The organism is Pseudomonas sp. B2M1-30, assembly GCF_025447575.1.
Classification (GTDB): domain Bacteria; phylum Pseudomonadota; class Gammaproteobacteria; order Pseudomonadales; family Pseudomonadaceae; genus Aquipseudomonas; species Aquipseudomonas botevensis.
Map to the genome: position 1 here is coordinate 630,750 of NZ_JAOEJT010000002.1, position 53,637 is coordinate 684,386.

A 53,637-nucleotide genomic window follows, 5' to 3' on the forward strand; every position below is an offset into this window, starting at 1 on the left:
CCACCACGATGCCCATCTTGGTGATGGTCGGCTGCTCGAGGAACTCCCGGCCCATGGTCGGCAGCAACTCGTTATGGGTCAGCCGGGCCAGGCCGGCGTAAGGCACCAGCAGATAGCCGAGGATCGTCAGCACCCCGGCGGCGGCGAACACCCAGAACAGCACAATCGCCAGTTTCGGGCTGTGCAGCTCACGGTCGGCCTCTTCCGGAACCAGGTAGTAGGCGGCGCCCATGAAGCCGAACAGCAGCCAGACAATCAACAGGTTGGTGTGCACCATCCGCGCCACGTTGAACGGGATGACCGGGAACAGGAAGTCGCCGATCACGTATTGCAGGCCCATGATCAAACCGAACAGCACCTGGCCGAGAAACAGCATCAGGGCAAACACGAAGTACGGTTTGGCGACGGCTTGCGAGGCGAATTTCAGATGTGGATTAGCCATGCTCATCTCTCAGCCCTCCTTGTTTGGCGGCCAGCCATTGGTGTTGATTTTCGAGCTCCACTTGAGGAATTCGGCGATGTCGTCGACCTCCTGCTCGCTCAAGTTGAACTGCGGCATCGCGCGCCGCCCCGGGACGCCCAGCGGCTGCATCTTCATCCAGGCATGCAGGAACGGCTTGAAGCCCTCCTCGCCGCCGCGCCGCTGCACCACGTTGCCCAGCTCAGGCGCAAAGTAAGCGCCCTCGCCCAGCAGCGTGTGGCAGCCGATGCAATTGTTCTGCTCCCAGACGCTCTTGCCGCGAATCACTGCATCGGTGAGTTGCGCTTCGTTGCTGCGTTGGGGAAAGGTCTGTTCGGTGTGATAGGTCAAAGCCAGGAATATCAGGAAGAAAAAGATGCTTCCCCCGAAGTAGATGTTCCTGGCCATGCCTTTGGTGAAGGTCTCTGACATCGTCGCTTCCTCTTGGCTTGGCCCGTCCATGATAGGAAGCGCGGGGGCGAAATCCGCTTGATGGCAATCAAGAAAGTCAGATGGTTTTACTCAGGTTTTCCTAGCGCGAAAGCACCAGCGTAAACCCCACCAGCAGCGCCAGCACCAACGCCCAGCTCAGCATCAATCGACGCCACAGACGTGGCGCCCGGTGCAGCTCCATGAAGCCGTCGGCGATCAGCCAGACCTTGCCGACCGCCACCAGCAAAATCGCTATCGACAGCGACGCACCGGCATGCGCCAGCAACACCGTGCAGACGCTCAGCGTCACCAGTGCGGCCCAGCAAAGAATCAGCAATCTGGAAGCCGGCATGAAGCCTCCCGTCAATCGAGCACGTAGACCAGCGGAAACAGGACCACCCAGACCAGATCGACCATGTGCCAATACAGCACGCCGGACTCCAGACCACTGCGCTTGTCCGCGTCGAACCCGCCACGACGACAGCGCTCGGCCAGCCATCCAAGGATGACCATGCCCAGCAGGACGTGGAGAAAATGAAACCCGGTGAGGATCCAGTAGAGGGTGAAAAACGTGTTGTGCTCAAGGCCCAGCCCGGCCGCCAGCAAGTGGCTGTACTCGCTGAGTTTCAACACCACGTAGACACTGGCCGCGAGCAACGCCCCCAGCAACAGCGCCGCGCCGCGACGGGGCCGTGAGTGCCTGACCTGCTCCAGGGCCAGCGCGGCGAACAGGCCGGCGGTGAGCAAACCGAGGGTCATCGCCAGGCCGGTGGAGGTGTCCAGCAACAAGCGACTGTCGCTGAACATCTGCGGTTTGATCGCCTGGGTCACGGCGAACGCCAGAATCAACAGGGCGAACACCGACAGCTCGGCAAGCATGAAAAACCACATCGCCAGATCGCCCGGCAAGTGGCCGGGCGCAGCCGCTGCGGACTCAACCGAAGTGGACATCGACCACGTCCATCAGCGCCGCAACGGTCTGCGGATCGTCGCTCAATGGTTCGGCCAGGCAGGCCATGCAGGCCTCACGCGGGGTCATGCCGGAGCGGATCATCCGCGCGGTGAAAATCAGCAACCGGGTCGAAGCGACCTCTTCCAGATCGTGTTGATCGAGCCGCCGCAACGCCTGCCCGAGCGCAACCACTTGCATCGCCAGCGCCGTGTCCACCTGCGCCTCTCGGGCGACGATGCGCGTCTCTTCGTCTTGCGGCGGATAGTCGAAACGCATCGCCACGAAGCGCTGGCGGGTGCTGGGTTTCATGCCCTTGAGCAGGTTCTGGTAACCGGGGTTGTACGACACCACCAGCATGAAACCCGGCGGTGCCTTGAGCACTTCGCCGGTGCGTTCGAGGAACAGCTCGCGGCGATCATCGGCCAGCGGATGCAGCACCACCACGGTGTCCTGGCGCGCTTCGACCACTTCGTCGAGGTAGCAGATCCCGCCCTCGCGCACCGCACGGGTCAGCGGACCGTCCTGCCACCAGGTGCCCTGCGCACCGATCAGATGCCGGCCGATCAGGTCGGCCGCGCTCAAATCGTCGTGGCAGGCCACGGTGTACAGCGGCAGTTTCAGACGATGAGCCATGTGCTGGACAAAACGGGTCTTGCCACACCCGGTCGGCCCCTTGATCAGCACCGGCATGCCATGGCGCCAGGCCTGCTCGAACAGCGCCTGCTCGTTGGCCTGGGGTTGGTAGAAGGGTTCGTTCACAAGCTCCATGGGACACCTGATTCGGCAGCGGGATTGAAAATCACGCTACTGACCCCTGCGACAAACTGGCAAGTGGCACGGCCGGCAAACTTGATCGCCGTCAAGCCGCCATCGACCTTCCCGGGCATAGCCTTGCAACGCACTAAGAACCTGCGTCCCGTGCTGCCGCGTGGCACGTCGCAAAGGTCTTGCCTGAGGAGAAATGGAATGCTGATCAGCAACAGAAAAACGTTTGCCCTGACTGTCGCCACACTCTGTTCGACGCTGGTGATGAGCCACGCCACCGGGGCCGAGGAACCTGCCCCGGCGACGGCCGGCCCGGCGCTGATGAAAACCGTCGGCGCCCCCGACATGAGCCAGGCCGAGTTCGACTCGTCCAAGGAAATCTACTTCCAGCGTTGCGCCGGTTGCCACGGTGTTCTGCGCAAGGGCGCGACCGGCAAGCCGCTGACGCCGGACATCACCCAGTCGCGCGGCCAGGCCTATCTGGAAGCCCTGATTACCTACGGCTCACCGGCAGGCATGCCGAACTGGGGAACGTCCAATGCGCTGACCAAAGAACAGATCACGGCCATGGCCAAGTTCATTCAGCACACGCCGCCGACACCGCCGGAATGGGGCATGGCCGAAACCCTGAAGACCTGGAAAGTGCTGGTCAAACCCGAAGACCGGCCGAAAAAGCAGCTAAGCAAACTCAACCTGCCCAAGCTGTTCTCGGTGACCCTGCGGGACGACGGCAAGATTGCCCTGATCGACGGCGACAGCAAGAAAATCGTCAAGCTGATCGAAACCGGTTACGCGGTGCACATCTCGCGGATTTCCGCCTCGGGTCGCTACCTGCTGGTGATCGGCCGTGATGCGCGGATCGACATGATCGACCTCTGGCCGGTGGAGCCAACCAAAGTCGCCGAGGTCAAGGTCGGCATCGAGGCGCGCTCGGTGGAAACCTCCAAGTTCAAGGGCTACGAGGACAAATACACCATCGCCGGCTCCTACTGGCCGCCGCAGTTCACCCTCATGGACGGCGAAACCCTGGAACCGAAGCAGATCGTCTCGACCCGTGGCATGACCGTCGACAAGCAGGAATACCACCCCGAACCGCGCGTCGCGGCAATCATCGCCTCCCACGAATGGCCGGAGTTCATCGTCAACGTCAAGGAAACCGGCAAGGTCATGCTGGTCAATTATCAGGACATCAAGAACCTCAGCATCACCTACATCGACGCCGCGCCGTTCCTGCATGACGGCGGCTGGGACAGCACCCACCGCTACTTCATGACGGCCGCCAACAACTCCAACAAGGTCGCCGTGATCGACTCCAGGGACCGCAAGCTGACCGCACTGGTGGACGTCGGCAAAACCCCGCACCCGGGGCGCGGCGCCAACTTCGAGCACCCGACCTACGGCCCGGTGTGGGCCACCAGTCACCTCGGCGATGACGGCATCTCGCTGATCGGCACCGACCCGCTCAAACACCCGCAATACGCCTGGAAACAGGTCGCCTCGATCAAGGGCCAGGGCGGTGGCTCGCTGTTCATCAAGACCCACCCCGACTCCCGTCACCTGTACGTCGATACCACCCTCAACCCGGATGCAAAACTCAGTCAGTCGGTGGCGGTGTTCGACATCGACAAGCTCGACGCCGGCTACACCGTGCTGCCGATTGCCGAATACGCGGGGATCAAAAAAGGCGCGATGCGCGTGGTGCAACCGGAATACAACAAGGCCGGCGACGAGGTCTGGTTCTCGGTGTGGAGCGGTCAGGAAGACGAGTCGGCACTGGTGGTGATCGACGACAAAACCCTGAAGCTCAAGACCGTGATCAAGGACCCGCGCCTGATTACCCCGACCGGCAAATTCAACGTCTACAACACCCAACACGACATCTATTGAGCTTCATCAATACAAGGACGCGTCATGAAAAATACTCTGTTTTCACTGTTCGCCCTGGGCGCTGCACTGAGCGTGCTGCCGGCCATGGCCCAGGACGGGCTGGAGCTGTTCAAGAGCAAACCCTGCGCCGCCTGCCATGCCATCGACGCCAAACTGGTCGGTCCGGCACTCAAGGAAGTGGCGGCGAAAAATGCCGGTGTCGCCGGCGCGGCGGACACCCTGGCCGGGCATATCAAGAACGGTACGCAAGGCAATTGGGGACCGATCCCGATGCCGGCCAACCCGGTGACGGATGACGAAGCGAAGACGCTTGCGACCTGGGTCCTGAGCCTCAAATAGCCAACTGGAGGGCGCCATGACGATCCATCGACACGCTGTCGTTCTGGCGGCCCTCCTCCTTTTTTGCGCAACCTCGGTGGCCGCGCCGGACGCCACGCGTCAGGCGCAACTCGAACACCTGCTGGCCCAGGACTGCGGCGCCTGCCACGGCCTGCACATGACCGGCGGGCTCGGTCCCGAACTGACCCGCGCGGCGCTGGCCGGCAAGTCCCGGGACAGCCTGATCGCCACCGTCACCTTCGGCCGTCCCGGCACCGCAATGCCGCCCTGGGCACCCCTGCTCGCCCCGGATGACATCCGCTGGCTGGTCGACCTTCTTCTCAAGGGATACCCCGCCTCATGATCCGATCCATTCTGCTGACTGCGGCGACCGGCCTGTTGCTGTCCGCCTGCGCCCAGCCGCCCTTGCGCGGCACCGGTGACCTCGGCGTGGTGATCGAACGCGCCAGCGGCAGCGTGCAAATCATCGAAAGCGACACCCATACCGCACTGGCCCGCCTCGAAGGCCTGGGGGATCTGTCCCATGCCTCAGTGGTGTATTCCCGCGACCAGCGTTACGCCTACGTGTTCGGCCGCGACGGTGGGCTGAGCAAGATCGACCTGCTGAGCCAACGCATCGACCGGCGGGTGATCCAGGGCGGCAACAGCATCGGCGGCGCCATCAGCCAGGACGGCAAACTGATCGCCGTGTCCAACTACGTGCCCGGCGGGGTCAAGGTGTTCGATGCCCGGACCCTGCGACAAGTGGCGGATATTCCGGCCACGCCGCTGGCCGATGGCAGCAAGCGCTCGCGGGTCGTCGGCCTGGTGGACGCGCCCGGCCAGCGCTTCGTGTTCAGCCTGTTCGATACCGGCGAGATCTGGAGCGCCGACTTCAGCCAGGCCGCGTCGCCGAAAATCACTCGTTTCAACAATATCGGCCAGCAGCCCTACGACGCACTGATTACCCCCGACGGTCGCTATTACATGGCCGGGTTGTTCGGTGAAGACGGCATGGCACAACTTGACCTCTGGCATCCCGAGCGCGGGGTGAAACGCGTGCTGGGCGATTACGGACGCGGTCAGGAAAAATTGCCGGTCTACAAGATGCCGCACCTGGAAGGTTGGGCGGTGGCCGACAACCAGGCCTTCGTGCCAGCGGTCGGTCGCCATCAGGTGCTGGTGATGGATGCGCGCACCTGGCGGCAGACCGCTGCAATCGCGGTGGCCGGGCAACCGGTGTTCGTCACCTCACGGCCGGACGGTCGGCAGGTATGGGTCAATTTCGCCTACCCGGACAATGATCGGGTGCAGGTGATCGACACAGAAACCCATGCCGTGGTCGCCGATCTGCGACCGGGACCGGCGGTGCTGCACATGGAGTTCACCGCCCGTGGCGATCAGTTGTGGCTGTCGCTGCGCGATGGCGATCAGGTGCAGGTCTGGGACCCGTACAGCCTGAAGCCGGTCAGCACCCTTCCCGCTGCCGCGCCGAGCGGTATTTTCTTCAGCAGTCGCGCGCAGAAAACGGGTTATTGAAATGGACCTCGACCTGCTCAGCCGGCAACTGATCGACCGCTTCCAGCACGGCATGCCGCTGTGCGCCGAACCTTATCTGGAGATGGCCCGGGTCCTGGATTGCAGCGAGGCGCAGGTGCTGGCCTGCCTGCAACGCCTGGAACTGGCCGGCGCCCTGTCGCGGGTCGGCCCGGTGTTCGAACACAGCCGCGCCGGGGCCAGCACCCTCGCCGCCCTCGCCGTGCCCGCCGAGCGTCTGCATCAGGTGGCCGAACGCGTCAGCCAATACCCCGAGGTCAATCACAACTACGGGCGCGAGCATCACTACAACCTGTGGTTTGTACTGACCGGGCCTGATCGCCGACACATCGAGCGCGTCCTTGAGGAACTGGAGCGCGACACCGGTCTTGCGCCGCTGGACCTGCCGATGTTGACCGCCTACCGCATCGACCTCGGTTTCGCCTTGGGAGAAAACCCATGACAGCCGCGCAGGCGCTGGCCCTGCGTCGCCTTCTGGAGCAAGGATTGCCGCGCGTTTCGCGGCCCTATCAGGCGCTCGCCGAGCAGATCGGTTCGGACGAAACCCAAGTGCTCGGGCAAATGCGCCAGTGGCATGCACAGGGCCTGTTCCGCCGGATCGGCCTGGTGCTCAACCACCGCGCCTTGGGCTTCACCGCCAACGCCATGCTGGTGCTGGATGTGCCGGACGCGCTGATCGATGAAGTCGGTCAGCGTCTGGGCCGCGCGCCCGGCATCAGCCTTTGTTATCAACGCCCGCGGCGCTTGCCGCAGTGGCGTTACAACCTGTTCTGCATGGTGCATGGCCGGCAACGTGAGCGGGTCGAAGCGCAGATTCGGCAAATGCTGGAAACCCATCTGCTCAGTGACCTGCCGCACCAACTGCTGTTCAGCAACCACGCCTTCAAACAATGCGGCGGGCGTTTCGCCCCGCTGCCGAGCGGAGTACCCGCCCATGGATGACCTCGACCGTCGCCTGATCAATCGCCTGCAACTGGGTCTGCCGCTGGTGCGCCATCCGTGGCAGGTGCTGGCCGATGACCTGCAAAGCAGCGCCCGCGAACTGCTTGACCGCGTGCACAACCTGCTGGAAGACGGCGTACTGACCCGTTTCGGCCCGATGTTCGATATCGAGCGGCTGGGCGGCGCCTTCACCCTCGCCGCGCTGAGCGTGCCCGAAGTGCGTTTCGACGAGGTCGCCGGGCAACTGCATGCCTTGCCGGAGGTGGCGCACAACTATCGCCGCGAACATCCGTGGAACATGTGGTTCGTCCTCGGCTGTGCCTCTGAACAGGACCTGCGCGACACGCTGCAGCGCATCGAGACCCTGACCGGTCTGCCGGTGCTCAATCTGCCCAAGGAGGAGACTTACCATGTCGGTCTGTATTTCCCGGTCTGAATCATCGCTCGCCCAACGTCTGGTGGAACTGACCCAGGCCGGTTTGCCGCTGGTGGAAGATCCCTGGGCCTGGCTCGCCGGGCAACTGGAGCTGAGCGTCGAATCCACCCTGGATCTGCTCAAGCGCTTGCAGGCCGAAGGCGCGATCCGCCGGATCGCCGCCGTCCCCAACCACTATCGCCTGGGCTATTGCCACAACGGCATGACCGTATGGGACGTGCGCGACGCCGACATGCCGCGCCTCGGCGCCCTGCTCGGCGCGCAGCCCTTCGTCAGTCATTGCTATCGGCGCCCGCGTCGGCCGGGGTGGCGCTACAACCTGTTTGCCATGGTTCACGGCCGCAGCCGCGAGGAAATCGACAGCTATCGCGAACACCTGCGTTACCTGCTGGGCGATGCCTGTGCCGCCGACGACATGCTGGTGAGCAGCCGCATCCTGAAAAAAACCGGGCTGCGCCTGTCACCCGCCGCACGCTGAACACACTGCACAAGGAGAGTGGCATGTTGAGGATCAGCCAATACCTGAAAGCCCTGGCCGGCCAGGCTCCGGCACCGAGAACCAGCCCGCCGGGCAGCCTGCGCCCGCCAGTGGTGATCTGGAATCTGTTGCGGCGCTGCAACCTGACCTGCAAACACTGCTACGCGACCTCGGCCGACAGCGTGTTTCGCGATGAACTGGACACCTCGGCGGCACTGGCCGTGATCGATGATTTGCACGACGCCGGTGTGAAAGTGCTGATTCTTTCCGGCGGTGAACCGTTGTTGCGTGATGACCTGTTTGTGCTGAGCGCCTACGCCCGATCCAAGGGTTTCTTCGTCGCCTTGTCCACCAATGGCACGCTGATCGGCTCGCACAACATCGCGCAGATTCACGCTGCGAACTTCGATTATGTGGGGATCAGCATCGATGGCCTGGAAGCCACCCATGACGCGTTCCGCCAGCTCAAGGGCAGTTTCGCCAGCTCCATGCAGGCGATCCGCTTGTGTCGCGAGCACGGTATCCGCGTCGGCCTGCGCACCACGCTGACTCAGGAGAATCATGCGCAACTCCCGCAGTTGCTGGGACTGATGCACGAATACAACGTGCAGAAGTTTTACCTGTCGCACCTCAATTACAGCGGTCGTGGCAAGCGCAGCCGCAAACTCGACGCCCGGCAGCAGATGAGCCGCGATGCGATGAGGCTGATTTTCGAGCGTGCCTGGGACGATGTGGTGCAGGGCCGCGACAGCGATTTCGTCAGCGGCAACAACGATGCCGATGCGGTTCTGCTGCTGCAATGGGTCACCGAACATCTGCCCGAACACACTGCGCAACTGGAACACATGCTGCGCGCCTGGGGTGGCAATGCCTCGGGCAGCGGCATCGCCAACATCGACAACACCGGTGAAGTCCACCCGGATACTTATTGGTGGCAGCACTCGGTGGGCAACGTGCGGCGCACGCCGTTTCGCACCCTGTGGCTGGAGCAGCCCGACGCGCTGCTCCAGCAATTGCGCGCCCATCCCCGCGCGGTCGGCGGCCGTTGCGGTGAATGCCGCTGGTTGAAAATCTGCAACGGCAATACGCGCACCCGCGCCTGGGCCGAGGGCAACCTCTGGGGCCAAGACCCCGGTTGCCACCTCAGCGATGACGAAATCGGCCTGCCGCCGCTCGCCACCATTGCTTGCGTCACGCACTGAACTGCCCGTCCGGCCACCCCCGTGAAAAAGGCGGGAGCCGGTCAACCTGATGAAGCCCCAAGGACGTCCCATGCCTCCATCGATTGTTCTTCCGTCCACTCTCGAATCCCCGTTCCGCCCCGGCGAAGTCGCCCTGGTCGGCGCCGGCCCTGGTGATCCGCGCCTGTTGACCCTGCGCGCCTGGAGTCTGTTGATGCAGGCCGATGCCGTGGTCTACGACCGTCTTGTCAGCCCTGAACTGCTGACACTGATCCCGCTGACCTGCGCCCGGCACTATGTCGGCAAGGCCAGTGGTTGCCACAGCCTGCCGCAGGAGCAGATCAACGAACTGCTCGCCGACCTCGCCGATCAGGGCCAGCGCGTGGTGCGGCTCAAGGGTGGCGACCCGTTCATTTTCGGCCGTGGCGCCGAGGAGCTGGAGTATCTGCTGCGGCGCAACATCGATTGCCAAGTGGTGCCGGGCATCACCGCTGCCTCCGGATGCAGCGCCTACGCCGGCATCCCGCTGACCCACCGCGACCTGGTCAACTCCTGTCGATTCGTCACCGGCCATCTGCAACACGACGGCGAGTTGAAACTGCCCTGGCACGATCTCGCCGACAGCAGCCAGACCCTGGTGTTCTACATGGGTTTGTCGAACCTGGGGATCATCGCCCAGCGCCTGATCGAAGCCGGACTGTCGGCCGACACGCCGGCAGCGCTGGTCAGCAACGGTACGCGGGTCGATCAGCATGTTGTGCGTGGTTTCCTGCATCAGTTGCCGACCCTGGCGCTGGAATGCCCGCCGGGCATTCCGACGCTGACGGTGATCGGCAAAGTCGTGGGTCTGTTCGCCGCGCAGCCGATGGAATTCCCGGCGCGCTTCTACCCGATTCAGGCGCTGCAACGCCACGGCAAGGTGGCGGTATGAAACGGCTGATGCTTGTCCCGCTGTTGTGGGTGGCCGCGCATGCCGGCGCGGCGACCTCTCTTGAAGAGGCGGCGAACAACTACCGGCAGCATTGCCAGAGCTGCCACGGCGCCAACCGTTTCGGCGCGACCGGGCCGGCGTTGCTGCCGGAAAGCCTGAGCCGGATCAAGCCGGATGAAATCCGCAATGTGATCCGCGACGGTCGCCCCGCGAGCCAGATGGCCGGGTTTGCCACGCTATTGAGCCCGGCGCAAATCGACGGGTTAGCGGACTACCTCCAGCAACCGCCCGCCACCCCGCCGACCTGGAGTGATGACGAGATTCGCGGCAGCCATGCGCTGCTCGCCGATATCGGCAAACTGCCCGCCACGCCCCAGCATGGCGCCGATCCGCTGAATCTGTTCGTGGTGGTGGAAGCCGGGGATCACCACATCGACATTCTCGACGGTGATCGCTTTGAGGTGCTGGCGCGGTTCAAGTCGCACTTTGCGGTGCATGGCGGGCCGAAATTTTCGCCTGATGGACGCTTCGTCTATGTGGCATCGCGCGACGGCTGGATCAGCCTCTACGACCTGCACAACCTGAAACTGATCGCCGAAGTTCGCGCCGGTCTCAACACCCGCAATCTGGCGGTGAGCAAGGATGGGCGCTGGGTGCTGGTGGGCAATTATCTGCCGGGCAGTCTGGTGGTGCTGGATGCGCGGGATCTTTCGCTGGTCAAGACCATTCCCGCTGTTGGCCTGGACGGCAGCGCATCGCGGGTCAGCGCGGTCTACACCGCACCGCCACGGGACAGTTTCATCGTCGCCCTCAAGGACGTGAAGGAAGTCTGGGAGTTGTCGAGCGCCGGGGAACCGGACTTCGAACCCCGACGAATCCAGGCCGGGGACAGGCTCGACGACTTCTCGTTTTCACCGGATTACCGGCAGCTTCTGGCCACCTCGCGCAAAGCCAAGGGAGGTCAGGTGATCGATCTGGACAGCGGCAAGGTCGTCACCGACATACCACTGCCGGGCATGCCGCACCTGGGTTCCGGGACATACTGGAAACGCAACGGCCAGTGGGTGTTCGCCACCCCGAACATCAGCAAGGGGCTGATTTCGGTGATCGACTTCAAGACCTGGAAACTGATCAAGGAGATCCCGACGCTGGGGCCGGGATTCTTCATGCGCAGCCACGTCAACTCACGCTATGCCTGGAGCGACGTGTTCTTCGGCCCCGACAATGATGCGATCCACCTGATCGACAAACAGACCCTGGAAATCGCCCACACTCTGCGCCCGATGCCGGGTAAAACCGCCGCCCACGTCGAATTCACCCGCGACGGACGCCATCTGCTGCTGAGCATCTGGGCCACCGACGGCGCGCTGATCGTCTACGACAGCAACACCCTCCAGGAGATCAAACGCATCCCGATGAACAAACCGTCGGGCAAATACAACGTCGGCAACAAGATCGAATTCGCCGAGGGGACGTCGCACTAGCTCCGCCTCCTGTGGGGCTTGGCCATGCCGGCCCCTTCGTGGGCAAGCCGCCGGGGCGTCGGGAAAGTGGCCGGGCGCCAGGCGTTTGCCGAGGTTATCGGCGACTCAAACCGTGCGGGAAAACCGTCCGTTTTGCTCGGTCCCCAGATAGGCATCGAACGCCATCGCGACGCTGCGCATCAGCAAATGCCCCTGGGGCAACAGACGCAATTGGTCGCGGTGAATTTCCAGCAGGCCGTCACCCACAGGCTCATTCAATGCCGCCAGCGCCCCGGCAAAGTATTCGCTGAAACAGATGCCATGGCTCGCCTCGAACTTGCCGAAGTCGATCCGCCCATGACACATCAGGTCGCTGATGACCTCGCGGCGCAACCGGTCATCCGCGCTCAAGCGGTAACCCCGATGCACCGGCAACAAGCCCTGATCGATACGCGCGTAATACTGCGAAAGTTCCTTGACGCTCTGGCTGTAGCTGTCGCCGACCTTGCCGATCGCCGACACGCCCAAACCGATCAGATCGCAATCGGCATGGGTCGAGTAACCCTGAAAGTTGCGCTGCAAGGTGCCATTGGCCCGGGCGAGCGCCAGTTCATCGTCCGGCAAGGCAAAGTGATCCATGCCGATGTACACGTAACCGGCCTCGGTCAGGCGGCGAATGGTCAGTTCGAGCAATTCCAGTTTGCGCTCCGGCGGCGGCATGTCTTCGGGGCGAATCAGGCGTTGCGCGCGCACCAACTCGGGCAAATGCGCATAGCTGTAGGCCGCGATGCGGTGCGGGCGCAGGGCAATGATCTTGCCGAGGGTGACGTCGAAGCTGTCCACTGTCTGCAGCGGCAGACCGTAAATCAGGTCGACACTGATTGACTTGAACTGCGCCTCCCTGGCTGCCGCAACCAGTGCGTAGATCTGCTCTTCACTCTGCTGACGGTTGACTGCCGCCTGCACCTGCGGATCAAAGTCCTGCACACCGAAACTCAGCCGGTTGAAGCCCAGATGGCGCAACGACTGGATCTGTCCGGCACTGATGGTGCGCGGATCGACCTCGATGGAGAATTCGTGGTTATCGCTGTCGTCCATGTCGAACGACTGGTGCAGACAAGTCATCAGGTCAGCCAGTTGTTCGTCGGTCAGATACGTCGGGGTGCCGCCGCCAAGGTGCAATTGCGTGAGCCGGCGCGAGCTGTCGAACAAGCACGCCTGCATGGCGATTTCACGCTTGAGGTAGGTCAGGTATTCCACGGCACGATGGGTCTTCTGGGTGATGATTTTGTTGCAGGCGCAGTAGTAACAAAGGCTTTTGCAGAACGGGATGTGGATGTACACCGACAACGGCTTCGGCGCCGCGACCTGGTTGCTGTCACGGGCAGCGCGCTGATAGTCATCGACGGCAAACGCCTGATGAAACTGCGGGGCGGTCGGGTAAGAGGTGTAGCGCGGCCCCGGGCGGTCGTATTTTTCGACCAGGGTTCGATCGAAAGCGCAAGCAGGCTTCATGATCAATTCACTCAAAAATGTTAATGCCGCGCACTGCCCGATTCCTTTTCAAACAGACTGCAAATGGCGTCCACTTCCTGCCGGCCGGCGGGAAGAATGCTGATAAAGCGCTCCGACAGCTCGATCAATCCGTCGCGGTTCAACTGCTCCAGCACCGGCCAGACCGATGAGAAATAGCGGTGAAACATCAGCCCATAACGGCGCTCGATGGCGCGGATATCCAGCTCCTGATCGCACGCCAGGCGCTCCATGACCATGTGCCTGATCTGCTCGCCCTCCTCGAAACGCCAGCCACGGCAGGTCGGCAACTGATCGCAATCCAGTTGCTGCTGATAGTGCTCGATCACTTCCGCGTTTTGCGTATACAGGTCGTCGATCTGACTGATCGCACCGACGCCCAGGCCGATGTGATCGCAGTAGCCGTGACGGGTGAAGCCTTCGCAGGTGCGACGTAACCGGCCCCGCTCCTGGGCGATCGCCAGGTCATCATCGGGCCGGACGAACTGGCCCAGGCCGATGTAGTGATAGCCCGCCGCATTCAAATCCTCGAAGCAGATCCGACGCATCGCGGCTTTGTCGTCCTGACTGCACAACGCCCTGCCCGAGCCGCCGATCATCGACCGGTAACGGCGTGGTGGCCGTGCGTAATCGAATACCGTCAGCCTGTCCGGCTCCAGCTCAATGATGGTCTGCAGCTTCAGCGCGAAGCTCTCCGGCGTCTGCCAGGCGTGGCCGAAACCCAGATCGACGTTGACCGAGCGAAAGCCGAACGTACGCGCGGCATCGATCAGCGAATTGATCGGTGCCGGGTTCTGGTAGCAGGCCACCGACATCCCGCAGTCGCTGTCGATGTCCGGAACGCCGATGCTGACGTGGTTGAACCCCTGCTCGCGCAATGCACCCATGGTCGACCAGTCGGTGTGATGCAGATCGACCTCGATGCCGAAGTCGCCGCCGTCATGTTCCAGAAAACGGAACCGGCTGCGCAGATGGCCCATCAATCGCTGCAGGTGGCCGATGGAAGGTGTCCCACCGCCAAGCTGAAACTGCTCGACCCGCTGCTCGGGATGCAAATGACAGCCGACCAGATCGATTTCATGCTCCAGTCGCTGAAGGTAGTGCTCGACGTTGCAGAAGGCCGGGGTGAGGTTCGAAGGCAGGCGCACGCTCAGCGACAACGGCCGACGTTTCTGCCGACTGACGCGCAGGCCACGCAGCAAATCCAGGGAGCCGATCCCGGCGTGAAATTTTCGCGTGTCGACATGACAGTTGGGGTCGAGGATGCCCTGATCGCACCGCGCGATCGGCTCGCCGGGACTGTGAAAGAAATTGAGCATGGCGTTCTCCGAGACTGGCTGCGGGTGATCAGTGTCCGGAATTGGCGAGGGGCGCTCCTTGATTTGCATCAAGCGCAAACCGAGTGTCTGCGCGGGCCGGACCATCGGTCACCACGTCAGGTAAAACATTCCCTTGGCCAGCAACACAATGGCGACCATGTGACAAAACACACTGGCGTGGATGAAGTTTTGATAGCGAGCGCTCATGCGTCCGCTTTTGAACAGCAACATGGCCGCCAGAAAATGCACGAGTACAATCACGGCCAAGGCGATTTTCAGCGTCAGCAGCGTGCCGAATGACGACGCCAGCGGCCGGGCCAGCACCGGCACATAACGCAGCCAGACCATGCCCGCCCCCGCGCCGAACAGCACCAGCAACACCCACGGCATCAGCGTCCTGGCCCGACGACCAACACCCTGCTCCACCAGCAGCATCACCCTGGCGGGCAGTTGCTTGCGAATGTGCTCCAGAAACAGGACTTCGAAAAACACCGTGCCGATGAAGATCAGCGCGGCAAACAGATGCAAGGTCAGACACAGCAGATAGAGCATGGGCTTGGCGCTCTCGGTTTGCTCCCAGACTACCGGCCCGGCCCCATCATGCAGTTGATATCAATCAAGAAACGCTCAACACGGCGAGGCGAGTGTCACTGTCGAAAAACAGTCACTTTTGCCGGACTGTGCGACAGATCCCGTTTCAGGGCTCCCGCTTCGCGGTCTTGCGGTGTTAGTTTGTAAGTGCATGTGTCTCAGTACTGAAACACTTCTTATCAACTGCCTTGCAAAGGAATGCCATTACCCATGGACTTTTCCCTCAAACAGCTCGCCGTCACTACCCTGATGCTGGCTGGCCTTTCGACCTTCGCGATCAATGCTGAAGCCAATATCACCGCGCAGCAGAACGCGGCGATCATCAAGACGTTCAGTGACACTCCGGTTACCGATTTCCGCCAATTTCTGGGAAGCCTGGCCAAGAGCGATCTGGCGAAAACCGCCGACATCGGCCCGGCCATCAGCGCGTTCCTTGATAACAAAACCCTGACCTCCGAGCAGCAGAACGAGATCAATCGCCTGCTTGGCGTTTATGCGCGGGTGAAATACGGCGCAGCGGCGAAAGAAACCCTGCGTGAACTGGTGGAAATCCCGACCTATCGCAAGGACGGCGTTGCCCAGCACGACAACCCGGAATTCATCAGGATCGCCGAAAAGATCAAGAGCCTGGCGCAATCCTTCAATCTGAACTTCCGCAACATCGACAACCGCGTCTACGAGATTTCCCTCGACGGCAGCGGCAAGGAAGTCGTGGGGATCCACGCCCACGCCGACGTGGTGCCGGTGACGCCGGAAAACTGGGTGCTCGAGGACGGCACTCGCCTCGATCCGTTCAAGATCACGCTGATCGGCGACCGCATGTACGGCCGAGGCACTGAAGATGACAAGAACGGCATCGTGGTCACCCTGTACGCGATGAAAGTGATCAAGGAAGAAAAACTGCCGCTGGCGCGTCATTTCAAACTGCTGGTGGACACCACCGAAGAAACCACCGGCGACGCCATCCCGTATTACTTCGAACGCAACCCGACCCCGGAATACAACCTGGCGCTCGACGGCGGATACCCGGTGGTGATTGCCGAAAAAGGCTACGGCACGATCATGGCCAACTTCCCCAAGCGCAAGGCTGAAGGCAAAGGCGCACAAATCATCTCGTTGACCGGCGGTCTCGCCGCCAACCAGATCCCGTCGGCATCGATCGCCACCCTGATCACCGACAAACCCGCCGAACTGGCGGCCAGCCTGCAAAAGGCCGGCACCGAGTTTGCCAACAACAACGGCGGCGATTTCCAGGTCAGCGCCAAGGTTGACGGCAAAGACGTGAAACTGACGGTGACCGGGGTTTCCGCGCACTCCTCCGAACCCGAATCCGGGGTCAATCCGGTCGCACGGATGCTGGTCTTCATCAATAGCATTGATGGAAAGGTGGCGCTCAAGCACAACCAGATCACCGACGCCGCGCGTTATGCCGCCGACAACTGGGGCCTGGATTACCTCGGCAACACGCTCGGCGTAGGTTTTTCCGACGCCTTCATGGGGCCTCTGACCACCTCCCCGACTTACGTGGGCGAAGACGACAAAACCTTCAAACTTGCCGTGAACCTGCGCGTACCGAAAGGCAAGTCGCCGGAAGTGCTCAAGGCCGAAATCGCTGAAAAGCTCGCGGCCTGGAGCAAGAAAAACCACGTCGCCGCGGTGTTCAACTACTCGATCGCCGAACCGATGTATCGCAATCCCGAGGGCGAGTGGGTCAAGGCGCTGCTGGCAGTCGCCACCGAGAACCTGGGCATGAAACACGAATTCGGCACCTCGGCCGGCGCCACCTCGGTGCATGAACTACCGAACGGCGTGCAATTCGGCCTGGCGATGCCTGACGTGAAATACACCGGCCACACCGACGGCGAATTCAAGACAGTGGAACAATTCATGCTGGACTTGCAGGTCGTCACCGAGATGATGGGCCGGATCGGGCAGTTGCCGAAGCTGTAAGCACCCTGTCAGATCTGTGGTGGTGGAGCTTGCTCCATCGCCACTTTCTCCAGCGTTCTCTTCTCAGTGTTACGCTCCCTCATCTGTCATCTTTCGCTATCAACAGCGAAGAACGCCAATGATGGCAAAGTGCTTAATGACATTTTTTGTAATACAGATTAAATTACCTCCGCGCTGACCGGAGCAGGGTCGGCGCGTCTTGCATTCAGTTAAGGATAACGATGGCAATGGTCTATTGTCGTGCTTGCGCCAGGGAGCTTCACGAAACGGCGCTCACTTGCCCCCAATGCGGGGCGCCCCAACAGGCCTCAGCGCCCTCCTCGCAAGTCGACTCACCCTGGCTGGCCATCGTTTCGTTGAGCATCGGCATCATCTCGGCACTCACGCTGTTTGATGATTCCGAATGGGACAGGGAAACAATCGCCGGTGTCGGTATTTTCGCGCTTGCAGGTCTGGCCTGCGGCATTGTCAGCCTCAACCAAAAACACCCGGGCAAGAATCTCGCCATCGCCGGCATCGTTTTGTCAGGCATTGTCGCGTTCCTGATGTCCGTCTCCATCGAATAAACAATTTTAGGGAAAAAATATGAACATGGTTTTCTGCCGCGGTTGCGCCAAGGAGATTCACAGCACAGCGGTGGCTTGCCCACAGTGCGGCGCGCCTCAAGCGACCCAGCAATCCTTCGCATCCGGCCCTGCCATTGCGACGGGCAACGCCTATGTGGAAGCCTTGAAGAACTACGCCGTATTCAAAGGCCGCGCCACTCGCCGTGAATACTGGATGTTCGTGCTGATCAACCTGGGTGTCGCCATCGTTTTCGGCGTTCTCGATGCACTGCTGAACGCCCAAGGCATCCTTGCCAATCTCTACAGCCTGGCGGTGTTCCTGCCGAGCATTGCCGTCGGTGCGCGTCGGATGCACGACACCGATCGCAGCGGCTGGTGGTTGTTGCTGCCAATCGTCAACCTGGTGTTCCTGGTGCAGGACAGCCAGCCGGGCGACAACCGTTTCGGGCCTAACCGTAAAGGCATCAACTGATACACCCGGCAGACTGCTGATCGAGACGGCCGCCATGGCCGTCTCTTTGTTTGTGTGCCCCCCGCATGGCCACATTTGCCAGCATTGCATGGCGTTTTTAATCGCCAGATAATCCCGCCCGCTCAACGTCAGCCCCACTGTTGCGCTCTACGCAAGACACCATTGCCTCCGGGCTGATTGATAGCCACCTAACGAAAGGTGCATGCTAGAGGGCTCGCTCGAGCCTTATATCATTCCGAATGATAGTTACCTTCGTATCATTCGATTCGTTTGCCTTTACCCTCCCGAGCATCATCCGCCCATCTTCAATACATTGGCGGATGCATTCATGGAACAGTCATTCAAACATTTGCGCTTCCCGTTGGGCCTTCTGGCCGTAATGGTGATGAGCGCCTGCGGCAAGGCTCCGGAGACTGCAGCCGCGATGCCTGCTGCACAGGTCAGCGTGGCCAAGGTGCTGGAACAACCCGTCAACGAGTGGGACGAATTCACCGGCCGCCTCGAAGCGCCGGAAACCGTCGAAATCCGTCCACGGGTTTCCGGCCAGATCGATGAGGTGGCCTTCACCGAAGGTGCTCTGGTCAAGAAAGGCGACCTGCTGTTCCAGATTGACCCGCGTCCGTTCCAGGCTGAAGTGCGCCGCCTCGAAGCACTGGTCGCCCAGGCCCGTGCCAGCGCTACCCGCAGTGAAAACGAAGCCGTGCGCGGCGAACGTCTGCGTACCAGCAACGCCATCTCCGCCGAACTGGCCGACTCGCGTACCAGCGCCGCACAGGAAGCCCGTGCCGCCGTCGGTGCACTGCAAGCGCAACTGGACCTGGCCAAACTGAACCTGAGCTTCACCCGTGTCACCGCACCGATAAGCGGCCGTGTCAGCCGTGCCGAGATCACCGCTGGCAACCTGGTGACCGCCGATACCACCGCGCTGACCAGCGTCGTTTCGACCGACAAGGTCTACGCCTACTTCGACGCCGACGAACGTGTGTTCCTCAAATACACCCAGCTCGCCCGTCAGGGCCAACGTGGCGCTACCACGCCGGTGTACATGGGCCTGTCCAATGAGGACGGCAACCCGCACCTGGGCCAGATGAACTTCGTCGACAACCAGGTCAACCCGAAAACCGGCACGATCCGTGGTCGCGCAGTGTTCGACAACAGCGACGGCTCCTACACCCCGGGTCTGTACGCCCGCCTGAAACTGGTCGGCAGCGGCACCTACAACGCCATGCTGATCAACGACGAAGCGGTCGGCACTGACCTCGGCAAGAAGTTCGTACTGGTGATGGATGGCGACAACAAGACCGCCTACCGCGCCGTTGAACTGGGACCGAAGATCGAAGGCCTGCGCATCGTGCGCACCGGCCTGAACAAGGGCGACACGATCATCGTCAAGGGCCTGCAACGGGTACGTCCTGGCTCGCCGGTCACCCCTGAAGTGGTGCCGATGGCCAGCGAACAGACCCTCACGGCACTCGCTCAACAACGCCAGGCGCTGGAAGCCAGCAACCTGCCCAAAGTCGCCCCCGCCAAGAACACGGCCGGCTCGGTGGTGAAACTGGCTGCTACGACCCCACGCGGTTAAGGGACACTGACTCCGATGAATTTTTCCCAATTCTTCATTTCACGGCCGATCTTCGCAGCGGTGCTATCGCTGCTGATCCTGATCGCCGGCGCGATCTCGCTGTTCCAGTTGCCGATCAGCGAATACCCGGAAGTCGTTCCGCCCACCGTGGTGGTACGTGCCAACTTCCCTGGCGCCAACCCAAAAGTCATCGGTGAAACCGTGGCAGCTCCGCTGGAGCAAGCCATCACCGGCGTCGAGAACATGCTGTACATGTCCTCGCAGTCCACCGCTGACGGCAAGATCACCCTGACCATCACCTTCGCCCTGGGTACTGACCTGGACAACGCGCAGGTGCAGGTGCAGAACCGGGTGACCCGTACCGAGCCGAAACTTCCCGAGGAAGTGACGCGCATTGGTATCACCGTCGACAAGGCTTCGCCCGACCTGACCATGGTTGTGCACTTGACCTCGCCGGACAAACGCTACGACATGCTGTACCTGTCCAACTACGCGATCCTCAACATCAAGGATGAGCTCGCGCGTCTGGGCGGTGTCGGTGACGTGCAGTTGTTCGGTATGGGCGACTACTCGCTGCGGGTATGGCTCGATCCGAACAAGACCGCTTCGCGCAACCTGACCGCTACCGATGTCGTCAGCGCCATCCGCGAGCAGAACCGTCAGGTCGCTGCCGGTCAATTGGGTGCGCCTCCGGCCCCGAATGCCCAGAGCTTCCAGCTGTCGATCAACACCCAGGGCCGTCTGGTAACCGAGGAAGAGTTCGAGAACATCATCATTCGCGCAGGCGACAATGGTGAAATCACTCGCCTCAAGGACATCGCCCGCGTCGAACTGGGTTCCAGCCAATACGCCCTGCGTTCGCTGCTGAACAACCAGCCAGCCGTGGCCATCCCGATCTTCCAGCGTCCAGGCTCCAACGCCATCGAAATCTCCAACGAGGTTCGGGCGAAGATGGATGAGCTGAAGAAAAACTTCCCGCAAGGCATGGACTACAGCATCGTCTATGACCCGACGATCTTCGTGCGCGGCTCCATCGAGGCGGTGGTTCACACCCTCTTCGAAGCGCTGATCCTCGTGGTACTGGTGGTGATCCTGTTCCTGCAGACCTGGCGCGCCTCGATCATTCCGTTGGTGGCGGTGCCGGTATCGTTGATCGGTACGTTTGCGGTGATGCACCTGTTCGGTTTCTCGCTCAACGCACTGTCGCTGTTCGGTCTGGTACTGGCGATCGGTATCGTGGTGGACGACGCCATCGTGGTGGTGGAAAACGTCGAGCGGAACATCGAGCTTGGGCTCAATCCGTTCGATGCGACCAAACGCGCCATGGGTGAAGTAACCGGCCCGATCATTGCCACGGCGCTGGTGCTGTGTGCGGTATTCGTACCGGCGGCGTTCATCTCCGGTCTCACCGGTCAGTTCTACAAGCAGTTTGCCTTGACCATCGCGATCTCGACCGTGATCTCGGCGTTCAACTCGCTGACCCTGTCGCCAGCGCTGGCGGCCGTATTGCTCAAGGGCCACGACGTACCGAAAGACCGCTTCTCCCGTGTACTGGACAAACTGTTGGGTGGCTGGCTGTTCCGTCCGTTCAACCGTTTCTTCGAAAAAGCCAGCCATGGCTACGTCGGCACCGTACGCCGGGTCATCCGTAGCAGCGGCATCGCCCTGCTGCTGTACGCAGGCCTGATGGTGCTGACCTTCTTCGGTTTCTCCAGCACGCCGACCGGTTTCGTACCCGGCCAGGACAAGCAATACCTGGTGGCCTTCGCGCAACTGCCGGATGCCGCGAGCCTGGACCGCACCGAAGACGTGATCAAGCGCATGTCCGACCTGGCACTGAAACAGCCTGGCGTGGAAAGTGCCGTAGCGTTCCCTGGCCTGTCGATCAACGGTTTCACCAACAGCCCGAACGCCGGCATCGTGTTCGTGACCCTGAAACCGTTCGACGAGCGCAAGGACCCAAGCATGTCCGCCGGTGCGATCGCCGGTGCCCTGAACGGCAAATATGCCGGGATCCAGGAAGCCTACATGGCGATCTTCCCGCCACCGCCGGTACAGGGTCTGGGCACCATTGGTGGTTTCCGTCTGCAAATCGAAGACCGGGGCAACCTGGGCTACGAAGAGCTGTACAAGCAAACCATGAACATCATTGCCAAGAGCCATAACGTTCCGGAACTGGCCAACCTGTTCACCAGCTACACCGTGAACGTGCCGCAGGTCGATGCCGCCATCGACCGGGAAAAAGCCAAGACCCACGGCGTGGCCGTCAGCGACATCTTCGACACCCTGCAGATCTATCTGGGTTCGCTGTATGCCAACGACTTCAACCGCTTCGGCCGCACCTATCAGGTCAACGTCCAGGCTGAGCAGCAGTTCCGCCTCGAGTCCGATCAGATCGGTCAGCTGAAAGTACGCAACAACAAGGGCGAAATGATCCCGCTGGCGACCTTCATCAAGGTCAGCGACACCTCGGGTCCGGATCGCGTGATGCACTACAACGGCTTCATCACCGCTGAAATCAACGGTGCGGCAGCCCCCGGCTACAGCTCCGGCCAGGCCGAGGCCGCCATCGAGAAACTGCTCAAGGAAGAACTTCCGAACGGCATGACCTACGAGTGGACCGACCTGACCTACCAGCAGATTCTGTCCGGCAACACCGCGCTGTTCGTGTTCCCGCTCTGCGTACTGCTGGCGTTCCTGGTGCTCGCCGCTCAATACGAAAGCTGGAGCCTGCCACTGGCGGTGATCCTGATCGTACCGATGACCCTGCTGTCAGCCATTACCGGGGTGATTGCTTCCGGCGGCGACAACAACATCTTCACCCAGATCGGCCTGATCGTACTGGTGGGCCTGGCCTGTAAGAACGCGATCCTGATCGTCGAGTTCGCCAAGGATAAACAGCAGGAAGGCCTCAGCCCGCTGGCTGCGGTACTGGAAGCCTGCCGCCTGCGTCTGCGGCCGATCCTGATGACCTCCGTCGCATTCATCATGGGTGTAGTGCCACTGGTGTTCTCCAGCGGTGCCGGTGCCGAGATGCGTCACGCCATGGGTGTGGCGGTGTTCTCCGGGATGCTCGGGGTGACCTTCTTCGGTCTGCTGCTGACGCCAGTGTTCTACGTACTGATTCGTAACTTTGTCGAACGCGGTGAAGCCCGCAAAGCGGCCAAGGCGCCGAAACCGGGCACGCAACTGGAGGCGCAACAATGAGTCTGAAAGTCTTCCTGCCGAGCCTGCTGGTACTGGCCCTGAGTGCCTGTGCCGTCGGCCCCGACTACAAGACCCCGGAGACGGAGGCGGCCAACATCACCACCGCCACCGACGGCGCTGCCGGTCAGAAGAACTTTGACCGCTCCAGGTTCGAAGGCATCTGGTGGCAGCAGTTCGACGACCCGACCCTCAACCAGTTGGTGACTCAATCGCTGCAAGGCAACCGTGATCTGCGCGTGGCGTTCGCTCGCTGGAAAGCCGCCCGGGCGATCCGCGACGACGTCAGCAACGACGCCATGCCGACCATCACCAGCCGGGCCAGCAGTGACCTGGGCAAAGGGCAGATTCCAGGCCAGACCACCCAACGGGTCAACAGCGAGCGTTACGACCTGGGGCTGGACATGGCCTGGGAAGTGGATCTGTTCGGACGCATCCAGCGCAATCTGGAAGCCAGCGAAGCTGACCAGCAGGCAGCCGAAGCCGATCTGTACCAGCTGCAAGTCACCATGATTGCCGAGCTGGTGGACGCCTACGGTCAACTGCGCGGCGCCCAGTTGCGAGAAAAGATTGCCCTGGCCAACCTGGAAAACCAGCGTGAGTCGCGCACCATCACCGTCAGCCTGCGGGACGCCGGTGTTGGCGACCAGCTCGATGTGGAACGCGCCGATGCGCGCCTGGCTTCGGTCGAAGCCAGCGTTCCACAGCTGCAGGCCGAGCAGGTTCGACAAAAGAACCGTATCGCCACCCTGTTGGGCGAGCGTCCGGACAAGCTGACCGTCGACCTGAGTCCCAAAGACCTGCCGGCGATTGCCAAGGCCCTGCCGATCGGCAATCCGGGTGACCTGCTGCAACGTCGTCCGGACATTCTCAGCGCCGAACGCAAGCTGGCCTCGGCCACCGCGCGTATCGGTGTGGCGAAGGCAGACCTGTTCCCTCGGGTCAGTCTCAGCGGTTTCCTCGGCTGGACTGCCGGGCGTGGTTCGCAGATCGGTTCCTCGGCGGCCAACGCCTGGGCACTGGGTCCGAGCATCACCTGGGCGGCGTTTGACCTGGGCAGCGTGCGCGCCCGTCTGCGCGGTGCCGATGCAGATGCCGAAGGCGCCCTGGCGACCTACGAGCAACAAGTACTGCTGGCTCTGGAAGAATCGGAAAACGCCTTCAGCGACTACGGCAAGCGTCAACAACGCCTGATCTCGCTGATCCGTCAGAGCGAATCGAGCCGCAAGGCCGCCGACCTCGCCGAGATTCGCTATCGCGAGGGCACCGCAGACTTCCTCGTCCTGCTCGACGCCCAGCGTGAGCGTCTGGCGGCCGAAGACAGCCAGGCCCAGGCCGAAGTCGATCTGTATCGCGGCATCGTCGCGATCTACAAGGCCCTGGGTGGCGGCTGGCAGCCAGAAACGGTCGCCAGCAAGTAACAGGTTTTTAAAGAGCTCCTTTGGTTGGCCGCAACCAACCAAATTCCTTTGCCCCGCGTATCATTCGGTCGCGGGGCTTTTTTTGCCTGGCCGAAAGCCTTGGACTCCCCTGTACGCCACTGTCTCGGTCATGCCATTCGGCCGCCTTCGTGGGCAAGCCCCCGTCCATAAAAGCAACACACGCCCGGAACGTCAGCGATGCTCCTGAACAGTCACCGTCGCAGTCGTCCCCGCGCGCAATCGGCCTTTGCCAGCATAATCGGCATCGATACCAATCCGCACCGGCACCCGTTGTGCCAGCTTGACCCAGGTGTAACTGGGGTTGATGTTGGCCAGCAGGCGACTGCCCTGTGAGTTTTCCCGGTCAGCAATGGCGAAAGCGATGCTCTGCACCGTGCCGCCAAAGGTCTCGCCGCTCATCAACTCGATCCGCACCCGGTCGCCCTCCCCGATCCGTGGCAACTTGGTTTCCTCGAAATACCCACTGACGTAGAACGAATCGCTGTCGACCAGAGCCAGCATGGCATTGCCGGCCACTGCATAATCGCCCTGCCGGGTCAGCAGATTGGTCACATACCCGGTGACCGGCGACTCCACGCGAGTACGCTGCAAATCCAGTTCCGCCTGGGTCAGTGCGGCAATCGCCAGTTGCACGTTGGCCTCGGCGAGGCCGAGATTAGCCTGATTACGCAGCAGATCGGCCTGGGCCACGGCGACATCGGTGCTGGACTTCTCCCATTCCTCCCCGGAAATCGCAAAACCCTGTTTCAAGGTGCGTCGCCGACGCTCTTCACTTTCACGCTGTTTAAGTAACGCTTCGCTGGCAACGATGGTGGCCTTTGACTGCCCCAGCGTGGCCTTCGCCACCTCCACCGAACGCCGCGCATGCTCCACCGCGAGGCTGTAGCGCGCGGGGTCGATCTCCAGCAGCAACTGGCCCTTGGTGACATGCTGGTTGTCCTGCACCGCGAGCGTGACAATGCGCCCCGAGACATCCGCCGACAGCGTCACCACATCCGCCCTCACCCGCGCATCGCGCGTCCATGGCGCGCGGGTGTAATGCTCCCAGGCAAACCAGCCCAGCACGATCGCCAGCACCACCACGGCGAGAGTTGTCAGTCGGGAAAGCAATTTATTCAAGGCTTCAGGCTCCCATCAGCAAAATCAGCGTGGCGCACACGCAGACGTACAAGGCGCCCTCGAACAGCGCTTCATGCCAGACAAAACGCAGCAGTCCCACACGCCGCAAGCCCCAGTCCAGCAAAATGAAAACAGGAATGGCCAGCAACAGGGCCTGGGCAATCGGCGGCAGGTAAACCCCGCCAATCTCGAAATCAATGGGCAAGGGCCGGCACTCCTTCAGGGGTGGTCTGTTGCAGATGCTCCCCGTGGCGCTCGAGAAACGACACCACGATCAGCAACGCAACCCGCATGCGAAACACAGACCACAGGTGCTCATGGCTGGCGACATGCAAGTCGTCCAGTTCATCGCCCAGGGCGTGAAGCGTGGCGAGCAGTGGACTCAATGGGGCATCGGGCCGACCGGCGACGAAGCGTCCGGTCTGGCGCAGGGCAGCCAACAACGTCTGGCTGAAGGTGTCACTGAGCAACCTGTTGTTTTGTACCTGCTGACGCAACTGGTGCATCGCCACACCCAGTGCCACACAGCCGAGGCTGACTTCGTACAATTGCTGCATCGCCCGGTCATTGGCCGCCGGCAGCAGGCCGAGCATCGTGGTCAGGCGGTCGACCATGCGACTCTCGAAGGCGAATTGCTGCTCATCGGTCGCCGGTGTCTTCGTCAGGCTGTACACCTGTTCGCGCGCTTCGTTATACAGGCGACGAATCCGCAATACCGGACGGAACGGGAAGATCCAGGCATAAACGATCAGCGCCAGCACTGCCGCGCTGATGTAGGCCCCGGCGAATTCGAACCATTGGATGGCGCTGTTCTGGCCGGTGCCGACATTCTGTGGCCCGAGCAGCAGGAAACTCGTCAATCCCAGCCCCATGCCAATGCCGGCAGTCGCCGGACTGGCGAGGCCTACCGCGATCACATAGAGCAACGGCGCGAGCAGCAACGCCAGCAACTCGAAGTCGCTGATCGCCGGCACCAGCATGAATTGATAGAACGCCGAGACCACCAATGCCACCCCCAGGCCCCGGGCGTAACTTTGCGCGGCCATGAGCGGTCGGGGAAACGTCGCCATCAGCGAACAAAGGATGCCCACCAGGATCATCCCGCCCCGGGCACCGTCCCAGGCGGTTTCGATCCAGATCAGCCCGGCCGCCAGCAGTGCGGTAAAGGCGCGAATCGCGTTCATGGTCGCCAGGGTGAAGTCCAGGTGCAACGGATTGGATTGGCCGCGAAACATGCAACTGGCCTCACGGCCCTCCTGAATCGCATCGCTCAATTCCAGAATCTGCTCAAGCTGCTGCAGCAAGCGCGCCTGCTCCCAGCGCAAGGCCCACGCCAGCGAGCGCAAGGTCGCACTCATGTCTTCGGTCAGTTGCTCGGCCTCGTAGGCCAATTCGTCGAATTGCTGTTGCAGGGTCACGAAGTGATGCCGCGCGTCGGCCGATAACGCCCGCCCCTGTTGCGCCAGTTGATCGAGGAACGCCAGCTCCTCGGCGCGCAAACGCTGGATGTCCAGCGGCAAATCACCCTTCCAGCGCTCGGTCAGCAATTGCCGCTGATGGCGCAAGGCGGTCAGCCGGGAGGTCAGCAACATCAATTGATTGCCCAGCAACAGCACCAGATTGTTGGCACTGCGCAAACGCGGGGCATCGAAGTACAAATGCCGGCGCAGGCCTTCCAGGGCGCTGATTTCGCCGAGCAGTTGCATTTGCCGACGCTGAAAGTCGGCCTCGCTTTCTTCGGTGCGGATCACGGCGGCGGCGTGGGTGGCGGCCAGTTTGATGACCTGATCGACCTTGGCGAAGTAACCTTTCGCCACCGCCTCCGGGCGTGCGGTCAGCAGGCTGACGACGCAGACGCACGCCACCGCCAGCAGGGTTTCGGTGACCCGCGTCACCGCCAGCAGAAATGTACCGTCCTGATCCGGGATCGCCAGCAACGCCACGACCACGGCGGTGTAGCCGCTGAGCACGAACGCCTGGGAGCTGGTGTAGCGCAGCAAGGTGCCACCAGCGGTACACAGCGCGAGCCACAAGGCCAGGGTGGCAATGAACGGCAACGGCGCCTGCGGAAAAATCGCCATGATCAGCACCGCCACCGCCGCGCCCAGCGTGGTGCCGATGATCTGGCCAAAGCTGCGCGCCAGTGCCATCCCGGCCAGCGGCTGACTGACAATCACCACGGCCATGATTGACCACTTGGGCTGATCCAGATCGAACACGAATGCCAGATACAGCGTCAGCAGTCCGGCGGCAATGGTTCGCAGGGCAAACAGCAGCACTGCCTGACCGGGATGGATCACGGCTTTGAAGTAATTGAACAGGGCTTGCATGGGCACACTCATCGAAACAACTTCTGCAAGCGTAGACACTGGTTCGAAGCCCCGACAGGTTATGTGGGTCGACGCAGGTTGTAGGGCGATTCGGCGCTACGCCGACGCTCTGTAACGCGCCAATCGCCAAATCGGGGCGCCATTCACATTCGGCGGACACAGGGTTTGACTCACGGCGCGAGCTGGTCGAAGCTTGCCGCTCTGCTTCAGTTCGACAGCTTCGGATACTTGCATGCCTCAGTCCCGCCGCTACTTGCTTATCAGCCTTGGCCTCGTGCTGGTGCTCGTCGTTGCCTGGTTGTCCTTGCGCAGCACCGCGCCGGTGGTGCCCGAAGCCATCAAGCATGGCTACAGCGAAGCCTTGTCCGCCGCTCGCGCCGGGCAGCCGGGTGCGGCGCGGGTGCTGTACCAGCAATTGGGCCGTCCGGATCTGTCGGTCAAGCGCCGCGTCTGGCTGCACGCCGAATTGCCCAACTACCCGAGTCCGCAGGCCCTGAAACTGGCGGACGCCGACCTGCAGAACGAAGCGGTCGACGTGCGACTGGCGGCAATCAAGAGCGTGGTCGGACTGGTGCCGGGCGGTCCGCGCAGCCTGTTGCTCGGGCCATTGCTCGACGATGAGGACCAGGGCGTGCGGTTTGCCGCCATCAATGCCCTGCTCGGCTTGTCACCTGACGAGCTCGGGCTGTATTTCGCGCCGCTGCAACAAGCCATCGACGGCTGGGAGCAAGTGCTGAAGAACCAGCCGCCAAGCGCGGCGAACTTCGCCCAACTGGCACGATTGCACCTGCATAATGCTGAGTTCCAGCAGGCGCAGGAAGCGCTGGATCAAACCCTGAGTCTGGAGCCCGGCAACCTGCCGGCGCTGGTGATGCAGATCGATGTGCTCGACCGACAGGGTCAGAGCGATGCCGCCCGCCAGTTACTGGCCAAGCAACTGAAGGCCCAGCCCGACTCGGCCTATCTGCAACATGCCCTCGGTCTCTGGCTGTTGCACCATGACCAGCGCGAATACGCCCTGCTCGGCCTGTCGAAAGCCGTCGAGCTGGAGCCTGACAACAAGGATTACCGCTACGACCTCGCCACCACCTTGCACGATGCGGAGGAACTGGAAGCGGCGCAGAAGCAGTTGCAGGAAATCGTCCAGCGCCATCCGGCTGACCGCAAGGCGCGGGTGCTGCTGATCAATTACTGGAAGGAAAGCGGCCAGTTGCAGAACGTGCAGATTCTCCTGGCCCAGCTTGAGCAAATGAATCCGGACGACCCGGCGCTGCAACAGGGACTTTGAGCACTTTCGACAGCCTTCTCGATACATCCGCAAAGAAACAGCGGAACCGTCATCTCGGCCAAGGGTCAAGTGAACAGGCAACCCGACTCAGCGCTTGCCGTCCGTTGCCTCGACTCCCTGGTCATGAGAGGGCCATTTTTTGACGACATCCAATGTGTTCAACAGTGAAAAAGCCAGTACCGGCATCGAAGGTCTGGACGACATTCTGGCCGGAGGCCTGTCGCGCGGTCATGTGTTTTTGCTGGAGGGCGAACCCGGCACCGGCAAAACCACCATCGCGTTGCAATTTCTTCTGGCGGGCGCCCTGGCCGGCGAACGTTCGCTGTACATCACGCTGTCGGAAACCGAGCGCGAATTGCGTCAGGGCGCGGCGTCCCACGGCTGGGAGCTGGACAACAACATCGAGATCTTCGAGCTGACGCCGCCGGAAAGTCTGCTCGACGCCGAACATCAGCAAAGCCTGCTGTATTCGTCCGATCTGGAACTGGGCGAAGCGACCAAACAGATTTTCGAGGTGGTCGAGCGCTTCAAGCCGACCCGGGTCATTCTCGACAGCCTGTCGGAAATTCGCCTGCTGGCGCAAAGCTCCCTGCGCTACCGCCGACAGATCCTGGCGATCAAGCATTACTTCTCGCGCTACGAAGCCACCGTCCTGCTGCTCGACGACCTGACCACCGAGTTGCTGGACAAGACCGTCCACAGCGTCGCCCATGGGGTGATCCGCCTCGAAGAACTGACACCGAATTACGGCGCCGAGCGTCGGCGAGTCCGGGTGATCAAGTATCGCGGCCAGAAATATCGTGGCGGCTACCATGACTTCACCATCCTGGCAGGTGGCGTCCAGGTGTTCCCGCGACTGATCGCGGCGGAACACCGTGGTGAATATGCGCGCGTGCAGATGAAGAGCGGCATCGCGGAAATGGATGCCCTCCTGGGCGGCGGCATCGAGACCGGTTCAAGCACATTGATTCTCGGCCCGGCGGGGACCGGAAAATCGCTGATTTCGATGATTTTCGCCACCGCCGCCGTGGCGCGCGGGGAAAAAGCCGCGTTGTTCGTCTTCGACGAGGAACTGGGGCTGCTGTTCGAACGCATGAAGAATATCGGCATCGACCTCAAGGCCCTGCTCGACACCGGCAATCTGCTGATCGAACAAGTGGATGCGGCGGAACTGACCCCCGGCGAGTTCTCGCACCGGGTACGCCGTGCCGTCGATGAGGGGCAAATCTCGACCGTGGTTATCGACAGTCTCAACGGCTATCAGGCAGCCATGCCGGAGGAAAACGCGCTGGTGCTGCACATGCACGAACTGCTGCTGTACCTCAATCGCAAGGGCGCTGCGACCTTCATGACCGTCGCCCAGCACGGTCTGGTCGGCGACATGATGGCCCCGGTCGACATCACTTATCTGGCCGACACGGTGATTCTGCTGCGCTACTTCGAGGCGCTGGGCAAAGTGCGCCGGGCGATTTCGATCATCAAGAAGCGCACCGGCAGCCACGAATCGACCATCCGCGAATACCGCATTTCCGCGCAAGGCATGACCATCGGTGAACCACTGGAAACCTTCCAGGGCGTATTGCGCGGAGTGCCGACCTATCTCGGTGCCAGCAGCCCGCTGCTCAAGGACGAAGGCCTGTGAGCGTCAGCGTGCCGCTGTCTGAAAGGGCACTGATCCTCGCGCCTCTGGGTCGTGACAGCCAGATTGCCCAGATGATTCTGGGTGAAGCGGGCTACGGCGGGGTGATTACCCGCGACCTCGGTGGTCTGTGCAATGAGCTCGCGCCCGGCGCCGGGCTGCTGCTGATCGCGGCGGAGGCGCTCAACGGTCCGGATCTGGAAACCCTGTTGCTGTACCTGGAACAACAACCCGCGTGGTCGGATCTGCCGATTGTGTTGCTGACCCACCATGGCGGCACCGAGCAAGGTCCCTCTTCCAATCTCAGCAAATCCTTGGGCAACGTGACCTTTCTCGAGCGCCCTTTCCACCCGGCAACCCTCGTCAGCCTGGTGTCGACGGCCCTGCGTGGTCGACGACGGCAGTACGAAGCGCGCGACCGGCTGATCGACCTGAGCGAAAGCGAACGGCGCCTGCAATCGACGCTGGAAACTCTCGAACAACAGGTCGAAGAACGTACCGCGCAACTGCGGCACAACGAAGAAGCCCTGCGCCAGTCGCAGAAAATGGAAGCGGTCGGTCAGCTCACCGGCGGTATCGCACACGACTTCAACAACATGCTGACCGGGATCATCGGCAGCCTCGAATTGTTGCGTCGACGCCTGGCCCGTGGCCGTACCGACGACCTCGACAGCCTGATCGACCTCGGCGTGACCTCGGCCAACCGCGCCGCCGGCCTGACCCATCGCTTGCTGGCGTTTTCCCGCCGGCAGTCGCTGGACTCCAAAGCCGTGCAAATGAACACCCTGGTTCTGTCGATGGGTGAATTGCTGCAACGCAGCCTCAACGAAAGCATTCGGCTGGACATGCAACTGGACGACAATCTGTGGGTCGCCGAGGCAGACCCCAATCAACTGGAAAGCGCCCTGCTCAACCTGGTAATCAATGCCCGGGACGCCATGCCCGACGGCGGCAAGCTGAAAGTGGCGACTGCCAATCAGGTACTCGATCCAGTCTTCACCGAGGCCTACAGCAACCTCGAACCTGGCGACTACGTGGTGCTCAGCGTCAGCGACAGCGGTTGCGGCATGCCGCAGAGCGTGATCAACCGCGCGTTCGATCCGTTTTTCACCACCAAGCCCATCGGTCAGGGCACCGGTCTGGGCCTGTCGATGATCTACGGTTTCAGCAAACAGTCCGGCGGGCATGTGTCGATCGACAGCGAAATCGATCAGGGCACCACGGTCAAACTGTACTTGCCGCGTTTTCGCGGTGAAGAGCTGCCTGACACGCCTATCGATAGCCAGCAAAGCCCCGACGCACTGGATGGCGAAACCGTGTTGATCGTCGAAGACGACCCGGCCGTGCGGGTGCTGGTGAGCGCAGTGTTGAGTGAGTTGGGTTATGCATTTGTAGAAGCGAGTGACGCCGATGGCGCCGTGCCGATACTGGAGTCAGCGCAGCGCATCGACCTGTTGATCAGTGACGTCGGCCTGCCGGGAATGAACGGGCGGCAACTGGCGGAAATCGGCCGGCAACACCGGCCTGAGCTGAAAGTGCTGTTCATCACCGGTTACGCCGAACACGCGGCGGTACGCGGTGGCTTCCTCGATCCGGGGATGCAGATGATCACCAAGCCGTTCACCTTCGATTTGCTGACCGCCAAGGTGCGGGAAATGATCAAAACCTGAAGTAACGTATCGATCCCACGCCATTCGTGGGATCGATACGGCAGTGAGTCACGCCAGCAGTTCCTGAATCTTTTCCTGCAACACGTCCAGATCGAACGGTTTTTCCAGAATCGGCGCCCTGCGGGTGATCGGGCTGCCGGTCTCGCGGATTTCCTGCGGATAGCCGCTGATGAAGATCACTTTGAGGTCGGGGCGCAACTTGACGGCGGGTTCGGCGATCTGCACGCCGGAGATGCCGCCAGGCAGTCGAAAATCGGTGATCAACATGTCCAGGTGCGGCTTGCTGGCGAGAATCTCGAAAGCCTGTTCACCGTTTTCCGCCTGCAGCACGCGATATCCCTGCCCCGACAGGAAATCCGCCAGCACCATCAAGATAACCGGTTCGTCCTCGACGATGAGTACTACATCTTGTGCATCTACGCTCATGGGAAGCCTTTGTTCGGTCAATAGCTGCTGATACGACCGTGCGGTCAATCAGAGGTTGCGTTTGTTTCGCCAATTTCCTGGAGCGGCAGACAAACGCGAAACAGGGCGCCCTCGTTAATCCTGCTTTCGACGACGATGGAGCCGCCATGGGCGGCCACGATCTGCTCGGAAATGAACAGACCCAGCCCGAGTCCGGCGACCACCGTCTTGGCGGAAACCCGTTCGAACTGTTGAAAAATACGCTTCTGGTTTTCCTCGCTGATGCCGATGCCACGATCCTGGACCTCGACCCGCGCCTCCCCTCCTGCGCAATACACCCGCACCTGGATCGGACTCTTGCCGCCGTAGCGCAGGGCGTTGGTCAACAGGTTAGTCACCACCTGCTCAATGCGGAACTCGTCCCAATGCCCATATACCGGCTCCGGCGCGCTGAAGCTGACCTCGGTTTCGGCGACCTCGATCTGCTGCGCGAAATTCTGCAACAGATGCTCCACCAGTTGCGTCAGGTCGAAACGGCTCGGGCGGATCGACAGCTTGCCGGTGCGGATTCGCGACACATCGAGCATGTCCTCGATCAGGCGAATCAGGCTTTTGATCTGCCGCTCGTCGCGATCGACCATGGCCTGCATTTTGTCGAGGGTGAACGCCGCGGCGTTGTCCCGGGCCAGATGCATCTTGCGCAGCTGAGTTTCGAGGATAAGGCCGTTGAGCGGCGTGCGCACTTCATGGGCGACGATCGACATGAAATCGTCGCGCATGCGCACCGCCTGCTCCAGCTCAAGCTGAGTACTCTGTAACTTCTGCAGCAGCGCTTCCTGCTCGCGGCGACTCTGCTCCAGGGCCTCGACCTGCTGTTTCATGGCCTTGCTCTGGCGATACAGGTCGACAAAGACGTTGACCTTGCTTTTCACCGCATGGATATCCAGCGGTTTGTGCAGGAAATCCACCGCGCCGCTTTCGTAGCCCTTGAACGCGTAGTTCAGCTCACGCCCGGCGGCGCTGACGAAAATGATCGGAATGTTCTTGGTTTTCTCGGTGCCGCGCATCAGCTCGGCCAGTTCGAAGCCGTTCATGCCGGGCATCTGCACATCGAGAATGGCCATGGCGAATTCGTGTTGCAGCAGCAGCGAGAGCGCTTCGTCCGCCGACAGCGCCTTGTAGACCGTGCGGTCCTCACGCTTGATCAGCGCTTCGAGGGCCAGCAGGTTCTCGGGCAGATCGTCGACGATCAGCAGTTTGGCTTGGATATTACTCAGCATGCGATTCGTTCCAGCTCGACAAGCAGACGGCCGATGCCGTGAATGGGAAGAATGTGATCCGGTTGATGCATCTTCAGGGCCGCCGCCGGCATGGTCGAAACCTGGGCATCAGCGGGGTCCTGGACGATGGTCAGCCCGCCCAGCCGTTTGACCTGCGCCAGGCCTCGGGCGCCGTCGTGATTGGCGCCGGTCAGCAGCACGGCGGCCAGCGCCGGGCCATAGACATCGGCGGCGGACTCGAACAGGTAATCGATCGAAGGACGGGAATGATGCAGGCGATCTTCAAGGCTCAGCGACAGGCTGCGATCCTGCTCCACCGACAGGTGATAGCCCGGTGTGGCGAAGTACACCGTACCGGCGCTGATGTCCTGTTTGTCGACCGCCTCGATCACCGGCAGCGCCAGGCGCCGGGTAAACACCTCGGCCAATTGGCTGCGACGCTCATCCGGCAAATGCAGCACGACGATGATCGGCAGCAGGAAACCCTCGCGCAGCGGGCCGAGCAACGTCAGCAAGGCCTCGACGCCACCGGCGGAAGCCCCCACCACAATCGCCTCGACCCGAGGCAAATCCACTGCGCCGTTCATGATTTGCGATAGATCCGTTCTTGTTTGACCAGGGGTACGAACTGGCTGGCATAGCTGGAAAAATCCAGGGTTTCCTTGCTGCCCAGCACCAGAAAACCACGGTGGCACAACGACTCGTGAAACAATCCGAACGCTCGATCCTGTAATTTTTTATTGAAATAAATCAACACGTTACGACATGAAATTAATTGAGTTTCGGAGAATACGCTATCGGTCGCCAGGCTATGATCGGCGAACGTCACGTTCTCGCACAGGCTCTTGTCGAAAATCGCGTAGCCGTAGGCTGCAGTGTAGTAGTCGGCAAACGAACGCTGGCCGCCGGCCTGCTGGTAATTGGCGGTGTAGGCGCGAACGTTCTCCATCGAGAAAATCCCCTGCTTGGCCTTCTCCAGCGAGCGTGGGTTGATGTCGGTGGCGTAGATGATCGTGCGGTCGAGCAGGCCTTCCTCGCGCAACAGAATCGCCATCGAGTAGACCTCTTCGCCGGTGCTGCAACCGGCGATCCAGATCTTGATCGACGGATACGTCTTGAGCAGCGGCACCACTTCCTGGCGGATGGCCAGGAAGTGCGAAGGGTCGCGAAACATCTCGCTGACCGGGATCGTCAACAATTGCAGCAACTGCATGAACGCGGTCGGGTCATGCAGGACCTTTTCCTGCAATGCCGAAATGGTCGCGCATTCGAACTGGCTCAACGCGTGTTGCACCCGGCGCTTGATCGACGCGCCGGAGTAATCGCGAAAGTCGTAGCTGTACTTGAGGTAAATGGCCTCGATCAACAAGCGCAATTCGATTTCGGTATTGGGTTCCACTAAATCCGTTCCATCTTCGGTAACCACACACGAATCAGCGAGAACAGGCGATCCAGGTCGATGGGCTTGGCCAGGTAATCATTGGCGCCGGCCTGCAGGCAGCGCTCCTGATCGTCCTTCATGGCCTTGGCCGTCACCGCGATGATCGGCAGCTTGCGCCAGCGCGGGTCCTTGCGGATCTCGATGGTGGCTTCATAACCATCCATCTCCGGCATCATCACGTCCATCAGCACCAGGTCGATGTCCTCGACTTCATTCAATCTTTCAATCGCCTCACGGCCGTTACGGCCGATCACCACGACTGCGCCTTTGGTTTCCAGGGCACTGGTCAGGGCGAAGATGTTGCGTACATCGTCGTCCACCAGCAGCACTTTGCGACCTTCGAAGACCTTGTCGCGGCTGCGGGCGGTCTTGAGCATCTTCTGCCGTTCATGGGACAACTGCGATTCGACTTTGTGCAGAAAGAGTGTGACCTCATCGAGCAACCGCTCTGGCGAGCGCGCGCCCTTGATGATGATCGAGCGCGAATACTTGCGCAGATCGGCTTCTTCGTCGCGGGTCAGGTTGCGCCCGGTGTAAACGATCACCGGCGGGAACGAGCAGATGTCCTCGGTGGACATGCGCTTGAGCAGGTCGTTGCCGAGCATGTCCGGCAGCTTGAGGTCGATGACCATGCAATCGAACATCGTGGTGCGCAGCAGCTCCAGGGCATCTTGTGCGAGGCCGACGGCGGTGATTTCGATGTCCTCGTCGCCGATCAGCCGCGCGATGCTTTCGCGCTGCAAATCGTCGTCCTCGACCAGCAGCACCCGCTTGACCTTCTGGGTCAGCTTGGCTTCGAGGCGGGCGAACACATCCTTGAGTTCCTCGCGGGTGGTCGGTTTGACCGCGTAACCGATGGCGCCCATGTGCATGGCCGCTTCGACGCGATCCTCGACGGAAATCACATGCACCGGAATGTGCCGGGTCTCGGCGTGTTCCTTCAAGCGTTGCAGCACGGTCAGCCCGGAATGGTCGGGCAGGCGCATGTCCAGCAGGATTGCGTCCGGCACGAACTCTTTCGCCAGGTCATAACCCTCGTCCGCGCCGTGGGCGACCAGGCACTGGTAACCCAGTTCATGGGCCAGGTCATAGAGGATGTGAGCGAAGTTCGGCTCGTCCTCCACCACCAGGATGCAGCGGCTGTCGAACGGCGCTCTGGCACGGTCGTCATTGAAACGCGGGATGTCGACGTCCGGTAGCGGCGAAACCGGCGCTGCGGCGACCACCACCGGTTTGGCTTCCGCCGGGCTGAAGGTCAGCGGTGCAATCGGCGTGTCACCCGGCTCGCTGTACTGCTGCGGCAGTACCAGGGTGAACACGCTGCCCTGCCCCGGCGCGCTGCTGACGCTGATCGAACCGCCCAGCAGCGCCGCCAGATCCCGGGAAATCGACAGGCCCAGCCCGGTGCCGCCGTATTTGCGGTTGGTGGTGCCATCGGCCTGGCGGAAGGCTTCGAAAATGCTTTCCTGCTGATCCGCCGCGATGCCGATCCCCGAGTCGCGCACGATAAACGCGATGCGCTCGTGTGGCTGGCCGGCGATGGTCAGGCTGACCGTGCCGTGCTCGGTGAACTTCACCGCGTTGGACAGCAGATTCTTGATCACCTGCTCCAACCGCTGCCGGTCGGTGAACAGGGTGATTGGCGCATCAGGCTGCAAATCGACGGTGAAGGTCAGTTGCTTGTCCGCCGCCAACGGCTCGAACACCCCGCGCAGGCCATCGGCCAGACGCGCGACGCTGGTGTTCTCGGCAATCACTTCCAGCTTGCCCGCCTCGACCTTGGAGATGTCGAGAATGTCGTTGATCAGGTTGAGCAGATCGTTGCCGGCGGAATAGATCGACTCGGCGAACTTGACCTGTTCGGCGCTGAGATTGTCCTGGGGGTTCTCCGCCAGCAATTTGGCGAGAATCAGCGAACTGTTCAGCGGCGTGCGCAGTTCGTGGGACATGTTGGCGAGGAATTCGGATTTGTACTTGCTGGAGCGCTGCAACTCTTCGGCGCGCTCTTCCAGTTGCGCCTGGGCCTGATTGAGCTCGGTGTTCTTCTGATCCATGGCGTCGCGCTGTTCGGCCAGGGTCTGCGCCTGCTCAGCGAGTTGTTCGTTGGTCTGCTCCAGCTCGACTTGCTGGGTTTCCAGATGCGCCTGGGACTCCTTGAGAATCCGCGATTGCTCTTCCAGTTCCTCGTTGGCGGTCTTCAGTTCTTCCTGCTGCACTTGCAGCTCTTCGTTGAGCTGCTGGGTTTCGGCCAGCACTTCCTGGAGCCGCTGACGATAGCGGGCCGCCTCGATGGACGTACCGATGTTGCCGGCAATCAGCTCCAGCAACTCGATGTCGCGGTCGGTGAGCGGGCGCAGGAAACCCAGCTCGATCACGCCGTTGATTCGGTCGTCATCGCTGGTCGGCACCACCAGAACGCTGTGCGGCAGGCCTTCGCCGAGTCCCGAGCTGACCTTGAAGTAGTCGGCAGGCACCGAGTCGAGACGGATCAACCGCGCCTGTTGCACGACCTGACCGACGATACCCTCGCCGCTGTAGATCGATTGTTCCTGTTGTTCCTGCTCGCGGGAGAAGCCGTAAGTCGCCACCCGTTTCAGGCCGCCGTGATCCTCGCGCACATACAGTGCCGCCACCGCAGTACCCAGGTAATGGGCACAGAATTGCAGAATGTTGCGCCCCAGCAGGTTCAGGGTCAGTTGCCCCAGCACCTGTTCGGCCAGTTCAGTCTGGCCGGTACGCAGCCAGGCCTGTTGCTCCAGGCGATGGGCGCTGGCTTCCTGCGCGGCGAGGTTCGCGCCGTAGTTCTGGGAGAGATTGAGCAGATCGCGACGGCCGATGTAGGCCAGCAAGCCGCTGATACCGGCAATGAACAGCAGGTACAGGCTGATGCTCCAGATAGTGGTGCGGCGCACATCCTCGTTGCGGGTCGTGCGCAAGGTCTGCTCGGTGTCGATCACGTCCTCGAACTGCTTGCGGATCTCGTCAGTCAGGCGCTTGCCCCGCCCGGCCTTGACTGCCGCCCGGTAGTCGCCGCTGGCGCGCTGCAAATCGATCATCGATTGCGCATAGGTTGCCCATTCGTCCTGCAAGGCTTGCAGGCGGCGCAGGCGATCGGTCTGCACCGGGTTGTCGGCCGTCAGTTCGAGCAAAGTATTGAGGGCCACGGTGATGCGTGGCTTGGCCGTCTCGTAGGGGTCGAGAAAGTGTTCGTCGCCGCTGAGCAGGAAACCGCGCATGCCGGTTTCCAGGTCGACGGTGAGCTTCACCGCTTCATTGGCGTTATTGATCACCCGGTCGGTGTGCTCGACCCACTGGATCACCGACAACAGATAGGTGATCAACGAGACGAAGAACACGGCACTGATGGCGCCGACGCCCAGGGGCAGACTGACGTTGCGGCTCAGAAGTTTGCGAAACCGTTGCTCATCAACCGAAGACGGAGAGGACATGGGGCAGCCTTGTCGAACTGTCGAAAACCACGGAGTTTGCCCCAAAACGGCGACATGGATCCATTTTTCTCACAGATTTAGCACCATTTTCCTACATTTGCCTGCATCACGTTGCGTACCACCGGTTATCCTTGCCGGCCCCTGGAGTCGTATTCTTTTTTGTATCCATCCGGGAACTTGTGGCCATCCGCCACTTACTCATGCAAGAGACCGGCAATTTCGATCGACCGGCGCCATCTTCAATTCCCTTACCGAGAGCTGCCACCATGCCCACCCACACCTCCACCATCCTGGTTGTAGAAGACGATGCCATCGTGCGCATGCTGATCGTCGATGTGCTGGAGGAACTGGACTTCAACGTGCTGGAGGCTGACGGCAGCGAACAGGCCCTGGAAACGCTCAAGGACGTCAACCAGCACATCGACCTGATGATGACCGACGTCGGCCTGCCGATCATGGATGGCCGCCAACTGGCCACCGAAGCACGGGTCCTGCGCCCGGCCCTGCCGATCCTGTTTGCCAGCGGCTACGCCGAAACCATTGAAGTCCCGGCGGACATGCATGTGATCGGCAAGCCGTTTTCCATCGATCAATTGCGCGACAAGGTCAAAGGCATCCTCGGCCAGTAAGACCTGCCGTCGCAGGGCGACTTTGCAGCGGGGAGCAAACCCGGCGGGCTATGGTTTAATAGCGCCCCCTCGTTTCTCCCAGCTTCAGGAAGTCCCGTTCATGAGTCACCCCCGCCCCACGTCTGTCCTGGTCATCGGTTATGTCTGGCCGGAACCACGCTCCTCAGCAGCCAGCGGGCATGTCATGCAAATCCTCGAAGCCTTCCTGGCCCAGGGTTGGGACATCACCTTCAGCAGCCCGGCCGGCCCTGGCGAGCACAAGGCCGACCTCACCGAGCTGGGCATCCGCGAAGTGCCGATCGAACTCAACAGCAGCAGTTTCGACACGTTCGTGAGCGAACTGGCGCCGGATATCGTGCTGTTCGACCAGTTCATGATGGAAGAGCAGTTTGGCTGGCGTGTCGAGAAACACTGCCCCGACGCCCTGCGCATCCTCGAAACTTCCGACCTGCAAAGCCTGCGGCACGCGCGGCATGCACGACTCAAGGAACGCCTGAAGGCCAGCGACGACGCCAACGATTTCACCCGCCTGTTCGCCCCGGCCCTGCGCGAAGAATTCGAATTGATGGCCGACACCGACCTGGCCCGACGCGAAATCGCCGCCCTGTATCGCTGCGACCTGAACCTGATGATTTCCCAGGTGGAAATCGACTTGCTGGTCGAGCAGTTCCATCTGCCGCGCAGCCTTCTGCACTGGTGCCCGCTGATGGTCGACGCGCCGAGCGCGCCGCCGAAGCCTTTCGAAGACCGCGCGCATTTCCTGAGCATCGGCAACTTCCGCCACGCGCCGAACTGGGATGCGGTGCTCTGGATGAAAAATACAGTCTGGCCGCTGATCCGCGCCCAACTGCCGACCGCGCAACTGCATGTCTACGGTGCTTACACTCCGCCCAAGGCGACGGCTCTGCACAATGCGGCGCAGGGTTTTCATGTGATGAACTGGGCCGAAGATGCCCTGCAGGTGATGTCCGATGCGCGGATATGCCTGGCGCCCCTGCGCTTCGGCGCGGGCATCAAGGGCAAACTGGTGGACGCGATGCTTTGCGGCACGCCCAGCGTGACCACGCCGGTCGGCGCCGAAGCCATGCACGGCGAGCATGCCTGGCCCGGGGCAATTGCCCACACCGCCGAAGGCATCGCCGAACAGGCCGTGCGGCTCTACAAGGAGCCATCGCACTGGAATGAGGCCCAGGCCCGAGGGCAAACATTGCTGGTGGAGCGTTATCAACGCACGGCACACGCCGCCGCGCTGATCGAGCGGATCAATGATTGCCGGCAGCACCTGACGCAACGGCGACGGGACAATTTCACCGGCAGCATGCTGCGTCACCACACCCTGAAGAGCACGCAATACATGGCGCAGTGGATCGAGGAAAAAAACCGCGCCAGATAAACATCTGCTGCGCCCGCCGTCACGGTGCGCTGGCGCAACGGGCGCGTAAAGAGGCATGATCGTTCGGCGATAACAGCCGAAGCGCCCTGCCATGACTCGAACCGCTCGCGTGACCGACCCCTCCTACGAGTTGATGGATGACCACAACGGGTTGTCCATCATCTACCGCCAGCACGGCTTTCCGTGTCCGCTGGTGCGCTGGCACTTTCACAAGGAATACGAGCTGCACCTGATCGTCGCCAGCTCCGGCAAGGTGTTCATCGGCGACTACATCGGCAACTTCTACCCCGAAACCCTGTTCCTCACCGGCCCCAACCTGCCGCACAACTGGATCAGTCAGGTCGCCGAAGACGAGGTCGTGGAAAAGCGCGACATGCTGGTCAACTTCACCGATGAGCTATTCGAAAGTGGCCATCAGGTGTTCGCCGAACTCAAGAGCCTGGCACCGCTGCTCGAGCGCGCGCAGTATGGCATCGAATTTCGCTGCAAGCGCACCATCCGCCAGGCCATGACCTTGATGCAGCGCATCGCCGATTCCCGGGGCATCACCCGCCTCGGGCATTTTTTCATCCTCATGGAACTGCTCGCGGCCAGCGACGACTATCAATTGCTGTCCGGCGCCACCACCGAACAACTGGCCGACGATCACAACGTCGACCGCACCAACCGCGCGGTGGATTACATCTTTGCCCACTACGCCCGGGAACTGCCGCTGGAAGAAGTCGCCGAACACCTGGGCATGAAACCCACCTACTTCAGTCGCGTGTTCAAACAGGCCACGGGGCGCAACTTCATCGAATTCGTCAATCGGCTGCGCATCAGCAAATCCTGCGAGTTGCTGGCCGATGGCGACAAACCGGTGACCGACGTGTGTTTCGAGTCGGGGTTCAACAACATTTCCAACTTCAACCGGCGCTTTCAGCAGCTCAAGGGCATGACGCCTTCGCATTACCGGCGGCTGGTGGTGCAGCGGTTGACCGAGCAGAACCTCGGCTGAACCAGAAACCTGTACGTATCCGATCCCCTTCCACCGCTGAAAACCCTTTCCCTGCGTTCTTCCAGCAAAACCCCAGTGCAAAAAAGTATCGATCGAAGTGCTAGGGATGATTTGTCTGCCCTGCGATTGAAGGTTGTAATCAGTGCACATTCTTCCTGCCCCGGAAGACACAAAAACAATAACTGTCCTTCTGTCCCCCCTGGGTGCAGAAAAGGAGTGCACGATGCAACCCACTGCAAAAGCTCTGCTTGCCCTCACCTGCATGACCCTCAGCAGCGTCAGCCTTGGCGCCCAGACCCTGACCATCGCCACCGTCAACAACAGCGACATGATCCGCATGCAAAAGCTCTCGAAAGCCTTCGAGACCGAGCATCCGGACATCAAGCTCAATTGGGTGGTGCTGGAAGAAAACGTCCTGCGCCAGCGTCTGACCACCGACATCGCCACCCAGGGCGGCCAGTTCGACGTCCTGACCATCGGCATGTACGAAGCCGCACTGTGGGGAGCCAAGGGCTGGCTGGAGCCGATGAAGGATCTGCCGGCCAGTTATGCGCTCGACGACGTATTCCCGTCGGTGCGCGAGGGCCTGTCGGTCAAGGGATCGCTGTACGCCCTGCCGTTCTATGCCGAAAGCTCGATGACCTATTACCGCACAGACCTGTTCAAGGACGCCGGCCTGACCATGCCCGAGCGTCCGACCTGGGAACAGATCGCCGAGTTCGCCGGCAAACTCAATCACCCGGACAAAGAACAATATGGCATCTGCCTGCGCGGCAAGGCCGGTTGGGGTGAAAACATCGCGTTGATCACCACCATCGCCAATGCCTACGGCGCGCGCTGGTTCGATGAGCAGTGGAAACCGGAATTCAGTAGCCCCGAGTGGAAAAACGCGCTGAACTTCTACGTCGACACCATGAAGAAATCCGGCCCGCCGGGCGCGTCCAGCAACGGCTTCAACGAGAACCTGGCGCTGTTCAACAGTGGCAAGTGCGCGATCTGGGTCGATGCCAGCGTCGCCGGCTCGTTCGTCACCGACAAGTCGCAGAGCAAGGTCGCCGATCACGTCGGCTTCACCTTTGCGCCGCATCAGGTCACGGACAAAGGTTCGGCGTGGCTGTATTCCTGGGCACTGGCGATTCCGACCAGCTCCAAAGCCAAGGACGCCGCCAGGGAGTTCAGCGCCTGGGCCACCTCCAAAGAGTACGGCGCACTGGTCGCCGAGAAGGACGGGATCGCCAACGTACCGCCAGGCACCCGCGCCTCGACCTACAGCGACGCCTACATGAACGCCGCGCCGTTCGCCAAGGTCACGCTGGAATCGCTCAAGGCTGCCGACCCGAGCAAACCGACCCTCAAGCCGGTGCCTTACATCGGCATTCAACTGGTGACCATTCCTGAGTTCCAGGCCGTGGGCACCCAGGTCGGCAAACTGTTCTCGGCGGCGCTGATCGGCCAGACCAGCGTCGACCAGGCCCTGAGCGCCGCGCAACAAACCACCGAACGCGAGATGAAGCGCGCCGGTTACCCCAAGTAACCCACGCAGTCCGCTCCTGCCTCCGGTGGGAGCGGGCTCGCCCGCGAAAGCGTCGTATCAGCCCATACACCCGTCGCTGATGCCGCCTTCGCGAGCAAGCCTGCTCCCACAAAAACGGCTCTTCATTTGTCTGTCGCCAATCGGTTACCGCCATGAATACTTCAACTGCCAAAGCCCACATCGACCTGTCCCGGCCCCAACGCAAAGTCCGCGTGGCCAATCCGGGCTGGTTTCTGGTCAGCCCCTCGGTGGCCCTGTTGCTGCTGTGGATGATCGTGCCGCTGGGCATGACCGTCTACTTCTCGATGATCCGCTACAACCTGCTCTACCCCGGTGAAAACGAGTTCGTCGGGCTGGACAACTTCACCTACTTCCTGACCGACTCCGGCTTCCTGCCCGGAGCCACCAACACCTTGTTGCTGGTGGGCAGCGTGCTGTTGATCAGCGTGGTGTTCGGTGTGCTCATCAGTGCGTTGCTTGAGGCCAGCGAGTTCCTCGGTCGCGGGATCGTAAGGGTGATGCTGATTTCGCCGTTCTTCATCATGCCCACCGTCGGTGCGCTGATCTGGAAAAACCTGATCTTCCATCCGGTGTCGGGAATCCTTGCCTACATCTGGAAGCTGTTCGGCGCGCAACCCGTGGACTGGCTGGCCCATTACCCGCTGCTGTCGATCATCATCATTGTCTCGTGGCAGTGGCTGCCCTTCGCGATCCTGATCCTGATGACCGCCATGCAGTCCCTCGACCAGGAACAGAAAGAAGCCGCCCGCCTCGACGGCGCCGGCCCGATCGCGATCTTCTGGCACCTGACCCTGCCGCATCTGGCGCGGCCAATCGCGGTGGTGGTGATGATCGAGACGATCTTCCTGCTGTCGGTGTTCGCCGAGATTTTCACCACCACCAACGGCGGCCCCGGCTACGCCTCGACCAACCTCGCCTACCTGATCTACAACCAGGCGCTGGTGCAGTTCGACGTCGGCATGGCCTCGGCGGGCGGCCTGATCGCCGTGGTCATCGCCAACATCGCCGCGATCATTCTGGTGCGGATGATCGGCAAAAACCTGACTGACAAAGCCTGAGGCCTGCCATGACTCTTCAACAATCCCGTCGTCTGCAAAGCCTGCTGACCGGCACCCTGGCCTGGGCCATCGCGGTCGTGATTTTCTTCCCGATCTTCTGGATGGTGCTGACCAGCTTCAAGACCGAAATCGACGCCTTCGCCACGCCGCCGCAGTTCATCTTCACGCCGACGCTGGAGAACTACCTGCACATCAACGAGCGCAGCGACTACTTCAGCTTCGCCTGGAACTCGGTGGTGATTTCCTTCAGCGCCACCGCCCTGTGCCTGCTGATCGCGGTGCCGGCGGCCTACTCCATGGCGTTCTACGAAACCCAGCGCACCAAGGGCACGCTGCTGTGGATGCTCTCGACCAAGATGCTGCCGCCGGTGGGCGTGCTGATGCCGATCTACCTGCTGGCCAAGAGTTTCGGCCTGCTCGACACGCGCATCGCGCTGATCGTGATCTACACGCTGATCAATCTGCCGATCGTGGTCTGGATGATTTACACCTACTTCAAGGACATCCCCAAAGACATCCTCGAAGCCGCCCGCCTCGACGGCGCGACCCTGTGGCAGGAAATGCTCCGGGTGCTGCTGCCGATTGCCAAGGGCGGACTGGCTTCGACCGTGCTGCTGTCGCTGATCCTGTGCTGGAACGAGGCCTTCTGGTCGCTGAACCTGACCTCATCGAAAGCCGCCCCACTGACCGCGCTGATCGCCTCGTACTCAAGCCCTGAAGGACTGTTCTGGGCCAAGTTGTCGGCCGTCTCGACCCTGGCTTGCGCGCCGATCCTGATCTTCGGCTGGATCAGCCAGAAACAACTGGTGCGCGGCCTGTCGTTCGGCGCCGTCAAATAAGAATTCGCATGAGGAGCGCCACCATGGCCAACCTGAAAATCAAGAATCTGCAAAAAGGCTTCGAAGGCTTTTCCATCATCAAGGGCATCGACCTTGAAGTGAACGACAAGGAGTTCGTGGTGTTCGTCGGCCCGTCGGGCTGCGGTAAATCCACCCTGCTGCGCCTGATCGCCGGCCTTGAAGAAGTCAGCGGCGGCACCATCGAACTGGACGGCCGCGACATCACCGAAGTCAGCCCGGCCAAGCGCGACCTGGCGATGGTCTTCCAGACCTACGCCCTGTACCCGCACATGACCGTGAAAAAGAACATGTCGTTCGCCCTCGATCTGGCGGGCGTGCCGAAAGCCGAAGTCGAGAAGAAAGTCGGCGAAGCGGCGCGCATCCTCGAACTGGGGCCGATGCTCGAGCGCAAGCCGAAACAGTTGTCCGGCGGCCAGCGTCAGCGTGTGGCCATCGGCCGGGCGATCGTGCGTAATCCGAAAATTTTCCTGTTCGACGAACCGCTGTCCAACCTCGACGCCGCCCTGCGGGTGCAGATGCGCCTGGAGTTGCTGCGCCTGCACAAAGACCTGCAAGCGACCATGATCTACGTGACCCACGACCAGGTCGAAGCGATGACCATGGCCGACAAGGTCGTCGTGCTCAATGGCGGCAAAATCGAGCAGGTCGGCTCGCCGCTGGACCTGTATCACAACCCGGCCAACCTGTTTGTCGCAGGCTTCCTCGGCACACCGAAAATGGGCTTCCTCAAAGGCAAGATCGCCCGCATCGACGGCCAGAGCTGTGAAGTCTCACTGGACGCCGGCACCCGCATCACCCTGCCATTCAACGCCTCGAACCTGAGCGTCGGCAGCGCAGTGACCCTCGGCATCCGCCCGGAACATCTGGAACTGGCGCAACCGGGCGACTGCACCCTGCCAGTCACCGCCGACGTCAGCGAACGCCTGGGCAGCGACACCTTCTGCCACGTCAAGACCAACGCCGGCGAAGCCCTGACCATGCGCGTGCGCGGCGACCTGGCGAGCCGTTACGGCGAGCAATTGAACCTGCACCTGGACACCAGCCATTGCCATCTGTTCGATGCCGAAGGCGTTGCGCTGACCCGCCCGCTGCGTGCTGCGGCCTGATTTTTTCGAGACTTGCCCCATGAAATTGAACAAACAGAACCTCCATCGCCTCGCCGCTGAAGTGCAGCTGCCGGCCTACAGCCTCAGTGACACCCGCCAGGGCATCGCGCACATCGGCGTCGGCGGCTTCCATCGCGCGCATCAGGCGTATTACACCGACGCCCTGATGGACACCGGCGAGGCGCTGGACTGGGCGATCTGCGGTGTCGGCCTGCGCGCCGAAGACCGCCGTGCCCGGGACGATCTCAAGGAACAGGACTACCTGTTCACCCTGTTCGAACTCGGCGACAGCGACGCCACCGAAGTGCGCGTCATCGGCGCCATCCGCGACATGCTGCTGGCCGAAGACAGCGCCCAGGCGCTGATCGACAAACTCGCCGATCCGCAGATCCGCATCGTCTCGCTGACCATCACCGAGGGCGGCTATTGCATCGACGACAGCAACGGCGAATTCATGGCTCACTTGCCACAGATCCAGCACGACCTGGCCCACCCGGATGCGCCGAAAACCGTCTTCGGCTTCCTCTGCGCGGCGCTGGCGAAGCGGCGTGCGGCGGGCATTCCGGCGTTCACGCTGATGTCCTGCGATAACCTGCCGCACAACGGCGCTGTCACCCGCAAGGCTCTGCTGGCATTCGCCACCCTGCGCGATGCCGACCTGCACGACTGGATCGACGCCAACGTCAGCTTCCCCAACGCCATGGTCGACCGCATCACCCCGATGACCAGCACTGCACATCGCCTGCAACTGGCGGACAAGCACGCGGTGGACGACGCCTGGCCGGTGGTCTGCGAGCCGTTCGTGCAGTGGGTGCTGGAAGACAAATTCGTCAACGGTCGCCCGGCCTGGGAAAAGGTCGGCGTACAGTTCACCGACGATGTCTCGCCCTACGAAGAGATGAAAATCAAACTGCTCAACGGCAGTCACCTGGCGCTGACGTATCTGGGGTTTCTCAAGGGTTACCGCTTCGTCCACGAGACCATGAACGACCCGCTGTTCGTGCGTTACATGCGGGCTTACATGGACCTGGACGTGACCCCGCAACTGGCGTCGGTGCCGGGCATCGACCTGACCGAGTACAAGAACACGCTGGTGGCGCGGTTCTCCAATCAGGCGATTGCCGATCAGCTTGAGCGGGTGTGTTCCGATGGTTCGTCGAAGTTTCCCAAGTTCACCATTCCGACGATCAATCGACTGATTGCCGATGGGCGGGAGACCAGACGTGCGGCGTTGGTGGTGGCGGCCTGGGCGCTGTATCTGAAGGGTGTGGATGAGAATGGCGACACTTACTCGATTCCGGATCCTCGGGCGGCGTTCTGTCAGGCGTTGGTGGCGGAGGATGCGCTGATCACTGAACGTTTGCTGGGGGTTGAGGAGATTTTCGGGGTGGCGATACCGCGTTCGAAAGAGTTTGTGGCGGCGTTTGAGTGGTGCCTGACCAGTTTGCGGGAAGAAGGCGTGACTCGGACGCTCGAGCGTATTCTGGCCTGAAAGCCCCTCACCCTGGCCCTCTCCCGGAGGGAGAGGGAACTGACCGAAGTGTTCTCTGGCGCTACACCGACCTGAAAGTCCGGAGTCGAACTTAAAACTTGAAAAGCATCGAGATCTGCTCCCTTTCCCCCTCTCCCTTAGGGAGAGGGTCGGGGTGAGGGGCTCTTGATCTTCACGGAATCAGACAGGTTCACTCATGAACAACCAACAACTCTTCCTGGGCATCGACTGCGGCACCCAGGGCACCAAGGCGATCATTCTCGACGCCGCCAGCGGCCAGATCCTCGGTCTGGGCGCCGCCGAACACACGATGATCAGCGGCGCCAACGGCCGCCGCGAACAGGACACCCACCAGTGGCTGCAAGCCTTCGCCCTCGCCACCCGCCGCGCCTTGCTCGCAGCGAACGTCGATGGCCAGTCGATCCTCGGCATCGGCGTCTCCGGCCAGCAACACGGTCTGGTACTGCTCGATGACCAGGGCCAGGTGCTGCGCCCGGCGAAACTCTGGTGCGACACCGAAACCACGGCGGAAAACGATCGCCTGCTCACCCACCTGGGCGATGAAAGCGGTTCGCTGGATCGCCTCGGCGTGGTCATCGCGCCGGGCTACACCCTGTCCAAACTGCTCTGGACCAAGGAGCAGCACCCCGCCGTGTTCTCTCGGATCGCGCGGATTCTGCTACCCCACGACTACCTCAACTTCTGGCTCACCGGCCGCAGTTGCAGCGAATACGGCGACGCCTCCGGCACTGGTTACTTCAACGTACGCACCCGGCAATGGGATCTGCAACTGCTGCGCGACATCGACCCCAGCGGACGCCTGCAAGCGGCGCTGCCGGAGCTGATCGACGCCCATCAACCGGTGGGCACGATCCTGCCGGCGATTGCCGAGCACCTGGGCCTCAACCGCAATGCCGTGGTTTCCAGCGGGGGCGGCGACAACATGATGGGCGCCATCGGCACCGGCAATATTCAGCCGGGCGCGATCACCATGAGCCTCGGTTCCTCCGGCACGGTGTACGCCTACGCCGAGGCGCCGAAGGTCAGCCCGGATGCTTCAGTCGCGACCTTTTGTTCCTCCAGTGGCGGCTGGCTGCCGCTGATCTGCACCATGAACCTGACCAACGCCACGGGTGCGATCCGCGACCTGTTCAACCTCGATCTCGAACAGTTCAACGCCCTGGTGGCCCAAGCCCCGATCGGGGCCGAAGGCGTGAGCATGCTGCCGTTCCTCAACGGCGAGCGGGTGCCCGCCCTGCCCCATGCCACCGGCAGCCTGCACGGCCTGACCCTCGACAACCTGACTCAGGCCAACCTGTGTCGCGCCGCCGTCGAGGGCACCACCTTCGGTTTGCGTTATGGACTGGATCTGTTGCGCCAGAATGGTTTACAAAGCCGCAGCATTTGCCTGACCGGCGGTGGTTCGAAAAGCGCGGTGTGGCGGCAGATCGTCGCCGACATCATGAACACCCCGGTGATCTGCACCGAACAAAGCGAAGCCGCCGCCCTCGGCGCGGCGATTCAGGCGGCGTGGTGCACGTCATGGTCGAACGGCCACGAAGACACCCTGGCCGACCTGTGCGAGCGCTGCGTGAAGCTCGACCCGAACAGTGAAACCCTGCCGGTTGCCGCCAGTGTCGCGGCGTTCGAGCAGGCCTATGAACGCTATCGACAGCATGTCGCAACCTTATAAAGAGCAAACAACTATGTACCTGGTGTGTGGCGAAGCCCTGTTCGATTTCTTCAGCGAAGACGATGCCAGCGGCCTGGCATCGAAAGTCAATTTCAAGGCGATTGCCGGTGGTTCGCCGTTCAACGTCGCGGTGGGTTTGCGCCGCCTGGGCGTGGACTCGGCGCTGTTCGCCGGGCTGTCCACCGACTACCTCGGCCGACGCCTGCAGAAGGTGCTGCAGGAAGAAGGCGTGCGACCGGACTACCTGCTCGACTTCGCCGCACCGACCACCCTGGCGATGGTCGCGGTGGGCGCCAATGGCTCGCCGCATTACAGCTTCCGGGGCGAAGGTTGCGCCGATCGGCAACTGAGCCTGGCGCATCTGCCAACATTGGGCAGCGACGTGCGCGGCCTGCACATCGGCTCGTACTCGCTGGTGGTGCAGCCGATTGCCGACACCCTGCTCGCGCTGGTCCGGCGTGAAAGCGGCAAACGCCTGATCAGCCTCGACCCGAATGTGCGCCTCAACCCCGAGCCGAACATCGAGCTGTGGCGCGAGCGGATCGCCACGCTGGTGCAACTGGCGGATCTGATCAAGGTCAGCGACGAGGACCTGAGCCTGCTGTACCCCGAGCAGGATCCGCAGCGGGTCATCGAAGGCTGGCTGGAGCATCGTTGTCAGGTGGTGTTCCTGACCCGTGGCGGTGAAGGTGCGACGGTGTTCAGTCGTGCCCATGGTTCGTGGTCGGTGCCGGCCAGTGCGGTGAAGATCGCCGATACCGTCGGCGCGGGCGACACCTTCCAGGCCGCGCTGATTACCTGGCTGACCGAGCACGGACTGGATTCGGTCGAAGGCGTACAGCACCTGAGCCGCGAGCAGATCGACGGCATGCTCAGGTTCGCCGTGCAGGCTGCCGCGCTCACCTGCAGCAAAACAGGTCCGGATTTGCCCTATCGTCACCAATTGACCTGAGCGCGTAGAATGCCGGCCCTTTCTCGCATGACGGAATGACGGCTTTTGAATTCAGGAAGAACGGTTGGACTCTTGATACTGGCGGCGCTATTGAGCGGATGCGGCACTTCACCGCCGCGTTCGCCGGAAAACATCTGCGAGATTTTCCGCGAAAAAAGCGACTGGTATGACGCCGCGCAAGTCACGCAGAAGCGCTGGGGCGTACCGATCCAGGTGCCGTTCGCGATCATGTATCAGGAGTCCGGCTACCGCTACGACGCCAAGACGCCGCGCAAATACCTGCTGTGGGTCATCCCCTGGGGCCGGGTATCGACCGCCTCGGGCTACGCCCAGGCCAAGGATGAGGTCTGGGCCGATTACCAGAAAAGCACCGGCCGACATGGCGCCGACCGCGAAGACTTCGACGATGCCATCGACTTCGTGGGCTGGTACATGGACAAGACCACCTCGATCAACGGCGTCTACAAGTACGACGCCTACCGCCAGTACCTCAACTACCACGAAGGCTGGGGCGGTTATCGCAACAAGACCTACGCCAGCAAAGCGTGGCTGATGACCACCGCCGGCAAGGTGCAGAACCGCTCCAACGTCTACGGCCAGCAATACGCAGGCTGCAAGGACGACCTCAATCGCGGCTGGTGGAGCCGGTTCTGGCATTGGTTGTGATGATGCGTGGGAGGCGGCGGTGCGACGGTTCCCACAAAGGCATGGCGGCACACACAAAACATGTGGGAGCCGGGCTAGCCCGCGAAGGCGCCAAGCGCGGCCACCGCAAAATGACCGGTTACAACACTGAAAAGTTGTAACTCACAATCAACCGGGTCTCATCCACATCCCGGGCGAACTGTTCGTAGTTGGTACGATAAGTCGCATTGCGCAAACGCAGGCTGACGTCCTTGAATGTGCCGGTCTGGATCACGTACTTCAACTCGCTGTCACGTTCCCACTCCCTCCCTTCCTGCTCACTGCCCGGCACCTTGATGTGGTCGCCGTTGACGTAACGGGTGAGGAAGCTCAGGCCATTGATGCCGATCGCCTTGAAGTCATAGTCATAACGCAGCTGCCAGGAACGCTCCTGAGCGGCGGCGAAGTCGTTGACCTGCACATAGTTGACCAGATACGGATTGGAGCCATCGAGGTACGGCATCGAGTTGTCGCCGTTCATCCGCTGCCAGCCGGCGCTGAAGGTGTGGCCGCTGACGCCGTAAGACAACAGGCCGCTCAATGCACGGTTATCGATGGAGCCGGCGCGGGCGTTACCGCTGTCGGCACTTTTCAGCACGCGCAGATCCGCCTTCAATACACCGTCGCCCAACGGCTGATTGGCCAACAGACCCACGAAGTGTTGACGGTAAATGTCTTCCAGCTCCGCGTAGTGATACTGCGCGGTCAGGCGATCGTTGATCTTGTAGTCCAGGCCGTACATGTCGAAATGATCGGCGGTGGTGTTGCAGGCGTAGCGCTTGTTCTTGCAATGCACGCGGATGTCTTGCGAATCCGTGGAGTCCCGCGCGGTGTACTTGTCCAGACGCGCGGCCATGAAGGTCAGGTCCTTGACCTCTTTGGAGGTCAGCATTGCGCCGTTGAACAGGGTTGGCAGCAGTCGGCCGTCGTTGTACTTGAGCAACGGCAGATCCGGCAGCAGCGCACCGTATTTCAACACCGTATCCGAGACTTTCACCTTGGCGGTCAGACCCATTTTCGCGTACTGGCCTTTCGAACCGCGCGGGTTCTCGCCGCTGGACGGCAACAGGCCGCTGTTGCTGCGATCCGGGCTGGAATCGAGTTGGAATCCGAGCATGCCCAACGCATCGATACCGAAGCCGACCGTGCCTTCGGTGTAGCCCGATTGCAGATTGAGAATGAAGCCCTGCGCTGACTCTTCACGCTTGGATGCACCCTGATCATTGGAGGTATGCCCATCACGGAAATCGCGGTTGAAATACACCGTGCGCGATTCGATCTTCGCCGTGGTGTCTTCGAGAAAACCGCTGGCCTGAACCTGTGCGCTGAAACCGGCGCACAGCACCAGGGCACCGAAGCCCAATGACGGACGCGGGGTGATGAGAAGAAATGGGGGACGCATGTAAAACTCCAACCAGACAGCTTCTGCGCGGGGGCGCAATCAGCCGAAAAAATAGCTCCCGTCCCGGATCAGCGATGAACCGGGAGGAAGTGAAAACGCAGGGGCGAACGGCAATGATGGCAGATGGCTTTGACGGGCCAAAGACGACTTTAGTCTGAAACTGACTGGTTGTTCTTGAGTACCCGGCCCGCCGTGACCAGCCGAGCAATGGCGATGCGTCGTGTGAAAGTGCCCGTTTTCATTGGGCGAAACACCCGTCCTAGGGGAATTCCCTACCCGTGGGACGGGAATTGCCTACGGCATTTTCGGGTTGTACGAGGTCGGCTAATCCTGCAACATCCGTCCCCTGCTTATTCAATGGACGGAATTCAAGGCATGCTGGACGCCAATGCTACCCACATCACCCTCACGCTCGAAGGCGCCTCCGCCGACCTGCAAGTCCTGAGCTTCACCGGTCGCGAAGCCCTCAACCAGCCCTTCCGTTTCGACATCGAACTGGTCAGCGCCCGTCCCGACCTTAAACTCGAAGAGCTCCTGCACAAGCCCGGCTGCCTGACCTTCGGCGCCACCGGAGAGGGCAAGATCCATGGTCTGGTGTACCGCATCGAGCAAGGCGATTCCGGCAAGACCCTGACCCGCTACAGCCTCAGTCTGGTGCCGCAACTGGCGTACCTGCGGCACAACCACGATCAGCAGATCTTCCAGCACCTCACCGTGCCGAAAATCATCGCCCA

At 61.5% G+C, this 53,637-nt stretch carries 49 protein-coding genes (1 of these 49 cut by a window edge); 32 read left to right on the plus strand and 17 right to left on the minus strand.

Translation table 11 applies throughout. The annotated features are described in order from the left end of the window. From N8H74_RS06465 to N8H74_RS06485, 5 genes are all read right to left on the minus strand, one after another. A protein-coding gene (locus tag N8H74_RS06465) for a cbb3-type cytochrome c oxidase subunit I (RefSeq protein WP_217831266.1) crosses the window boundary here: on the minus strand, nucleotides 1-448 show its start. It extends 974 nt beyond the left edge of the window; only the first 448 of its 1,422 coding nucleotides appear in the window; it begins with the start codon at nucleotides 446-448; its stop codon lies beyond the left edge, outside the window. Between the two features lie 3 nt (nucleotides 449-451). Beyond that, nucleotides 452-892, minus strand: a complete 441-nt coding sequence (locus N8H74_RS06470) for a cytochrome c (RefSeq protein ID WP_217831267.1) — start codon at nucleotides 890-892, stop codon at nucleotides 452-454. Between the two features lie 100 nt (nucleotides 893-992). Then, nucleotides 993-1,244 (minus strand): cytochrome C oxidase subunit IV family protein, encoded by a 252-nt coding sequence (locus N8H74_RS06475; RefSeq protein WP_262146657.1) that lies wholly within the window; start codon nucleotides 1,242-1,244, stop codon nucleotides 993-995. Nucleotides 1,245-1,255: 11 nt separating this feature from the next. Then, nucleotides 1,256-1,843 (minus strand): cytochrome c oxidase subunit 3 family protein, encoded by a 588-nt coding sequence (locus tag N8H74_RS06480; protein ID WP_262146658.1) that lies wholly within the window; start codon nucleotides 1,841-1,843, stop codon nucleotides 1,256-1,258. Beyond that, nucleotides 1,827-2,612, minus strand: coding sequence for a CbbQ/NirQ/NorQ/GpvN family protein (locus tag N8H74_RS06485; protein ID WP_262146659.1), 786 nt, complete (start codon nucleotides 2,610-2,612; stop codon nucleotides 1,827-1,829). Before N8H74_RS06485 ends, N8H74_RS06480 begins: the two co-directional genes overlap by 17 nt. A gap of 261 nt (nucleotides 2,613-2,873) precedes the next feature. Between N8H74_RS06485 and nirS the strand changes: the two genes are divergently transcribed. The 11 genes from nirS (at nucleotide 2,874) to N8H74_RS06540 (ending at nucleotide 11,823) form a co-directional block, all read left to right on the plus strand. Then, on the plus strand, nucleotides 2,874-4,496 hold the full coding sequence (nirS, locus tag N8H74_RS06490; protein WP_262146713.1) for a nitrite reductase: 1,623 nt from the start codon (nucleotides 2,874-2,876) through the stop codon (nucleotides 4,494-4,496). A 24-nt stretch (nucleotides 4,497-4,520) separates the two neighbouring features. After that, complete coding sequence (locus N8H74_RS06495; RefSeq protein WP_262146660.1) at nucleotides 4,521-4,835, plus strand: c-type cytochrome; 315 nt, start codon at nucleotides 4,521-4,523, stop codon at nucleotides 4,833-4,835. A 16-nt stretch (nucleotides 4,836-4,851) separates the two neighbouring features. Next, entirely contained in the window at nucleotides 4,852-5,178 is a 327-nt protein-coding gene (locus tag N8H74_RS06500) for a cytochrome c (RefSeq protein ID WP_262146661.1), read from the plus strand. Further along, the gene (locus N8H74_RS06505) at nucleotides 5,175-6,353 is read left to right on the plus strand and encodes a cytochrome D1 domain-containing protein (RefSeq protein WP_262146662.1); all 1,179 of its coding nucleotides are present in this window, start codon (nucleotides 5,175-5,177) and stop codon (nucleotides 6,351-6,353) included. The genes N8H74_RS06500 and N8H74_RS06505 overlap by 4 nt, the downstream gene beginning before the upstream one ends. A gap of 1 nt (nucleotide 6,354) precedes the next feature. Beyond that, nucleotides 6,355-6,813, plus strand: a complete 459-nt coding sequence (locus N8H74_RS06510; RefSeq protein WP_262146663.1) for an Lrp/AsnC family transcriptional regulator — start codon at nucleotides 6,355-6,357, stop codon at nucleotides 6,811-6,813. Then, the gene (locus N8H74_RS06515; protein WP_262146664.1) at nucleotides 6,810-7,313 is read left to right on the plus strand and encodes an AsnC family protein; all 504 of its coding nucleotides are present in this window, start codon (nucleotides 6,810-6,812) and stop codon (nucleotides 7,311-7,313) included. Before N8H74_RS06510 ends, N8H74_RS06515 begins: the two co-directional genes overlap by 4 nt. After that, nucleotides 7,306-7,749, plus strand: coding sequence for an Lrp/AsnC family transcriptional regulator (locus tag N8H74_RS06520; protein WP_262146665.1), 444 nt, complete (start codon nucleotides 7,306-7,308; stop codon nucleotides 7,747-7,749). Before N8H74_RS06515 ends, N8H74_RS06520 begins: the two co-directional genes overlap by 8 nt. Further along, nucleotides 7,724-8,227: a nitrite reductase gene (locus N8H74_RS06525; RefSeq protein ID WP_262146666.1), complete on the plus strand. Its 504-nt coding sequence runs from the start codon at nucleotides 7,724-7,726 to the stop codon at nucleotides 8,225-8,227. The genes N8H74_RS06520 and N8H74_RS06525 overlap by 26 nt, the downstream gene beginning before the upstream one ends. Before the next feature lie 23 nt (nucleotides 8,228-8,250). Beyond that, nucleotides 8,251-9,429, plus strand: a complete 1,179-nt coding sequence (gene nirJ, locus N8H74_RS06530; RefSeq protein ID WP_262146667.1) for a heme d1 biosynthesis radical SAM protein NirJ — start codon at nucleotides 8,251-8,253, stop codon at nucleotides 9,427-9,429. A gap of 70 nt (nucleotides 9,430-9,499) precedes the next feature. Continuing rightward, nucleotides 9,500-10,339, plus strand: coding sequence for a uroporphyrinogen-III C-methyltransferase (gene cobA, locus N8H74_RS06535; RefSeq protein ID WP_262146668.1), 840 nt, complete (start codon nucleotides 9,500-9,502; stop codon nucleotides 10,337-10,339). Further along, on the plus strand, nucleotides 10,336-11,823 hold the full coding sequence (locus N8H74_RS06540) for a nitrite reductase (protein WP_262146669.1): 1,488 nt from the start codon (nucleotides 10,336-10,338) through the stop codon (nucleotides 11,821-11,823). Before cobA ends, N8H74_RS06540 begins: the two co-directional genes overlap by 4 nt. A gap of 105 nt (nucleotides 11,824-11,928) precedes the next feature. On the opposite strand, the gene hemN is transcribed toward N8H74_RS06540, so the two are convergent. From hemN to N8H74_RS06555, 3 genes are all read right to left on the minus strand, one after another. Further along, on the minus strand, nucleotides 11,929-13,317 hold the full coding sequence (hemN, locus tag N8H74_RS06545; protein WP_262146670.1) for an oxygen-independent coproporphyrinogen III oxidase: 1,389 nt from the start codon (nucleotides 13,315-13,317) through the stop codon (nucleotides 11,929-11,931). A gap of 20 nt (nucleotides 13,318-13,337) precedes the next feature. Then, on the minus strand, nucleotides 13,338-14,654 hold the full coding sequence (locus N8H74_RS06550) for a coproporphyrinogen III oxidase (RefSeq protein ID WP_262146671.1): 1,317 nt from the start codon (nucleotides 14,652-14,654) through the stop codon (nucleotides 13,338-13,340). Nucleotides 14,655-14,762: 108 nt separating this feature from the next. Next, the gene (locus N8H74_RS06555; RefSeq protein ID WP_262146672.1) at nucleotides 14,763-15,206 is read right to left on the minus strand and encodes a hypothetical protein; all 444 of its coding nucleotides are present in this window, start codon (nucleotides 15,204-15,206) and stop codon (nucleotides 14,763-14,765) included. Between the two features lie 249 nt (nucleotides 15,207-15,455). Here N8H74_RS06555 and N8H74_RS06560 point away from each other — a divergent pair, with 249 nt between their 5' ends. The 6 genes from N8H74_RS06560 (at nucleotide 15,456) to N8H74_RS06585 (ending at nucleotide 24,440) form a co-directional block, all read left to right on the plus strand. Continuing rightward, the gene (locus N8H74_RS06560) at nucleotides 15,456-17,195 is read left to right on the plus strand and encodes a dipeptidase (RefSeq protein WP_262146673.1); all 1,740 of its coding nucleotides are present in this window, start codon (nucleotides 15,456-15,458) and stop codon (nucleotides 17,193-17,195) included. Between the two features lie 221 nt (nucleotides 17,196-17,416). Further along, nucleotides 17,417-17,761 (plus strand): DUF4190 domain-containing protein, encoded by a 345-nt coding sequence (locus N8H74_RS06565; protein WP_217831285.1) that lies wholly within the window; start codon nucleotides 17,417-17,419, stop codon nucleotides 17,759-17,761. A gap of 19 nt (nucleotides 17,762-17,780) precedes the next feature. Then, complete coding sequence (locus N8H74_RS06570) at nucleotides 17,781-18,233, plus strand: DUF805 domain-containing protein (protein WP_217831286.1); 453 nt, start codon at nucleotides 17,781-17,783, stop codon at nucleotides 18,231-18,233. A 328-nt stretch (nucleotides 18,234-18,561) separates the two neighbouring features. Further along, nucleotides 18,562-19,815, plus strand: a complete 1,254-nt coding sequence (gene mexE, locus N8H74_RS06575) for a multidrug efflux RND transporter periplasmic adaptor subunit MexE (RefSeq protein ID WP_262146674.1) — start codon at nucleotides 18,562-18,564, stop codon at nucleotides 19,813-19,815. A 15-nt stretch (nucleotides 19,816-19,830) separates the two neighbouring features. After that, nucleotides 19,831-23,022 carry an efflux RND transporter permease subunit gene (locus tag N8H74_RS06580; protein ID WP_262146675.1) on the plus strand — a complete coding sequence of 1,064 codons (3,192 nt, stop codon included), beginning with the start codon at nucleotides 19,831-19,833 and terminating at the stop codon, nucleotides 23,020-23,022. Further along, a complete protein-coding gene (locus N8H74_RS06585) occupies nucleotides 23,019-24,440 on the plus strand; it encodes a TolC family protein (RefSeq protein ID WP_262146676.1) in 1,422 nt (473 codons plus the stop codon). The genes N8H74_RS06580 and N8H74_RS06585 overlap by 4 nt, the downstream gene beginning before the upstream one ends. Nucleotides 24,441-24,632: 192 nt before the next feature. Here the strand turns inward: N8H74_RS06585 and N8H74_RS06590 are convergent, their stop codons facing one another. Genes N8H74_RS06590 through N8H74_RS06600 form a run of 3 tightly spaced genes read right to left on the minus strand, consistent with a single transcriptional unit; the run spans nucleotide 24,633 to nucleotide 27,910 of the window. Beyond that, nucleotides 24,633-25,580 carry an HlyD family secretion protein gene (locus N8H74_RS06590; protein ID WP_217831290.1) on the minus strand — a complete coding sequence of 316 codons (948 nt, stop codon included), beginning with the start codon at nucleotides 25,578-25,580 and terminating at the stop codon, nucleotides 24,633-24,635. A gap of 4 nt (nucleotides 25,581-25,584) precedes the next feature. Further along, on the minus strand, nucleotides 25,585-25,785 hold the full coding sequence (locus N8H74_RS06595; RefSeq protein WP_262146677.1) for a DUF1656 domain-containing protein: 201 nt from the start codon (nucleotides 25,783-25,785) through the stop codon (nucleotides 25,585-25,587). Beyond that, complete coding sequence (locus N8H74_RS06600; RefSeq protein WP_262146678.1) at nucleotides 25,775-27,910, minus strand: FUSC family protein; 2,136 nt, start codon at nucleotides 27,908-27,910, stop codon at nucleotides 25,775-25,777. Before N8H74_RS06600 ends, N8H74_RS06595 begins: the two co-directional genes overlap by 11 nt. Nucleotides 27,911-28,142: 232 nt before the next feature. Here N8H74_RS06600 and N8H74_RS06605 point away from each other — a divergent pair, with 232 nt between their 5' ends. From N8H74_RS06605 to N8H74_RS06615, 3 genes are all read left to right on the plus strand, one after another. Beyond that, nucleotides 28,143-29,198, plus strand: coding sequence for a tetratricopeptide repeat protein (locus N8H74_RS06605; RefSeq protein ID WP_262146679.1), 1,056 nt, complete (start codon nucleotides 28,143-28,145; stop codon nucleotides 29,196-29,198). 139 nt (nucleotides 29,199-29,337) lie between these two features. Beyond that, nucleotides 29,338-30,840: an ATPase domain-containing protein gene (locus N8H74_RS06610; RefSeq protein ID WP_262146680.1), complete on the plus strand. Its 1,503-nt coding sequence runs from the start codon at nucleotides 29,338-29,340 to the stop codon at nucleotides 30,838-30,840. Next, entirely contained in the window at nucleotides 30,837-32,507 is a 1,671-nt protein-coding gene (locus tag N8H74_RS06615) for an ATP-binding protein (RefSeq protein ID WP_262146681.1), read from the plus strand. The genes N8H74_RS06610 and N8H74_RS06615 overlap by 4 nt, the downstream gene beginning before the upstream one ends. 48 nt (nucleotides 32,508-32,555) lie before the next feature. Here the strand turns inward: N8H74_RS06615 and N8H74_RS06620 are convergent, their stop codons facing one another. From N8H74_RS06620 to N8H74_RS06640, 5 genes are read right to left on the minus strand one after another with little or no spacing between them, the layout of a single operon-like run. Next, nucleotides 32,556-32,933, minus strand: coding sequence for a response regulator (locus tag N8H74_RS06620; RefSeq protein ID WP_217831296.1), 378 nt, complete (start codon nucleotides 32,931-32,933; stop codon nucleotides 32,556-32,558). 44 nt (nucleotides 32,934-32,977) lie between these two features. After that, nucleotides 32,978-34,192, minus strand: a complete 1,215-nt coding sequence (locus N8H74_RS06625) for a hybrid sensor histidine kinase/response regulator (RefSeq protein WP_262146682.1) — start codon at nucleotides 34,190-34,192, stop codon at nucleotides 32,978-32,980. Continuing rightward, nucleotides 34,186-34,779 carry a chemotaxis protein CheB gene (locus N8H74_RS06630; protein WP_262146683.1) on the minus strand — a complete coding sequence of 198 codons (594 nt, stop codon included), beginning with the start codon at nucleotides 34,777-34,779 and terminating at the stop codon, nucleotides 34,186-34,188. Before N8H74_RS06630 ends, N8H74_RS06625 begins: the two co-directional genes overlap by 7 nt. Next, complete coding sequence (locus N8H74_RS06635) at nucleotides 34,776-35,591, minus strand: protein-glutamate O-methyltransferase CheR (RefSeq protein ID WP_217831299.1); 816 nt, start codon at nucleotides 35,589-35,591, stop codon at nucleotides 34,776-34,778. The genes N8H74_RS06630 and N8H74_RS06635 overlap by 4 nt, the downstream gene beginning before the upstream one ends. Then, a complete protein-coding gene (locus tag N8H74_RS06640; protein WP_262146684.1) occupies nucleotides 35,591-39,082 on the minus strand; it encodes a response regulator in 3,492 nt (1,163 codons plus the stop codon). Before N8H74_RS06640 ends, N8H74_RS06635 begins: the two co-directional genes overlap by 1 nt. 266 nt (nucleotides 39,083-39,348) lie before the next feature. Between N8H74_RS06640 and N8H74_RS06645 the strand changes: the two genes are divergently transcribed. The 11 genes from N8H74_RS06645 to N8H74_RS06695 all read left to right on the plus strand — a co-directional run bounded on the left by N8H74_RS06645 (nucleotide 39,349) and on the right by N8H74_RS06695 (nucleotide 51,483). After that, nucleotides 39,349-39,711, plus strand: coding sequence for a response regulator (locus tag N8H74_RS06645; protein WP_262146685.1), 363 nt, complete (start codon nucleotides 39,349-39,351; stop codon nucleotides 39,709-39,711). A 100-nt stretch (nucleotides 39,712-39,811) separates the two neighbouring features. Then, nucleotides 39,812-41,104: a glycosyltransferase family 4 protein gene (locus tag N8H74_RS06650; RefSeq protein ID WP_262146686.1), complete on the plus strand. Its 1,293-nt coding sequence runs from the start codon at nucleotides 39,812-39,814 to the stop codon at nucleotides 41,102-41,104. Between the two features lie 91 nt (nucleotides 41,105-41,195). After that, nucleotides 41,196-42,101, plus strand: a complete 906-nt coding sequence (locus tag N8H74_RS06655; RefSeq protein WP_217831303.1) for an AraC family transcriptional regulator — start codon at nucleotides 41,196-41,198, stop codon at nucleotides 42,099-42,101. 223 nt (nucleotides 42,102-42,324) lie between these two features. Then, nucleotides 42,325-43,635, plus strand: a complete 1,311-nt coding sequence (locus tag N8H74_RS06660) for a sugar ABC transporter substrate-binding protein (RefSeq protein ID WP_262146687.1) — start codon at nucleotides 42,325-42,327, stop codon at nucleotides 43,633-43,635. A 152-nt stretch (nucleotides 43,636-43,787) separates the two neighbouring features. Then, on the plus strand, nucleotides 43,788-44,714 hold the full coding sequence (locus N8H74_RS06665) for a sugar ABC transporter permease (protein ID WP_217831305.1): 927 nt from the start codon (nucleotides 43,788-43,790) through the stop codon (nucleotides 44,712-44,714). Nucleotides 44,715-44,722: 8 nt separating this feature from the next. Further along, nucleotides 44,723-45,553 carry a carbohydrate ABC transporter permease gene (locus tag N8H74_RS06670; RefSeq protein WP_217831306.1) on the plus strand — a complete coding sequence of 277 codons (831 nt, stop codon included), beginning with the start codon at nucleotides 44,723-44,725 and terminating at the stop codon, nucleotides 45,551-45,553. Between the two features lie 23 nt (nucleotides 45,554-45,576). Next, a complete protein-coding gene (ugpC, locus tag N8H74_RS06675; RefSeq protein WP_262146688.1) occupies nucleotides 45,577-46,680 on the plus strand; it encodes a sn-glycerol-3-phosphate ABC transporter ATP-binding protein UgpC in 1,104 nt (367 codons plus the stop codon). Between the two features lie 19 nt (nucleotides 46,681-46,699). Beyond that, the gene (locus N8H74_RS06680) at nucleotides 46,700-48,172 is read left to right on the plus strand and encodes a mannitol dehydrogenase family protein (protein ID WP_262146689.1); all 1,473 of its coding nucleotides are present in this window, start codon (nucleotides 46,700-46,702) and stop codon (nucleotides 48,170-48,172) included. Between the two features lie 196 nt (nucleotides 48,173-48,368). After that, nucleotides 48,369-49,865: a xylulokinase gene (gene xylB / locus N8H74_RS06685; protein ID WP_262146690.1), complete on the plus strand. Its 1,497-nt coding sequence runs from the start codon at nucleotides 48,369-48,371 to the stop codon at nucleotides 49,863-49,865. A 13-nt stretch (nucleotides 49,866-49,878) separates the two neighbouring features. Then, entirely contained in the window at nucleotides 49,879-50,817 is a 939-nt protein-coding gene (locus tag N8H74_RS06690) for a carbohydrate kinase (RefSeq protein WP_262146691.1), read from the plus strand. A 45-nt stretch (nucleotides 50,818-50,862) separates the two neighbouring features. Beyond that, on the plus strand, nucleotides 50,863-51,483 hold the full coding sequence (locus N8H74_RS06695) for a hypothetical protein (RefSeq protein WP_262146692.1): 621 nt from the start codon (nucleotides 50,863-50,865) through the stop codon (nucleotides 51,481-51,483). Between the two features lie 118 nt (nucleotides 51,484-51,601). Here N8H74_RS06695 and N8H74_RS06700 read toward each other — a convergent pair whose 3' ends face one another. Continuing rightward, entirely contained in the window at nucleotides 51,602-52,903 is a 1,302-nt protein-coding gene (locus N8H74_RS06700; RefSeq protein WP_262146693.1) for an OprD family porin, read from the minus strand. A gap of 375 nt (nucleotides 52,904-53,278) precedes the next feature. Between N8H74_RS06700 and N8H74_RS06705 the strand changes: the two genes are divergently transcribed. Then, nucleotides 53,279-53,637, plus strand: a 359-nt coding sequence (locus tag N8H74_RS06705) for a contractile injection system protein, VgrG/Pvc8 family (RefSeq protein WP_262146694.1), incomplete at its 3' end; no start/stop codon positions are given.

Excerpts from the sequence above, each read along its gene's own strand:
- N8H74_RS06475 (WP_262146657.1), bottom strand. The coding sequence starts at position 1,244 with ATGCCGGCTTCCAGATTGCTGATTCTTTGCTGGGCCGCACTGGTGACG.
- N8H74_RS06630 (WP_262146683.1), bottom strand. The coding sequence starts at position 34,779 with ATGAACGGCGCAGTGGATTTGCCTCGGGTCGAGGCGATTGTGGTGGGG.
- N8H74_RS06640 (WP_262146684.1), bottom strand. The coding sequence starts at position 39,082 with ATGTCCTCTCCGTCTTCGGTTGATGAGCAACGGTTTCGCAAACTTCTG.
- N8H74_RS06665 (WP_217831305.1), top strand. The coding sequence starts at position 43,788 with ATGAATACTTCAACTGCCAAAGCCCACATCGACCTGTCCCGGCCCCAA.
- N8H74_RS06495 (WP_262146660.1), top strand. The coding sequence starts at position 4,521 with ATGAAAAATACTCTGTTTTCACTGTTCGCCCTGGGCGCTGCACTGAGC.
- N8H74_RS06585 (WP_262146676.1), top strand. The coding sequence starts at position 23,019 with ATGAGTCTGAAAGTCTTCCTGCCGAGCCTGCTGGTACTGGCCCTGAGT.
- N8H74_RS06510 (WP_262146663.1), top strand. The coding sequence starts at position 6,355 with ATGGACCTCGACCTGCTCAGCCGGCAACTGATCGACCGCTTCCAGCAC.
- cobA (WP_262146668.1), top strand. The coding sequence starts at position 9,500 with ATGCCTCCATCGATTGTTCTTCCGTCCACTCTCGAATCCCCGTTCCGC.
- N8H74_RS06605 (WP_262146679.1), top strand. The coding sequence starts at position 28,143 with ATGCCTCAGTCCCGCCGCTACTTGCTTATCAGCCTTGGCCTCGTGCTG.
- N8H74_RS06525 (WP_262146666.1), top strand. The coding sequence starts at position 7,724 with ATGTCGGTCTGTATTTCCCGGTCTGAATCATCGCTCGCCCAACGTCTG.
- N8H74_RS06500 (WP_262146661.1), top strand. The coding sequence starts at position 4,852 with ATGACGATCCATCGACACGCTGTCGTTCTGGCGGCCCTCCTCCTTTTT.
- ugpC (WP_262146688.1), top strand. The coding sequence starts at position 45,577 with ATGGCCAACCTGAAAATCAAGAATCTGCAAAAAGGCTTCGAAGGCTTT.
- N8H74_RS06550 (WP_262146671.1), bottom strand. The coding sequence starts at position 14,654 with ATGCTCAATTTCTTTCACAGTCCCGGCGAGCCGATCGCGCGGTGCGAT.
- N8H74_RS06565 (WP_217831285.1), top strand. The coding sequence starts at position 17,417 with ATGGCAATGGTCTATTGTCGTGCTTGCGCCAGGGAGCTTCACGAAACG.
- N8H74_RS06645 (WP_262146685.1), top strand. The coding sequence starts at position 39,349 with ATGCCCACCCACACCTCCACCATCCTGGTTGTAGAAGACGATGCCATC.
- N8H74_RS06555 (WP_262146672.1), bottom strand. The coding sequence starts at position 15,206 with ATGCTCTATCTGCTGTGTCTGACCTTGCATCTGTTTGCCGCGCTGATC.
- N8H74_RS06680 (WP_262146689.1), top strand. The coding sequence starts at position 46,700 with ATGAAATTGAACAAACAGAACCTCCATCGCCTCGCCGCTGAAGTGCAG.
- N8H74_RS06580 (WP_262146675.1), top strand. The coding sequence starts at position 19,831 with ATGAATTTTTCCCAATTCTTCATTTCACGGCCGATCTTCGCAGCGGTG.
- N8H74_RS06505 (WP_262146662.1), top strand. The coding sequence starts at position 5,175 with ATGATCCGATCCATTCTGCTGACTGCGGCGACCGGCCTGTTGCTGTCC.
- N8H74_RS06520 (WP_262146665.1), top strand. The coding sequence starts at position 7,306 with ATGGATGACCTCGACCGTCGCCTGATCAATCGCCTGCAACTGGGTCTG.
- N8H74_RS06625 (WP_262146682.1), bottom strand. The coding sequence starts at position 34,192 with ATGCTGAGTAATATCCAAGCCAAACTGCTGATCGTCGACGATCTGCCC.
- hemN (WP_262146670.1), bottom strand. The coding sequence starts at position 13,317 with ATGAAGCCTGCTTGCGCTTTCGATCGAACCCTGGTCGAAAAATACGAC.
- N8H74_RS06570 (WP_217831286.1), top strand. The coding sequence starts at position 17,781 with ATGAACATGGTTTTCTGCCGCGGTTGCGCCAAGGAGATTCACAGCACA.
- N8H74_RS06650 (WP_262146686.1), top strand. The coding sequence starts at position 39,812 with ATGAGTCACCCCCGCCCCACGTCTGTCCTGGTCATCGGTTATGTCTGG.
- N8H74_RS06470 (WP_217831267.1), bottom strand. The coding sequence starts at position 892 with ATGTCAGAGACCTTCACCAAAGGCATGGCCAGGAACATCTACTTCGGG.
- N8H74_RS06690 (WP_262146691.1), top strand. The coding sequence starts at position 49,879 with ATGTACCTGGTGTGTGGCGAAGCCCTGTTCGATTTCTTCAGCGAAGAC.
- N8H74_RS06600 (WP_262146678.1), bottom strand. The coding sequence starts at position 27,910 with ATGCAAGCCCTGTTCAATTACTTCAAAGCCGTGATCCATCCCGGTCAG.
- N8H74_RS06660 (WP_262146687.1), top strand. The coding sequence starts at position 42,325 with ATGCAACCCACTGCAAAAGCTCTGCTTGCCCTCACCTGCATGACCCTC.
- nirJ (WP_262146667.1), top strand. The coding sequence starts at position 8,251 with ATGTTGAGGATCAGCCAATACCTGAAAGCCCTGGCCGGCCAGGCTCCG.
- N8H74_RS06480 (WP_262146658.1), bottom strand. The coding sequence starts at position 1,843 with ATGTCCACTTCGGTTGAGTCCGCAGCGGCTGCGCCCGGCCACTTGCCG.
- N8H74_RS06670 (WP_217831306.1), top strand. The coding sequence starts at position 44,723 with ATGACTCTTCAACAATCCCGTCGTCTGCAAAGCCTGCTGACCGGCACC.
- N8H74_RS06540 (WP_262146669.1), top strand. The coding sequence starts at position 10,336 with ATGAAACGGCTGATGCTTGTCCCGCTGTTGTGGGTGGCCGCGCATGCC.
- xylB (WP_262146690.1), top strand. The coding sequence starts at position 48,369 with ATGAACAACCAACAACTCTTCCTGGGCATCGACTGCGGCACCCAGGGC.
- N8H74_RS06620 (WP_217831296.1), bottom strand. The coding sequence starts at position 32,933 with ATGAGCGTAGATGCACAAGATGTAGTACTCATCGTCGAGGACGAACCG.
- N8H74_RS06560 (WP_262146673.1), top strand. The coding sequence starts at position 15,456 with ATGGACTTTTCCCTCAAACAGCTCGCCGTCACTACCCTGATGCTGGCT.
- N8H74_RS06515 (WP_262146664.1), top strand. The coding sequence starts at position 6,810 with ATGACAGCCGCGCAGGCGCTGGCCCTGCGTCGCCTTCTGGAGCAAGGA.
- nirS (WP_262146713.1), top strand. The coding sequence starts at position 2,874 with ATGAGCCACGCCACCGGGGCCGAGGAACCTGCCCCGGCGACGGCCGGC.
- N8H74_RS06700 (WP_262146693.1), bottom strand. The coding sequence starts at position 52,903 with ATGCGTCCCCCATTTCTTCTCATCACCCCGCGTCCGTCATTGGGCTTC.
- N8H74_RS06655 (WP_217831303.1), top strand. The coding sequence starts at position 41,196 with ATGACTCGAACCGCTCGCGTGACCGACCCCTCCTACGAGTTGATGGAT.
- mexE (WP_262146674.1), top strand. The coding sequence starts at position 18,562 with ATGGAACAGTCATTCAAACATTTGCGCTTCCCGTTGGGCCTTCTGGCC.
- N8H74_RS06485 (WP_262146659.1), bottom strand. The coding sequence starts at position 2,612 with ATGGAGCTTGTGAACGAACCCTTCTACCAACCCCAGGCCAACGAGCAG.